We start from the raw sequence: 57,671 nt of genomic DNA, 5'->3' as shown, positions 1-57,671 counted from the left end.
CTTGTATTATTTATCGGTCGTTCTTCTTAAAATAATAGTTATTTTTTAAAAATAATGATGATGATGAAAGTTATTTCTCATATGTACGAGTAAAAAGAAGGATATTCCCTATTTATATTCAACAAAACGTAAATTTGCTATAATTTAAGTATCAACATATGATGAAATGGTCATGTAATCATTTTATATATATTCATTGGAGGCGCATGTTGTGAGACAACCTATGACATATGAGCGGGCGATCGTCATTGGCAGTGGTATGACGGGAATACTCGCTGCAAAAGTTTTATCAACGTTTTATCATCAAGTTTTCATGATCGAAAAGGACGAAATGCCAGACTCTCCTAAGAATCGTCTCGGCACTCCTCAAGCTTTTCATCCACATAGAATGCTGCCACTAGGCAAGCAAATAGTGGAACGTCTATTTCCTGGTTATACAAAAGAGTTACTGACAATGGGCGGATTTAATACGTGGCATCAACCCTCTCGATTTATCACAAAAGATGGTGAATTAACGCTTACTGATACCGAAGAAACAGCTGTCACAAGACGTGCCATGCTAGAGTGGGTGCTGATGCAAAGAATGTTAAGTGAAAGACGGGTGCAATGTTTAGAAAAACATGAAGCCCTCTCACTTCAGTTGAAAGAGGGAACAAACCAAGTCATCGGACTGATCGTGAAAGATCGGCATGAAAAACCAGGACGCATTTTTGAAATGAAAGCAAACTTAGTGATCGATACATCTGGAAGAATGTCTAAATTGCCAAAATGGCTGAAGGATGCTGGACTGACCTTACCGCGGGCAGATGAATTAACTGTGTCACTCGGTTACAGCACAAGATACTACAAGATACCACCAGAAGCGCCATACCAGCAATCAATGGTCGTCGTGGGTCAGCCGGAGAGGCAAATCCCAACAGGACTGTTTGAACGGGTAGATCATGATTTAGTAGCTGTTCTTCTCTCTGCAGCTGGCGGATCACATTATCCAACAACGATGCTGATCAATTTGATTCCGAAACGGCTGCACTGACCCATCCCGCAATAGCAGATGCCATTACTCATTTAACGCCCTATACAAAACCAAAAGGATTTAGAGTCCCTTCTTGCGTGAGATATCACTATGAACAAATGCACGATTGGCCGAGTGGATTATTGGTGATGGGCGATGCCTTGTGTACGTTAGATCCTATTCATGGGCAAGGAATGACAAAGGCCGCACTCGAAGCACAAACTCTTGAGCGTATGCTCAAACAAGCACAAAAAAAGGAGCAGCTATCTTTTGAAAAGGACACATTACAACAAATGCAGCATGCCAATGAACTCGGCTGGTGGCTTTGTGCGATTGCTGATATGGCGTGGGAAGGCGTCAAATTAAAAGGAGAAACAACCATTCCCCATTTGACGTTCATACAAGGATTTTTAAATCGCTACGTACAATACACCATAGTAACAAAACAGCCTGAACGTCTTGAAGCGTATCACCAAATGCATTCTTTCTTATTAGAACCGAGAGAAATCATCAACTTAGAACAGTTGCATAACATGATTCAAGCCGACACCTCTGGAGAAACGGCCGAATGGTGGAGTCAGTGGGATCAAGAGGACGATGAACGCAATCGAGCTTTTTTCCATGAAGCGGTTCCTGACTTTCGTTTACAGCACTTGCTTTCATTAGATTGAAACAAAAAAAGCCCCTTAGTGGGGCTTCAGGCTGTCGAGAAAATCTCGACAGCTTTATATTTTTTCTTAAAGTTTCCATTCCCCCGTTTTATAATAGAGAAAAGCATACTAAAGGAAGGTGTTTTTCTCATGTTCCACACTAGAAATTCTTCTCAGCACGAAGCCGAATTTGTATTGCTAGATCAACTGGTCGAAGAGGATCACCTGCTTCGTAAAATTGATCAGTACATTGACTTTTCATTTATCGTAGATAAAGTAAAACCGTATTATAGTGAGAATAAAGGTCGCCCTTCTCTTGATCCACTTATTTTATTCAAAATGATGTTTATCGGATACCTGTACGGTATCCGTTCTGAAAGACAACTTGAAAAAGAAATTTACTATAACATGGCGTATAGATGGTTTTTAGGTTTGAACATCAATGACCCCGTTCCTCATCACTCGACCATTAGCTGGAATCGTCGTACTCGATTCAAAGATACAACGATTTTTCAAGACATTTTCGACGAGATTGTGCTTCAAGCCATCAATCACGATATGGTTGGAGGGCGCGTCCTTTTTACTGATTCAACCCATCTTAAAGCGAATGCAAATAAACATAAATATACAAGAAAAACGATCGAACAAGATACTCAGAACTATATGAAAGAATTAGATGTAGCCGTCCAAGAAGATCGAGAGGTACACGGAAAAAAGCCCTTAAAGAAAAAAGAGGAGGTGAAAACAAAAAAAGACATTCGTCAAAGTAAAACTGATCCTGAAAGTGGCTATCTTTATCGCGAAAACAAGCCAGAAGGCTTTTTCTACCTAGACCACCGTACAACGGATATGAAGCACAACATCATCACAGATGCCCATGTCACACCCGGCAATGTCCATGATTCCGTTCCATATCTTGATCGATTGGATCACCAAATCGCCCGATTTGGTTTTCAAGTAGAAGCTGTTGCCCTTGATTCTGGTTATTTGACAACCCCAATCTGTAAAGGTTTATCCGATCGCCGTATTTTTGGTGTCATCGCACATAGACGCTTTCATCCAACAAGAGGATTATTTGAGAAGTGGAAATTTCAGTATGACTCTGAACATGATCACTACATATGCCCAAATGGTGAGAAGCTATTATATACAACAACTGATCGAAAAGGTTATCGGTTCTACAAATCAGACCCTAAAAAATGCGTATCGTGTCCTTTCCTAGAGAGCTGTACAAGGTCGAAAAATCATCAAAAAGTGATCTCAAGACATGTATGGGAAGAACATAAAGAAAAGATCAGGCAAAATCGTCTGTCTGCTTCTGGAAAAGAGCTATATAAAAAAAGAAAAGAAAAAATAGAGCGAAGCTTTGCAGATTCAAAACAACTGCATGGGCTTCGCTACTGCCGGTTGAGGGGAAAACAAAATGTGAGTGAGCAAGTGCTTCTCACAGCTGCCTGTCAGAACATGAAGAAGATTGCCACACACCTAGCGAAGCTAGGCTAGGTGTGTGGGAGGCCTTTTTCTTTAAATCTCATCCATCATCATTACGATGAAAATAAAAAAGATTGTAGAAAAACATGAGTTTCTCTACAATCTGAAGCCCCTTAGTGGGGCTTTTTCATTAACGTAATAATTGAAGTACGTTTTGCGGCTGTTGGTTTGCTTGAGCTAACATTGCTTGAGATGCTTGAGAAAGAATGTTGTTCTTTGTGAACTCACTCATTTCTTTCGCCATGTCAACGTCACGAATACGAGACTCAGCAGCCGTTAAGTTTTCAGCAGAAGCACCAAGGTTGTTGATTGTGTGCTCTAGGCGGTTTTGGACTGCTCCAAGTTTAGAACGCTGGTCTGAAACTTGTTTGATCGCTCCATCAATGATTGCTAATTGATCGTTAAATCCACCTTCTTCATCTGCTGCAATTTCGGCGAAATCAGTTACTTTAATCGTAGAAACGGTTTTATCCTCAACTCCAAGTTTATCAGCAGACATTGCTTCAATATGAACTGACAATTGCTGCGCACCGTTAGCTCCAATTTGGAAAGTAAGTTTCTTCGGTTCTCCACCTTCTGGGTCAGCAGCAAAAGTTCCATCAAGAAGTTTCTTTCCGTTGAATTCAGTACGGTCAGAAATACCGTTCTTATCTGTACCGTTCCCAATTTCCTGAACTAGTGCATCAATTTCCTCTTGAATTGCACCAAGGTCTGTTTCATCTTGTGTACCAGTGTTTCCAGCTTGAACGACTAGTTCACGTACACGTTGAAGGATTGAGTGAGTTTCAGTCAATGCACCCTCAGCTGTTTGAATAAGAGAGATACCGTCTTGAGCATTTTTCGTCGCCATTTCTAATCCGCGGATCTGACCACGCATTTTTTCAGAGATTGCTAGACCTGCTGCATCATCTCCTGCACGGTTAATTTTAAGACCAGAAGAAAGCTTCTCCATGTTCTTTTGTCCTGCTCCATTGTTTGCAGACAAACGGTTCAGTGTGTTAAGTGCTGCGATATTGTGGTTAATTCTCATTTCCTATTACCTCCATGTGTTTGAACCAATTGAACATCCTTGTCCAAAAGTTCTAAATTAGAATTTTTTTGTAAGCCTTACAATCCCTTTATCGAACTTGAATGGAATTTGTTTAACAAAAAAGGATTAAATAAGGTAAAAGTCTCATTCATTATGATCATTTCGCTAGTGTATACCAAATTTAAAGGTCATTTTTCATGATTTACCAGAGGGATTTAAGAATCATAAGACTGGGGAAAAATCGAAGAAAAAAACACCATAAAAAAAAGCCCCATTAAGGGGCCTGTCATTAACGTAGTAATTGAAGTACGTTTTGTGGCTGTTGGTTCGCTTGTGCAAGCATTGCTTGAGACGCTTGAGAAAGAATGTTGTTCTTTGTGAACTCACTCATTTCTTTCGCCATGTCAACGTCACGGATACGAGACTCAGCTGCTGTTAAGTTTTCAGAAGAAGCACCAAGGTTGTTGATTGTGTGCTCTAGACGGTTTTGAACCGCACCTAGTTTAGAACGTTGATCTGACACTTGTTTGATTGCATTATCAACGATATCTAATTGATCATTGAAACCACCTGCAGCACCTGCAGCAATAGTTGCAAAATTAGTTACTTTAAGAGCTGAAACTGTTTTAGTTGCATCAGCTGGGTCTGTTCCAAGTTTATCAGCAGACATTGCTTTGATGTTTACATCTAATTTTTGTGCTTTGTTTGCACCAATTTGGAAAGTTAATGTAGCTGTTTCAAAATCACCATTCAACAATTTTTTACCGTTGAACTCAGTACGATCAGAGATACCATTTTTATCAGTACCGTTACCAATTTCTTGAACTAGGTTATTGATTTCTTCTTGAATTGCACCAAGATCTGTATCGTCTTGTGTACCAGTGTTTCCAGCTTGTACAACTAGTTCACGAACACGTTGAAGGATTGAGTGAGTTTCAGTCAATGCACCTTCAGCTGTTTGGATAAGAGAGATACCGTCTTGTGCGTTTTTAGAAGCCATTTCTAGTCCGCGGATTTGTCCACGCATTTTTTCAGAGATTGCAAGACCTGCTGCATCGTCTCCTGCACGGTTGATTTTAAGACCAGAAGAAAGTTTCTCCATGTTCTTTTGGCTCGCACCGTTGTTTGCAGACAAACGGTTCAATGTGTTAAGTGCTGCGATATTGTGGTTAATTCTCATTTCCTATTACCTCCATGTATGTGGGACCTAACAGACGTCCTTGTCTGAAAAAAGTCCTTTATTCTAGGGCTTATCAACCCTACAATTCTTTTATCGGAATATTTCATAGGAAGTTTAACACTTTTTAATATTTATTTATTAATTTATCAGTCTTAATTCATGATTTAGTTATATGGAAAAGACGTATTGTGTGCTCCTTTTAAAATATTAGTTCTTCTTATCATATTTTTAATTTAAAATATAAGTACGCACCAAGTGGGTCTCAATTCAGGATCTGCTTTTTTCAAATATCAGTAGACATAAAAAAGCCCCATAAAGGGGCCCTTCATTAACGTAGTAATTGAAGTACGTTTTGTGGCTGTTGGTTCGCTTGTGCAAGCATTGCTTGAGACGCTTGAGAAAGAATGTTGTTCTTTGTGAACTCACTCATTTCTTTCGCCATATCAACGTCACGAATACGAGACTCAGCAGCCGTTAAGTTTTCACCAGAAGCACCAAGGTTGTTGATTGTGTGCTCTAGACGGTTTTGAACTGCACCAAGTTTAGAACGTTGGTTAGATACTTGTTTGATAGCTCCATCAACGATATCTAATTGATCATCGAAAGAAAGTGCGCCAGTAGCAGTCGGATCAGCAAATTGTGTTACATCGATGTCAGCTACTGCGTGGTCTGCTTTAAGAGTTCCGTCAGCTTCTAATGTACCAAGTGCTGTAGAAGACATTGCTTCGATGTTCACATCTAATTTTTGTGCTTTATTTGCACCGATTTGGAAAGTTAATGATTTTGCATTAGCACCAGCTGCGCTGAAAGAACCGTCAAGTAGTTTCTTTCCGTTAAATTCTGTACGGTCAGAGATACCGTTTTTGCCAGAACCGTCACCAATTTCTTGAACTAGGTTAGCGATTTCTTCTTGGATAGCACCAAGGTCTGTTTCATCTTGTGTACCAGTGTTTCCAGCTTGAACGACAAGCTCACGTACACGTTGAAGGATTGAGTGAGTTTCAGTCAATGCACCTTCAGCTGTTTGGATAAGAGAGATACCGTCTTGTGCGTTTTTCGTCGCCATTTCTAATCCGCGGATTTGTCCACGCATTTTTTCAGAAATTGCTAAACCTGCTGCATCGTCTCCTGCACGGTTGATTTTAAGACCAGAAGAAAGTTTCTCCATGTTCTTTTGGCTAGCACCGTTGTTTGCAGATAAACGGTTCAGTGTGTTAAGTGCTGCGATATTGTGATTAATTCTCATTTCCTATTACCTCCATGTATATGGGACCTGACAGACGTCCTTGTCTGAAAAAAGTCCTTAATTCTAGGGTTTTACAACCCTGACAATTCTTTTATCGGATTATTTCATAGGAAGTTTAACATTTTTTAATATTTATTGATCAATTTTACATATCTTTATTCACTATTTAGTTTCACAAAGATTTCTATTATGCTATTCGTTCAAGTGATGAGCACATCGCCTGTATTAAAATGAATAGAAACAAAATAAAAAAGCCCCATAAAGGGGCCTGTTATTAACGAAGTAATTGAAGTACGTTTTGTGGCTGTTGGTTCGCTTGTGCAAGCATTGCTTGAGACGCTTGAGAAAGAATGTTGTTCTTTGTGAACTCACTCATTTCTTTCGCCATATCAACGTCACGGATACGAGACTCAGCAGCTGTTAAGTTTTCAGAAGATGCACCAAGGTTGTTGATTGTGTGTTCTAGACGGTTTTGGACTGCACCTAGTTTAGAACGTTGGTCTGAAACTTGTTTGATCGCACCATCTACGATGTCTAGTTGTTGATCAAATGTAAGTGTTGGTGTAGCAGCAGCGAATTGTGTAACATCAATGTTAGAGACTGCTTGACCCGCTACAAGAGTTCCATTATTAAGAGCCCCTAGTTTATCAGAAGACATTGCTTCGATATTTACATCTAATTTTTGCGCTTTGTTTGCACCGATTTGGAATGTTAAAGTAGCTGTACCATTAGCAAAATCACCATTCAACAATTTTTTACCGTTGAACTCAGTACGATCAGAGATACCATTTTTATCAGTACCATTACCAATTTCTTGAACCAGATTGTTGATCTCTTCCTGGATAGCACCAAGATCTGTTCCGTCTTGTGTCCCAGTGTTCCCAGCTTGAACAACAAGCTCACGTACACGTTGAAGGATCGAGTGAGTTTCAGTCAATGCACCTTCAGCTGTTTGGATAAGAGAGATACCGTCTTGTGCGTTTTTTGAAGCCATTTCTAATCCGCGGATTTGTCCACGCATTTTTTCAGAGATTGCTAGACCTGCTGCGTCATCTCCTGCACGGTTGATTTTAAGACCAGAAGAAAGCTTCTCCATGTTCTTTTGGCTCGCACCGTTGTTTGCAGACAAACGGTTTAATGTGTTAAGTGCTGCGATATTGTGGTTAATTCTCATTTCCTATTACCTCCATGTATGTGGGACCTGACAGACGTCCTTGTCTGAAAAAAGTCCTTCGTTCTAGGGCTTATCAACCCTGACAATTTTATTATCGGACGTGGTAATAGGATGTTTAGCATATTTTTTTTAATATCGCATTTTTCCATGACGTTGATCCTAATTTTAACAATTTCACAAACACAAAAACTGCTGATCTATCATCAGCAGTTTTGCCATTATATGAATATCATATCAGTATTGCTTGATATCAAACATTAAGATATTTTGGTACACCACATAATCCTTCTTACTTGTAAAAGGCCCTTTATTATGCTCATCATTGATTTCATAGAAGTTCATCCCAATTCCAAAACTTCTCTCTTTATACCAGTTTAGAAAATCGTTAATTTCTTTCATTGAAAGCAAATAATCCTTTTGCAACCCGTTTATCATAGTAATTGAAAGTATACCTTTTGTTACTTCTTCACCTGGCTTTGTTCCATCTTGATCCTTTGGTTCTTCGGCTGTGCCATCACCTGGCTTTGTTCCATCCTGATCTTTCGGTTCTTCGGTTGTGCCATCACCTGGCTTTGTTCCGTCCTGATCCTTTGGTTCTTCCGTTGACCCATCACCAGGCTTTGTTCCATCCTGATCTTTCGGTTCTTCTGCTGATCCATCATCTGGTTTTGTTTCATCCTGATCCTTAGTGACTTTTTGCAGATCTTTTAATGGAATTGAGATAACAGATTTAAAAGTGTTTTTGACAGAATGACTACCAATTGGCTCAGCATAATCTCTTCCACCAATGACATATAATTGATCATCAGCAATAACTGCTACAGATCCAACTCTACCTTCAGGAATTTCATATAAAGAATCTTGGACTTGTCTAGTTTGTGGATCAAATATCTGAACTTGTTTTAATAACTTACTTGATCTATCTCCAATTTGCTGACCGCCAATCATAAATAATTTATGATTGTATGTCGCATAAGCAGCTTCATATGCAAAAGAATTTAACTGAACATCCTTTAAGCGTTGCCACTTCCCTAGCTTCATATCATATTCTAATATATCTTTATCATTCGCTCGGCTAACGTTAGCCTCACCACCAGCAATATATAACTTTCCATTTATCTCCGAAATACTTCTACCCTGACGAGAAGCTAATTGAGAATTATCTAAACTTTCCCACTCTCCACTTACCGTATCATAGGAATAAAAATTTACTTGAGAGCTTGATAAAGATGCTACTATATAAATTTTTTCTCCAACTGTAGCTGCTCTTAAGGAACCAGTTATATATGATGTATATATAAATTTCTCAGGCATCTTAATTGGTTCTTCTGTCCATTGATCTAGTTCTGTATCATAAACATCGATGGTTTTGTGAACTGTTTTAGTTGTATCAGTAAGGCCGCCAATGACATAGATTTTTTTACCTACTGTTGCGTAGGTAGCTCCTGTTCTTAATCTAGGCATACTTGTTTTTTCTGACCACAAATCAATTTTAGGATCATACATATATGTTGAATTGTTGAATTTAGACTGTTGACTTGCTCCACCGAATACATATATTTTCCCATCAACCACTCCTACACTTGCTCCGATTCGCTCTTCCGGTAAATCCGCTCGCTTCGTCCATCCATTTGTCTCGGCTGCATGAGCTTTTAACGGATGAATTGTGACCATCATAAAAATGGTCAAAAGCACTAGAAATAATCTTTTTTTCATCATTTTTTTCCTCCATATCTTAAATATCCCTCCTTTTATCGACATATTTGTAATAAAATTTAATTTTTATCATTGTACACCAGTAGGAATATCCCTCATACATACATCACCGGCGTTGATATTTTAATAATCTTCCCGCCTCGACGATAAAATCTTGGGACGCGGCGGCTTAAAGTGGCGATGACTTCGTAGTTGATTGTATTGAGCATTTCAGCGATTTCATCGACAGAAATTTCTCCGCCTTTTTGACGACCGTATATGACGACTTCCTCGCCTTGCTTTGCTTTCATTTCTCCTAAACTGATCATCGTCATATCCATTGTGACTCGGCCAGCAATCGGCATTCGTTCTCCGCGGAAAAGCATAAATCCCCGATTTGATAAAGCACGTGAGTACCCATCTGCGTAACCGATTGGTATGGTGGCAATGACTTCATCCGGTTTTGCTACATATGTTGCGCCATAACTGACGGTCCTTGGCTCTGTCACCATTTCCTTTACGAACGCAATCCTTGCTTTTAAACTGAGAGCGGGCTCTAGCTGAACAGCGTCTAAGCTTTCAATGTATTGCGAGGGATACAGACCATATAGCCCGATGCCCAGCCGAATCATATCGGCGCTAAATTCAGGAAACGCGATGGCAGCCGCTGTATTGTTCATATGTACGGTCGGCAGCTTAATTCCTTGTTTTTTCAAAAATCGAAGAAAATCAATAAAAATACTGTGCTGCAGCAGCGTAAAATCAGAATCAGGCTCATCCGCAGTAGAGAAATGCGTAAAAATCCCGTCCCATCTAAGGTTTTCACTCTTTTCAAGTGCCTCCACTACGCCTAAAAGCTCTTCCTTCGTCCGTACACCTAATCGCCCCATCCCTGTGTCGACATTGACATGTATCCCAAGCCGGCGCTGACTTTCTTCTTCCGCTAAGATCTCATTTGCTTCAACAATCCAGTCTTCACGAAGGCCAGATAGATCAATTCTCCAGGCCGCAGCCCTTTTCACACAGTCGAGCGGGGTAAATCCAAGAACCAAAATCGGTGCTTCAATTTTTGCTCTTCGCAGCACAATGCCTTCCTCCAAGCTAGCTACTGCGAGCTCCGTCGCACCGCTTTCCAGTGCCTGCCGGGCTACCTCCACTGAACCGTGACCATAAGCATTCGCCTTCACGACAGCCATGATCTTACTTTTCCTTGGAATATGCGCTTGAATGGCTTCGATATTTCTTTTAATCGCATCGAGATTGACTTCGATCCAGACTTCCCTGCATAGCTTTTTCATTTATTTTTCCTCCTCATCACATGAGAGTTCTTTCTATCTCCATGTTCGCTTTTGCGTCTAGTCTATCTTTATTCATTTTTGAGAAAAACATTCAACTACAATGACTGGACCTGCTTTGTCTTGTTGCACATAAAAAAAGAAACCACATCAACTGTGATTTCTTCTCTATGAAAGATGATATTCAATTTTATCCGCAGATTTCATCATTGCATCAATATCATGATAAATCTCCTGCAAATTTTCTCGTTCAGCTAAATAATGAGCATTGCTCTTACGAACAGGCACATCAAATTGCAGGAAGTTGATTGTCATCGCGTGTAATTCTTGGTCATTCGTTGTTAACCTTAATTCAAGCGTCGAGACCTCTTCTTTATCATTACTCTCCGCTAAATCAATCGGCACACCATCTTCTAACATCTCAACTTGTTTCAAATCTTTCATGGATAGCTCAGTGACTGCAAATCTATTTTTTCTAGTTGACCCGCCAGGCTGATGTTCAATAAAGCGCAATTTCTTTAACTCATCATCAATCGCAAAGCCCTTATCAACCTGCTCCGAAAAGATATAGGTAGATGCCTGAAACCCATCTTCGTGAAAAAGCATCATTATTTTGTCCAATAATATGTTGGGATCATTCTGTTCTTTTCGTCTTTGACATCTACCGGCTATGATTAAAATGACCAGTCCTCCGATGATGCTGAGAGCCGTTCCCCATCCATTCCCTACATCTACGAAAACAGTAAAACCTAAAATAGCAATCATAAGAGCAATGATAATGCCTATGATGAATATCACTCAATGCTCCTCCTATCATGACCCTTCATGAATGGTTTAGCCATAGTATAGCATTTGAAGCAAGATGATTTAAGAATATAAATCTGATAGGAAGAAAAACAGACCATAAAGGTCTGCTTTTCTTATTGAATTTCGTTCAAGTGTTTAAAAGATAGGTAGTAAGAACTCACACACGCCTTCTTCTTCTCTATATCTCTCCATAATAGATGCCTGACGCATGTTCAATTGATTGTTTTGGATCATTTGAGGCAATTGGCTCCAAAACAAATTCACTTTTTCGATTGTATGTGTCACTGTAAACACAGCATACTTTCCCCCTTCAAAATGTCCAGTCTGAACCATTTGATCTTTTGAGAAATCTCTATTTGTCATCAACATGAGGTCGTATCTGCATTTTTCTGGTGGAATTTTTCCAGGATCATCTTGAGGAACACCATATATACCAAATTCCTTTAATTCATCATTTAATTGATGTTGATTGATCCATTTTTTAAATCTCTTCATCATCTCTACATTTTCTTTGTTGCCATATGGTCCTATATTCCTCATATACACCATCTTCATATTGCTTACTATTTCAATTTTGTCATTCATGATTTCCCTCCAACTCTTATTGGAAGATTGGCCAATCATTCCTTACATCCAACGGTAACATCCTTTAAAATATAATACAGCAGGATATTAAAAATAATTGAATTATGTTGGAAAAACATTCACAGGAATTGCGATTTAGATCATAAATTAAGTCATCTCATTTTCTCTTTAAATAAGCATATCCAATTTTTTGAAATAAAAAAGAACGGTCTTTAGCCGCTCACTTGTTTATTGATTTTCCTTTGAAGATTTAGCAAAGAGAAGGGTGACAATCAAATAGATAATTGTTCCGAAAAATAGACCATTTAACAAGCTGATAAACAACATCTTACAAACCAGGCCAACATAATAAGACACTGGCGTCCCCGGAAACATCGCCATATTGAACAGACTAATCATAAAGGTTAAAGCAAAAAATATAATGAAAATCTTTCGAAATACTGTTGATTTTAACATTGTCATTTCACTTCCTCCTCTGTATGTTTTCTATGGGAAAAATACTCTTTATACATAGCGTATATTCCGTTTTATAGTAAAAAGCCCTTTAAGGGCTTTTTACTTAAGCAGTATAACCAATACTTGCAGTATGACCTCTCCTAGCTTCATCATGACTTGCTGTCACTTCAGACGTAAAATAACCAACAACACTTATGACACTAATCATCACGAATACTACTGATAACGTTTTAAATTTCATACTGACAGTCCCCCCGCTTTACTTGAGTTTGGAAATAAAGAATCTTTTCATAGAAATGTATCGCGTTGTCTTTAACTCCCATTTCATTATAATATTTTGCAGCATCTTTTGCTAAATCTTCAAGGTCAGGATACATTGACTTTACTTCTAACAATTCCATTATTTTTTCCAACTGCTCAAAATTATTGTCAATGTATAGGGATCTTAAAAACTTGAATATCAATAATAAAATATGGTCTTTCAGCTTTTCAGATAGTTCTATGCCGTTATTTAAAGCGTATGTACCTAAATCCTGTTCTTTCTTTTTGAAGTAGGCTTTTGACAACATAATGAGCGGATCTAAGATTCTATTTAAATGCTCGTATCCCTGCTCTTTAAATGCTCGAATTGAATCATTAAAGTGAGTAATCGCTTGTGCTAATTCTTTGTTATGAAAATAACTCAACCCTAAATTATAAAGTGCTGATCCTTTTAATCGTTTGGTTGAGTTTTCGGCGGCTTTTTCTAGTGCGTGTTGAAAATGGGGTATCGCTTTTTCGGGGCAACCCATATCGATATAGTTTAATCCAATGACAAAAGAACATTGAATTTCTCTGACGGTGTATGTATCTTTTTCTCGGTAACATTCTATCGCCTGTGCGATATGGTGCATCGACATGTGGGTTTGTTTCATGTGGTAATAGATTTCTGCATCTTGTAATTGAACTCGGCACGTTCAATATCGTCGCTGACAAGAGACAGCTTTTTTTCTGCCCGCTTATAGAAGGTAATCGCATTTAGATATTCATAGTTTTCAAATTCGTACATGCCGTAGAAAAAATTGAAATAATACTCGAGCAATCCTGTTAATTTCTCTTGATCTCTTTTGATTTTCAGTGCGAGTTCCCTAAAGTTCGCCCGCTCTTTCCCATTTTCTAAAGGATTCAAGTAATCAAGCATTAATTTATGTCTGAACTCCATAAGTGAGAAATACAATAATAAATCTTGATCCTCTTCCATAAGATCAAGCATTGATTTGATTTCTTCTTTATATGCCTCGGCGTCCGGTACGTTAAATCGTTGAATATGATAATACCATTCATTGATTTTCAAGCCGACGTGAGAAGAAAGCACTTTCTCCATCAGACCTTACCCTTTCCTCTATTTCCCCTTTAATGACATATATTATCATTTTATGATTCTTCCAGCACCGAAAAGAAACCGCAAAAGAACAAAAAAAGCTTCTTGAAAGAAGCCATGTGAGTGATCATAATTTTGAGAAGGAGGAATAACTGAGCTCAAATCAGTGCCCTCTGTACTCTCTAAAATTCGATGATAACATCAGGTCTAACGAAATATATGTATCTAGTCTATCCTTCACGTCATACTTGTTTTAATCGTTTCCATTTACGAATTTGAGTACGGAAATTTTTAAAAGGGGCGACGGTATTCACATGAATAAATTTATAAACTGGCCAAACAGCCTTTGCTGTAGCTTCATCCGCCCATTTTCGTTGATGAGGTTCAAACAATTCTTCTTCACTCATACGATCCAACATATCACAAATAGTTAAAACATTCTGTTTGAGCTGTGCTCTTAATGCGACTAGTGATTGACAAGCATACTTCTCATTAAAAAGAGAATATAATGCGCCAAGCTGATTCCATTTATATCCTTCTGCTGGCGTATGGACAACCTTTCCTTCAGTTTCGTCTTGCTCCCATTGAAGCAGTAGGGTTGTCCAACCAACTTGATAAGCCAAATTTTCTGCAGGAGTTCGGCTCACATCCTCTATTCGATCATCTTTCATTTCTTCTGAAATCATATCAAATTCTTCATCGTATTGATTGTACGTCTTCATGATTGCTTGCTTTAAAACATCTTTTGACTCATAGCTTGTCATATGATTCACCTCTAGTTCTTTTTGTGCAAATTTTTCTCGGAACATATCTTGCAAAAGTACAAAAAAGTAACTGTAGCTCATGCCTTCTGTTTTACAGTCTCTATGATAATCAAACTCTTAATCGAGCGAAAAAGCAATAGCTCAATAAAGAAAAGCTATAAAAGCGGCTGCGAAAAAAGAAGACACTCTTTACGTTCCATCATAAACAAACACCCAGTATCTCTCCCCAGGCCCCCCTTCTTCTACAACAGCCTTCCAGCCTCTTTTTTGATAAAAAGTCAAAGCGTTGTGATTGTCAGAGACACATATAAGGGTGACTGGAGTTCCCAACACTTTGATAGCATGTTTGAGCAGCAGATCGCCAGCTCCTTGACCAGTCGCTTCTGGATGTACAAACAAGAGGTGAATAAAACGATCTGGTACATAGAGCAAGATGAATCCGAGGATTTTATTGTTTTCCTCAGCTAAGAAAATTTTTTCCTCCCATGTATTCTCATCAAAGTCATATAAATTCATGTCATCTGAGTTCAACCAATGAAAGCTTTGACGACGAGACGCTAAATAAACCTCTCTTAATTGTGGATAGTCTACCGTTTTTGCTCCTCGAATGAGCAATAGAATCCCCTCGTTTTGATTGAAATGTGAAGCTCTGATTTAACTCGACACTTCTTCCTCTTTTCTACCTAGTTTCATTGATAACTGAACACCAATCATTAACGAGACAATGACAAGCATAGCAACAATGGAAGCTTGAAAGTGTCCGCTTAGATCGAAAACTAGGCCAATAAAAAATGGACCAAACCCGCCCATGATATACCCGCCCATCTGCGACATGGCGGACCATGTACCAGCTTCCTCCGGTGTACGCGTCTCAATAATGGGCAGCATAAGTGCTAAAGGAAATAATCCACCTGCCCCAATACCTAGAAAAATGACGGCTGGCAAAATAGGCATTGGAAGTAGAAGGAAAATAAGACCGATCAACTCTGACACACTGCATAAGATCAGAAATAATTTCGGTTTTCCTAAGCGAGTGACAACCCCTGGAACAAGTAATGCCACTGGAATCTGAATCAGTGTAAATATCGTTAGCAGCATAGCGGCATACTGTGGACTATTGCCAAAACTAAGGGCGATGGGTGAAATCCATGCTGTTAACGAGTAAAACATACTGGACATAAAGCCAAAGAACAAGGTGAATTGAATGGCTTTTTTGTTTCGCAGTGGCAGCCTTAGCGGTAAAACTGTATGATCAGCTTGTTGTTTTTTCCGAGCCAGCCCTAGCCATAAGATCAATGCGATGATCCCTAAAACCGCCCAGCAAGACAAGGCGAGCGGAAGATTATGCTCATTGCGAAGATAAATCGGAATGGTGAAGCCGGAAGCAAGTGCTGCCCCAATCGTCATCGAAATAGAATAAACACTCACAATCCCCGGATTTTTCGGGAAATACTTTTTGATAAAACTAGACAACAAAGGACCTGCAAAGCTAATCCCAACTCCTCCTGCAAATGCAGTGATAAGAAGGACGGCAACCGTTTGACTCGTCCCACGTAGTCCAGTAGCGATCGTGATGAGAAGAATCGAGAAAAAAAGCGTTCTCTCTAAACCAAAACGGCGGCTTAGTTTAGTTGCTACAGGTGCAAACACCCCCATGCACAAGAGCGGTAAAGTGGTTAGAAGACTTGCTGTCAGCGCACTAACACCAAGCTCTGATTGGATCATACTCATCATAGAAGCCACGGACGTAATGATTGGTCGCAAGTTTAATGCAGCTAAAAATAAAGCGGCTAAATAAAATATTTTTTTCATCAATGCACTTCTTCCTCTCTCAACTTGTTGAAGTTACTTTGAGTATAAATCTGCCGCGTTCATTGATCAATACAATAATTCGTATTATAATGATAGTAAAAAACTATCATCAATGAGAGGATGACAAATGGATACTCGGCATATTACATATTTCATGGCTGTATTCGATCATTTACATTTCACAAAAGCTGCTGAGCAATTAGGGATATCACAGCCTACATTAAGCCAGCAAATTCGGCTGCTTGAAGCAGAAGTTGGGATGCCGCTCTTTGATCGAATCGGCAAAAAAGTCGTCGCAACCGAAGCGGGTACTCTGCTTTATCAATATGGGATGAAAATGCTTCAAGCTGAAAGAGATGCAAAAAATGCGATGAAAGAACTATTATCTGAAAAACGGGGAAACGTTCGACTTGCAGTTCTCCCTTCCGATCTTGACTTTCAGCTTGTTCCGCTATTTGTAGAATTTAAAACACTTTATCCTGAAACCAATTTGAAAGCATATTCAACGATCTTCGTTCGTGAAGAAGTTCTGTCGCATAAAGTGGATCTCGGCATCGGACTGAGAGGGCCTGCGGATAAGCGTCTCATTCAAATTCCACTTGGAAGTGAGCCCTACGAATTATTTGTTCATTCAGAAAGTGAACTAGCCCAAAAGAATGAAGTGACATTGGAAGAGCTAACGCAGCATGCTTTGGTCATGTATCCGAAGGGGTATCTAGGAAGGGATTTAGTAGATGACGTATATAAAGAACAGGGTGTTGAACTAGACACTGTCATGGACGTTGGGTCCGCAGCTTCATTATTGCAGCTGGTTGAAGCTGGCATCGGTGCAACCATTCAGCCGCGAGGATTGCTACAACAACATTCGACGTGGCCAAATATTGTTTCGATTCCTATTGCTGATCCGGCACCTGTTCGTCACTTGGAATTAACTTATTATGCAGATCGATTTGTCAGCAAAGCGCAGCAGCAGCTATCTGAATGGCTGATAGACTTTTTCAAATCGAAAACAAACTAAAAAGTGAGGTTAAAACATGAGTGCAAACAGCATATTTACAAGGACACACCGGGTTGTTATTCGCCAATTTGATCTGCAAGATATTGAAGCATTTTATCAGTATCGAGCAGATCCCTCTATTGCAACATTTCAATCCTAGGAAAACTATACGTACGAAGAAGCTGAATCATTTGTTCAACATCTAATGACACAAAAACCTAATCAACCAAGGACATGGTTTCAATACGCCATTGCCTTACCTGAATCCAATCAACTGATAGGAGATTGCGCCATTCATACACTTGACAGCGAGCTTAGAATCGTTGAAATCGGATTTACACTCGCACCTGAATTTCAAGGAAAGGGCTATATTCACGAAGCATTGAGTTCAAGGCTCGAATATATTTTCACTACACTGAACAAGCATAAAATCATTGCCTTTACTGATGTGCGCAATGAAAAATCTATTCGAGTGCTGGAACGTTTAGAAATGAGTCGCGAAGGACATTTGCTTCAAAATGATATGTCAAAAGGACATTGGGTTGATGAATATCAATATGCGATTCTTCAATCGGAGTGGGTCCGTACCTCATTAAAAGACGCTTTTGATAAACCTTCTATATACATATAGAACTTTTCTATAACGCTCACCATGCTTTCTTTTTTTATAATAGAAAAAAAAGAAATGTGGTGGCTTATATGTCTACAACGATCGGAATTATGGGCGGGATGGGTCCTTTAGCAACGATTGATCTGATGAAAAAAATCATTTCTCATACTCCAGCGATAAAAGATCAGGATCATATCCATGTGATTGCTGATAATTATCCGCAAATCCCTGATAGAACCAATGCCATATTTGGGAAAGGCGAAGATCCTACAGATGATATGATTGCATCAGCTAAGAGATTAGAACGTGCAGGAGCGGACTTTATTCTCATTGCATGCAATACCGCTCACTTCTTTTTAGAAAACGTACGACATTCCACTCATATCCCTATCATGAATATGCCATTAGAAACCGCAAATTATCTAAGCAAACATCACTATACATCTGTGGGCTTACTATGTACTGATGGAACATTAAAAACTAAGCTCTATCAAAAGGCTTGTGCTCATCACAATATTGACATCATCACTCCTAGTGAAGAGCTTCAGAAAAACGTGATGAATGGGATATATGCGGTGAAAGCAGGAAAATTAAGTGAAGGCGAAAGTGAATTGGCGTTAGCTGCAGAAATATTAATCAATCAAGGGGCAGAAGCCATCATTGCCGGCTGTACAGAAATCCCCTTAGTCCTAAGGTCAACTAAAGATGTGAAAGTGATTGACCCTACTGTCATTTTGGCGAAAGAAGCTGTAAAATTAGTGTATGAGCTTGAAAAGCTAAACATTTAAAGAACGTAACATAAGGGGATAAAATGAATATTGAGAATATAGAAGCGTTTATTTATGTATGCCAGCTAGGCAGTATCAATAAAGCTGCGGAAGCACTGTATTTAACCCAGCCTTCTGTTTCGGCACGTATTCAATCGTTAGAAAAAGAATTAGACCTGAAATTATTTGATAGACAGAGAAATAAACTATCTCTGACGGAAAAAGGTGAACAGTTTTACCCGCATGCCAAAAAGATCCTCCATTCTTATCAAGAAGCAAAGCATAGTCTCAAACAAACGATGATTCCTTATGAATTGACGATTGGATGCGCATCCTCTATTTCCAATAATCTATTGCCTAACATATTACCCGCACTAAAAGAAAAATACGAAAACCTGAAAGTGAAAATTGTAACAGGACATTCAAAGGATGTTGTCAAAAAAGTGATTAACAACCAAGTAGACTTTGGGATTGTCAGGACTGAAACACATCCTCAAATTGAATCGATTCCTATTTTCAGCGATCCAATTGGGCTGTTCGTCCCAACTCATCACCCGCTCGCCAGCCATGACAACATCAATATGAAAGAACTAGAAGAACAGCCTTTTATTTTCTTTGACTATGGGTCATTTGATTGGTTGATGCTCCACCGATTATTTCAAAAGAACAACATCACACCGAACATTTCCATTGAGGTTGATCATATGGAAACCGCAAAAAATTTAGTGCTTCAAGGAATGGGACTATCGTTTCTACCTCATCATTGCGTTAGAAATGAGGTAGAACAAGGAACATTAAAACAAATTTCAATCGATCCATCCATCAATTTCAATATCAATATCGAGTTCATTTATAAAAAAGGAAAATCAAAATCCGTTTTCATTGATCAACTCAAACAGTTTTTTCATGAATTAGATTAAAAAAAGCCCTTTTTAGGGGCTTTTTCAGATTGTTGACAAAGGGCTAAAATGTTCTTTATTTTAGCCCTTTTTAGGGGCTTTTTTTTGGATTCGTTCTGATTGATTAGCTTTCGTTTGCCAACATGTATGCTGCAGTTTCATGCATATCTTTTAATCCTGATCTCTGTGCGTACTCGGCCACAGTGATCGCACTTGTCGTCAGAAGTTCTATTATATGTTCATCCATTCCTGGCCAAGTTCTCCCGCCTGCTTTTTCATACGCATGGATAAGTTTTGTTAATCCTTCTTTCCCAAAGAGAAGTTGATGCGACAAAAAGTCTGCAGATACATCACCAACCCCCACTTCAGACCAATCAATCACACCCGTAACACATTGATTTTCATCAATCAGAATGTGGCCAGGATGTAAATCTCCATGCTTCACCCCCACGAAAGGCGGCCATAAAGAATCTTTTGCTAGCCATGTTTGCCAGCGCTCCCATAAACCGCTGTTAATGGTGTATTGCGATTTGACACGTTCCATTCGCTGTTTCATTGATTCTCTTAATTCATGAGCACTGAGCATCTCCACACCGAGTGTTTTAAAAGGCTGTTGATCTAAGGAATGTACATTCGCTAAAACGCTTCCTAATGATTCATAATAAGCTTGCGGTACATTCGTTTGATCAAAACTCCACACATAAGATTGCTGTTCCACATCAATACTAGCCGCCGGTACACCCTCTAATTGTTTATAAGCAATCAGACTTTCTGTAAAGATAGACCACTTAGGAACCTGAAAGTGAACCTGCCTACTAATGTGATCTAATGTCTTTTTTTCTTGTAAGGTATGTTTCATTGATTCAGGTCTGCGAGGCATTCTTAATATCCATTGATCACCATGTAAACCTTCGACATGTGCAACACGGAAATCAACACCTGATTCATTTATTTTGATGGTATTCTCTAAAATCTCTAACCCGTGATGATTGGCTAACTGCTTTAATTCTAGTCTATTCATATCCATTCCTCCAATTGCTCATTTAGTCATGATCAATAGGCATCAAGAATATCATCACAAAAAACCACAAACAGGCTATTTTATGTGGTCAGAGTAAACAAAGCTAGACTTATGCCTTTCTTTGTATGATAAAAACATACAAAAAAGACAGATCTGCCTGTCTTCTAGTGAAATTGCATACTTTCCCGCTGAAGATCATTAAAAATGTGCAGATTCCCCCGTTTACTCCGTTTGATGAAAACAGAGCCTTTGAACATATGAAATTACTGATTGTTCAAAGTTTGCTGGCGTAATCTTCCTGCATGCATCATCTTTAACCATCCTCCTCTTTGTAATATAAAGTTACTATACTTTATTTAAATATGACTTTCAATAAGGTCACAAAAAGAGGGATTTAAAATCATCAAATACCCCACCCAATTACATAAAATGAAATAATTGTATTTATTCATGTTATGATATGGTTATTGATTCTTTTGTCTAATAATTTATTAAACTCAAATGTAGCTAAGTCATTTAAAGGGAGAATTGGTATGACTCATTTAGAATTCGCATTCGGCTTGCTTCCAGTCAGTATGATTATCGCCTCTTTTATCGTCACATTGTTTGTACAAAAGGTTTATTTCATGCCAGTTGTGAGCTTTATCATTTTACTCATCCTGACATTTACACTTTTTAATGTCTCCTTCTTAGGCTGGGCAGTTGTTTACACTTTTGGCTCATTCATTGCTTCATATATAGCATTATTCATCATGAAAATTTTAAATAAAAAGAGGTCATAAACTACATTTTAAAAGCCCTTTTTTGGGGCTTTTCTTCTTTCACTATCGTTTTTTCACTGGATGAATGTCTTCTCCCAAAAAGGCGGTATTAGGCTCTCCACTCTTTTCTAGAAATTCAGCCATTTCTTGCAGCTCTTGATTGATACGGTCATTTCTTGGCATATCTGGGTTTAACAGAAGGATGGAGTGAATCGTTGTCGCTGCTTCATACAAAACATGTTGATCGTTTATCTGTTAGATGCATTGTTTCATACGATTGAAAAACCATTCGACCTCTTCTGTTTCTTCCATCGGATAATGTGCCATTTTGAAAAGATTGTGCTGACGAAGGCCTTGCCTCTCAAATATGTGTTCAAGCTCTTCTTTACTGACATATAAATCCGAAGCTTCCTCCTCAATCTCTACTACTTCGACCATCGCATCTTCAGCTGTATATAACTGCCCAATAAAATCATCGAAAGTATCTGCCAGCTTAAAATCTACTTCCAGCTCTAAATCGAAATAGTGAATAGGAGGATGTTCCTTCGTTTCTCGATAATCCATTGCGATCCATGTATCTTCTTCTCCGCTGATGATCACAAGTCCCTCAGGCAGATCCAATTCATCACTTAACTGAAGACTATTCATGATGCCATCATCTTTGGCGATTCCTCTTAAATGGTCAAATTGAACATGATCCTTAGCCCATGAATTCGGCTGTTCGGTTGGAAAAGCATTACGAACTGTAAACCCGCCATTCCATTCTAAGATGAGCTTTTTGTATGTATCAGGTAAAGTGACTCCAAGTGTTCCCTCTGCTTCACGAATTTGTTCCTCATTTATCTTTTTTAATGTGAAAGGGCTCTCTTCTTCTTTTTCCCAGAATGATATCAAGTTGGGTGCCTCCCAATCTGTATTAAGGTCAGTATAACATTGGTTCATTATGAATTCTCTACTCAAACTTATCTATTAATAAACTGGTGAGGAGGAGAAGATCATAAACCTTTCATCCTCTCTGATACCTTAAAGGCTGTAAGCTTTACGACAAAATAAAAAAGCCCCTTGGAGGAGGCTTTTTTACGTTTGTTTTCTTGAAGCAACCTCGATGTTGCTGTTATCACTTTTAGAAAGTGATGGAATACCAGCAGTAGATGCCAGTACAATGACTGCCAATGCACAAAAAACAACTTTTTTAATATTCATAAAGACAGTCCCCTTTCAAAATTTTTGTTTGTGCGTCCAACATTTTCATTAAAAATTCATTTGCTGTTTCGTGATCATTTTTAGATTTGAACACACCTGCCACATCATAAGACAGCTCTTCTAAATAAGCATAAATTTTGTTCTCATCTAAAAAATGAAAGACCTGTTTAATTTGGTCAATATTTACTTTATCAACATATAGGGCTTCGATAAAGTGGAACAGTCGTTTGTATAAATTTTCATCATATTGAACAGAGATTGAAAAGCCATAATCAAGGACATCTTTTCCCTTTTTATAATCGCCTTTTTTCATCAATAACGATGACAGAAAATAAAGCGAATGTGGTAAGTTGTCATATCGTTCATTTTCGTTGATACGAACAGCCTTTTCACAATAAGCAATAGCTTGATCTGTATCACCTAAACATTCATAGCAATCAGCCAGATTATAATATGCTGATGAGATCAATCTATTGTTTTGAATTTCTTCAGCCATCCTTAAAGATTTTTCTAAATGAGGAAAAGCTTTATCACTGCGTTTCATATCATCATAGTTTCCAATGAGCATTGAATCTTTCTTACTTTATACAGGTCATATTGATCGTAAATCTCCATTGCTTTCAGAATATGGTGCATAGATACATGTGTCTGTTTCATAATGTAATAAGCTTCTGCAACTTTAAAATGGAATTCAGCTCTTTCAATTTCGTCAGAAACAATCTCCAGCTTTATTTCTGCTTTTCTATAATATTTTATCGCTTCTACATATTCTTTATTACTAAATTCATACATGCCTCTGAAAAACAAATTGTAATACTCTAACATGCCGGTGAGCGTTTCTTGAGATGTTTCTATCTGATCTAAGAGGGATGAAATGGTTGGTCTGTTTTTATTAAAGTCTACAGGTTTAATGTAATCTAACATGATTTGATGGCGAAAGCACATCAATTGATAATAAATGAGTAAATCCTGATCTTCTTCCATCCGTTCAATTTCTTGTTCGACCTCAGCTTTCAAAATCTCTGCATCAGGTACACTGAATTGCCGAATCATTTTATACCATTCATTTATTTTCACACCTACATGTGAAGAAAGAACTTTCTCCATCCCTTATTCCCCTTCCACTGAACTCCCTTATATTACATTTATTATCACATACAAAAATTTACAAAGCATCGAAAAGAAACCGCAAAAAGAACAAATCTAGCACCGTAAACCTTTGGCACATTTCATGATCATCACAAAACAAAAAGGCAGACTCATTTCAGTCTGCCTTCATCTTCTAGATTTCCATAGGAGCACCTTTTGTCTTCAGGTAATTTGCATTGAATCATTTAACCACTCTTCACAATGTTCAATAAGCCACCTCAAATATTCTACATATTGACCGACGTGATAGCCATCACAAACAGCATGATGTACTTGTAAGGCAACGGGCAAAATGACTTTTCCTTCTTCCATCTTAAATTTGCCTATCGTAAATATTGGCAGTAAATAAGCTTCATCTGTAGATACATTAAGGTTAAAAGAAGTAAAATCAATCCACGGTAGACTTGAAATATTGAACATGTTTTCTGGCATATGAGGTTTCGGAAATAGGTTGCTGCTTTTGCTATATGTTTCAATGTCGGCTACACAGCTTTTATAAAACTGAGCAAAGTTTTCGTCATAAGGCGTCCAAATACTTGAAAATGTCTTTGTTTCTTTATTTAGAATCGTATAACTAGGATGGAGAATCTCCCAGTAACCCAGTTCATCGTTCACTTGATCCATCCGAAACTCAGGAATTTTTTGCACAGCTCTTGCTAACAAATAAATTTGCACAGGATATACTTTTAGCCTTTTTTCTTTTAATATTGCATGCAATGTCGTGATGTCTAGATTGATCACCAAGCTATATGAGCATCGGGTTAACGTCATATAATGGTGAAAGTGCTCTTTTCTTGGATAATTTTCGTCTATTTGTTTAAACATTTTTTATCTCCTCCTGAATGTGATTTACTGTATTCAGGAGGAGACTTTATCTGTTTTCACCACCACAATCATCCTTTCAAGAGACTTGTCATGTTTCTGTCTATCACTAATGTAAGTTATAACGTTTTCATTCAAAGGCTACCATAAGCTTAGCCTATGTTAAAGCCTGCAGCAACTCTTCGTAAGTTATCTTGCCCAACGTGAATTTTTCTAGTGCTATATATGTATTCTCCGCTGAGGTATTCATTCTATTATGACATTCATTCACTAACTCATGTTCATTTGGCAATGGTTCATGTATATGTTCTTTTTTTCGAAATGCTTCATAATATCTTATACCAAATATTCTCTGAGACATCGCATTGATGTGAATTCCGTCTGGGTTAGATGCAAGGCCTTTCGCAGTAACATAATAACAATTTTCATTATGATATGCATATTTTTGTAGTTCCTCATTCATCAGTTGATATTCCACACACCCTGCGCCAAATGCTCTCTTTCCCAAGAAATCGCCCAAACCTCCTATCACAAGCGGAATGTTAGGTACAGATAATTCAGTTCTTAGTTCATGAAATAATCTTCGTATTTTTTCATAGTATTCTTTGTATTTCCCATCTTGGCTGTCACTTTCTCCTTGATGCCATAATATCCCGACCAATTCGCTATCTTCCTTTGCAAATTTAGCTTCATTTATTGCATGACGAAATAATGCCCCATCTCGTGACCACTCATCAATGGAACTGCCACCCTCGGCACATGGAATAAGACCAATCTTCTCTCCCTCTTGATCCTTGCACCAAGCCTCCGCGAAGGAAGCCGCTAGTCCTACACCAGCTACCGGCCTATCAAAATGAATAGGTTCAGTCATCATTTGCCATCTACCATTTCGCAGCATCATGATTCTTTCATTATAAATCGGAGGCACTTCATGCTTGAAGCCTCGACCCGCCATATTTGATTGTCCAATTAGTAAAAATGACTTCATATCATTTTCCCCTCCACTAAATATTTTATCAAATGTGTATTCGCTTGAACGTTATCATTTTCTTTTTTTATAAATTTCAACAATCTCAAGCCCTATTAGCGCTTACTTTAATTAATTCAAAAAGTGCATTCAGCTATTCACACAATGAAAACACAACAATCCTATAAAATGGTATTTTAGTCTCTTTTATATTTGTTGAAGAAGATAAGATGGTGTCGCAAGACTATATTTTCCATAGTAGGAATTACATGAAAAAACGGGCATTGTTTATTATTTTGTTGTCCTTGTCCCTGATTTTGACCTCTGTTCCCCCAAGTTTTGCAACCGAGAAAAACACTTCAAAAGAAAACGACTCTTTTAAAAATCACGAAGAATTCACCGAAGAAATAGACGGATTGAAAACAAATATATAAACCATGGAAAACGATTCACAACATGTTACCACTTTTAAAACTGAACTTGGCACAATCACCTATACATCTAACAAAGAGACAGGTAATATTTCTGTTTCTAGTAACTATCTAAAATCTGACGAAATAGCTGCAATTGAAGAACAGGTAAATAAGATTGCAAACAGCATTGTACTAGAAAATCAAATGAATCCAATGGTCACTAATTCCCTTGAACAATTAGCAAATGTTGATTTTACAACACTGAAACAAAAGGTAAAATGAGTGTGGTCCAAATATGATCATTACCGTATTACAGTAGAAGGAAAGGCAGTTTTAGGAGTAATTGTAGCAGCCATTTTAAACCGTATTCCTTATGTTGGTTGGATTGCTACTGCGGCTGCTCAAATAATGATTCAATTGAAAATGAAAACAGGTTACTTCTCCGCACGTTGGGGAACACGAGCCGACACTGATATTTGTTATTTGTGGAGAAAGAGACACTTGAAAATGTTCTCGGTCAGTAAACGTAAAAATAAAAAACTGGACGAAGTAGGATCGGCAGGAAAGCATTACATGTGCGGAACATAATTAAAACAGCCCCAGTCTAATGCAGACTAGGGCTGTTTTTATTGCTGTTTTTGCTCTTTTAGCTTTTTGAAAATCACAAATTGGTATACTCCAAATAGTACGGTTAGAATCATAATTGCGGTAAATATTTGATCGACTGGAAGCAAGAAATATACGACAATAAAAGATAAAAGCAATACAAAATAACCTATATTGAACGCTTTTTTAAATGTCATCACATTACCTCCTTTTTACAATCATATCACGTTTCACCTAACCTTATAACCAAATTTTTCCCAATTAAAACAAAAAAAATTCCCCATCCAACAAAAATGAGCTGGAATCGTTTAACCACATTTTCTGTTTTTGCTCCAAGTAGCCGTCTATTCCATTGTTTATGGCATCCTTTTCAAAGGCTCGGTCACTTTAACGATGCCAGATGATAAGTCGAATACCTTAATCGTTTTGATCCTAAAAATGCTGAGAAACAATCTGGTGGATAAAGTTCGGCCCCCATCAAAAGAAACTGAACAAATATTCGTTACTGAAAAAACAAAAAACCCTTGCTAGGCAAGGGTTTAAACGATGATTCCGACTGGGCTCGAACCAGCGACCTCTATCCTGTCAAGGACGAGACACGTTTTCTAACTAATTCTATAAAATTCTGAATAGTTGTCCAAATCATTGATGCATAAGGATTCATTCGATTTAGTTTACTAACTTATACTAAGTGATTCTTAATAGTAAAAACATTTCTTGTGACACCTCTGTGACTAAAATCTTCACCAATCCATGAGGTAACATCTCCTCTAAAAAAATAGACAAGGTTGCATCTCCCTGTCTACAAATTTAAGCTTTATCACCATTAATATATTTTACTAATATAGCTGCTGCGTACATAAAGAAAGCAGCGATTAATCCATTCACCATACTTCCAAAAACGACAATCAAAATCTGTCCTGCGTAATCTGTCCATGTCTTATCTGGAAATACAGCAATGTTCCATATACTCACCAGCATATAGAATCCAGTCACAACGATAAACGTCCAAACAACTAACTTTGATTTGTGCATTTACTGACAATCCCCCAATATCCATTTTCTTCTATGATAACCTGGGTTCTTTTCAAATCCTCGATTAATTCATCATGATCCATATTCCTCGCTTCATCTATCTCACGTTTTAATCGCTTCTTATCTTGTTCCGCTTCCTTTAATGCTTTCTTCACTTCACGCAACTCACGCACAGTCATTTCGTCTACAGTTTTTGTTTCACCTGTTGATGGGATTTGGTGAGAAATGGTTCGAGCATCTTCGGGTATCGTCGCAATTTCGTACAAAGTTTTCAGACCTAAATGTGCGCCCAGGCGCACATTTGATTCGCTTAGATTATCGAATACTTTGATGAAACGTGCTGCCTGATATCTATCCATGTCTATATTCTCTAACCACTTAATCCACTCACCATGCACCAAATCATTCTCTTTAACATGTTTTAGTCGTCTGCCAATCTCAAATATGGCTTGACCAGCTACTTGTTTATATGAGTTGATTTCTATTAAAAAGGCCAAAGAGACTACTACACTCTTTGACCTTTTTATTATTCTATTGGTAGAGTAAATTTATCCACTAAAATTCGTTGATTCTTTTCATTTTTTTCATAAGTTTTAATAGTGTATGTACTGCCATAAACGGCTTTAGTATAAACTTTACCATCAAATGAAAAACTATTATTTACATTGTTTATTTTTAAGTTTTTAATTCCAGACTTTCCATTGTTTGATAATGCATTCCAATAATTAATTGTGTCATCGGAAATACTACCTTTTTTGAGATGTGGTGTTCCATCGTACGCTATCCACATTGCAGTAGTTTTAATATTTGTTCTACCTAAATTACCTTTGGCTGTATAGGTAGTTGTGAAATCATATTGATCTCTAGTTAAATATGTTTCTACAACATAAGTTTTATGAGCAGGAACCTTAATTGTTTGAGGAGAAGCTGTAAGTCTTTGATTCTTTGTTTCGCTTGATACTGTTTTTGATGCTGTATTTTGAATAATATCAAACTTTTTTCCATCAATCATCTGTAACAAAATAGAAATAAATCTATTGCCGCCTAAATTGAAACCAGAAACATTTGAAGTGTCAAATGTTTGAGAAATCTCTTCTGAATAAGTTTGGGTCGTAAATCTCTGGGATTTATCTGTTCCATTAGCAAATTCACTTTGACCTATAAATACAGGTGATATAGAAGTTCTATTGCTTGTTGTCTTTACGCTAGACCTATCAATATCAAAATTGTAATAACTTGTATCTACTGATTTGGGTTCACTAGAATATTTGTATAAACCAGTCATAGTAGTACCAGCTAATCGTTCGTGATAATAACTTATTCCAATTTGATCTAAATCGGATTGGAGATTGTGAATCTGAATATCTTGTGCTTTTGTAACTAATGGGAATGAACTTAAAATAAAACTAAAGATAATCGTACTAAACAAAAAGACTTTTTTCATGTAATCTCATCCTTACCGTTTGTATTTTATATTGAACATAATTATCATAACACAAATATACATAAATACAATTTATTGTAAATTTAATTCACCCCTAATAGAATACCTTAGTTTTAAACGACTCAATTGTTCGTTAGATTATATCTCCACTCCTACAGTGGGCTACTTCACTTCCTTAAGTTCAACTTATCAGCTTAATACTCTCATTTAAAATGATAGTGGTGACCGTCATAGTGTTCCTATCATATAGGGTGTCGGTTAAAACTACTCCCTTTAATACCTGTCAAATGGACAGACATGAAGCTAACCCTTTGACATAAGTTTGAGGAGTCCCCATGTTTTCTTACAACTCCTCAATTTATTTTCACTATTAGTCTTGACTTGTCGTTTGCTTTTTGGCTTGATAGGTTGAAAGCAATGGACAACGGCTGGACAAGTTGTCTGCCTGAATTTGCTTATAAAAAAAGAAACAAACTCAGACAGGCAACTGATCATCTTGATAGTGTCAAACAAGCCTACTGTGTCAAGTGTCCCTAACAGTTTCAGAGCCCCAAAAAATGGATTCTCCTACTTGTGGCTTGTCCTGCATCGTCAGAAACGATACACCCATCCTTCGTACAGCACTTAATGGCAGCTTTCGCCTTTCAGATACATGTGCAAATAGGGAAGCAGGGTATGCTATTCTCATTAATTGCATTGATTTTTAGAACTTTTTCATTTTAAATAGACAAAAGCCATCCTTGAATAACTCAAGAATGGCTTTATATCAACGTCTTTTTATATGATTCCGACTGGGCTCGAACCAGCGACCTCTCCCCTGTCAAGGTTAATGACCTTATCCACAGCAAACAAACGTTCTCTGAAAAAGACTGATTTAATAAGGTTTTATGATGAGCCTTTCTGATAAAAAATGTGCATTTCTGAACAAAACTGAAAGGGTTGGTCCCCAATCCGTCCCCATAAAAAACAGACCTTAAAGGATCTGTTTTATTTTTGCCTATAGATTTTAAGTTGATATGTCTTTTGGGGATCATTGTCAGGTTTTGATCATTTTTTACTTACCCTGGCCGCCCTTGAATATCGTACTTACAAGGATCGATTTCGCAGCATGAATTTTTTATGGTTTTCCGAACTTTACCTCTTACAACTATCACACGCCTATCCATCATCCTAATGGCATCTTACCAGCTTTTTTAGTATTGCTTTTTCGAATTAATTAGAACGGGATGACTCTGTTAAAGTCACCCCTGAGTTTCAATTACGTGATTAATATATCAACACTCTTAACCCACTGCGGAATCACCAAAACTATCATATGATGCTTGCAAAGATTACAACGACCTAGTTTCCTGTTTAATTAATATATTTAATTTGTGCGGCTAGAGTTAAGACTTTCTCAATATTGGAGCCAAATTACCTACGACTATAATACTCGTTCCAACCAATACAGTGCTACGCAACTATCTTACTAATATATACAGCAAACGAAGCTGGTGTTCTATTTATTACAATCCAGAGCTATCATGATTAAAAACACTAACTCCTCCTGTTAATAGAACACCATAATACCAACACACATTACTAAGTTATCCAACTAACTATCGTTGCTAAGTCAATATATAAACCTAATATAAACGGATTAATATCAACCAATCCTGTTATTACTGTGATCAACTGATTCTGACAAGCGTAAGTCTTACATAATCTGTTGAAATAGCCTGCCCGCTAACATTCCTTAATTGAAATGTCGTTCCTGCAGCAATTTGACCTGAAAAACCGATAGCTGTTACTTCTTGACCAGCTGTGGTTCCCCTAACTCTACCACCACCGGTACCAATAGCTGATCCATTGGCTATTATATCAATGCCAAGCGGACCAGCTTGCCCTGCAACAGCGGAAACAAGAGCTTTTAAATCATAATTACCACTTTGTTGTACAACAAAAGTATCTGGAGCAGTAAAAGTTACATTATTTAAGAACTGAGTCCCAGCTAATGAAAAAAGACTATTATCAGCAACAGTTTGAGCAGTAGTATTAATAGTAGAAGCAGAGGCTGTTGCAAGCGTTCCGGTTGCGCCTGTTGCTCCGGTAGGGCCGGTGGCTCCGGTGGCTCCGGTTGCTCCGGTAGGGCCGGTGGCTCCGGTTGCTCCTGTAGGGCCGGTTGCTCCGGTGGCTCCGGTAGGGCCGGTGGCTCCGGTGGCTCCGGTGGCTCCCGTTGGACCTGTGGCTCCTGTGGCTCCTGTGGCTCCGGTGGCTCCGGTGGCTCCGGTGGCTCCGGTGGCTCCGGTGGCTCCTGTTGCTCCGGTGGCTCCTGTTGCTCCTGTAGGGCCGGTGGCTCCGGTTGCTCCTGTCGCTCCTGTAGGGCCTGTGGCTCCTGTGGCTCCTGTTGCTCCGGTGGCTCCGGTGGCTCCTGTAGGGCCGGTGGCTCCGGTTGCTCCTGTCGCTCCTGTAGGGCCTGTGGCTCCTGTGGCTCCTGTTGCTCCTGTAGGGCCTGTGGTTCCGGTTGCTCCTGTGGCTCCCGTTGGACCTGTGGCTCCGGTGGCTCCGGTTGCGCCAGTATCTCCGGTCGCTCCCGTGGCTCCGGTTGCTCCTGTAGCTCCGGTTGCGCCAGTATCTCCGGTCGCTCCCGTGGCTCCGGTTGCTCCTGTGGCTCCGGTTGCTCCTGTGGCGCCTGTGGCTCCTGTGGCTCCGGTAGGGCCTGTGGCTCCTGTGGCGCCGGTGGCTCCTGTATCTCCGGTTGCTCCTGTGGCTCCCGTTGGACCTGTGGCTCCGGTGGCTCCGGTGGCTCCGGTTGCGCCAGTATCTCCGGTCGCTCCCGTGGCTCCGGTTGCTCCTGTAGCTCCGGTTGCGCCAGTATCTCCGGTCGCTCCCGTGGCTCCGGTTGCTCCTGTGGCTCCGGTTGCTCCTGTAGGGCCTGTGGTTCCGGTTGCTCCTGTGGCTCCCGTTGGACCTGTGGCTCCGGTGGCTCCGGTTGCGCCAGTATCTCCGGTCGCTCCCGTGGCTCCGGTTGCTCCTGTAGCTCCGGTTGCGCCAGTATCTCCGGTCGCTCCCGTGGCTCCGGTTGCTCCTGTGGCTCCGGTTGCTCCTGTGGCTCCTGTGGCTCCTGTAGGGCCTGTGGCTCCTGTGGCGCCGGTGGCTCCTGTATCTCCGGTTGCTCCTGTGGCTCCCGTTGGACCTGTGGCTCCGGTGGCTCCGGTTGCGCCAGTATCTCCGGTTGCGCCAGTATCTCCGGTCGCTCCCGTGGCTCCGGTTGCTCCTGTGGCTCCGGTTGCGCCAGTATCTCCGGTCGCTCCCGTGGCTCCGGTTGCTCCTGTGGCTCCAGTATCTCCGGTCGCTCCCGTTGGACCTGTGGCTCCAGTATCTCCGGTCGCTCCCGTTGGACCTGTGGCTCCGGTTGCTCCTGTGGCTCCGGTGGCTCCAGTATCTCCGGTTGCTCCAGTATCTCCGGTCGCTCCCGTTGGACCTGTGGCTCCGGTGGCTCCCGTTGCGCCAGTATCTCCGGTTGCTCCTGTGGCTCCGGTGGCTCCAGTATCTCCGGTTGCTCCTGTGGCTCCGGTGGCTCCAGTATCTCCGGTCGCTCCCGTTGGACCTGTGGCTCCAGTATCTCCGGTCGCTCCCGTTGGACCTGTGGCTCCAGTATCTCCGGTCGCTCCCGTTGGACCTGTGGCTCCGGTGGCTCCAGTATCTCCGGTTGCTCCTGTTGCTCCGGTGGCTCCCGTATCTCCGGTCGCTCCCGTTGGACCTGTTGCGCCGGTCGCTCCGGTGGCTCCTGTGGCTCCAGTATCTCCGGTTGCTCCCGTGGCTCCTGTTGCACCAGTATCTCCTGTGGCTCCCGTGGCTCCTGTGGCTCCAGTATCTCCGGTTGCTCCTGTCGCTCCCGTATCTCCGGTTGCTCCTGTTGCTCCGGTGGCTCCCGTATCTCCGGTCGCTCCCGTTGGACCTGTTGCGCCGGTCGCTCCGGTGGCTCCTGTGGCTCCAGTATCTCCGGTTGCTCCCGTGGCTCCTGTTGCACCAGTATCTCCTGTGGCTCCCGTGGCTCCTGTGGCTCCAGTATCTCCGGTTGCTCCCGTGGCTCCTGTTGCACCAGTATCTCCTGTGGCTCCCGTGGCTCCTGTGGCTCCAGTATCTCCGGTTGCTCCTGTCGCTCCCGTATCTCCGGTTGCTCCTGTTGCTCCGGTGGCTCCCGTATCTCCGGTCGCTCCCGTTGGACCTGTTGCGCCGGTCGCTCCGGTGGCTCCTGTGGCTCCAGTATCTCCGGTTGCTCCCGTGGCTCCTGTTGCACCAGTATCTCCTGTGGCTCCCGTGGCTCCTGTGGCTCCAGTATCTCCGGTTGCTCCCGTGACACCCGTTGCACCTGTATCTCCGGTTGCTCCGGTTGCACCCGCACCCGCTATCAACGTGTAATCTGGTGATGTTCCTGGCGTGCCAGTTGGAGATGGCGTATTTACAATATACGTACTACCATTATTCGTCACAACTTGACCTACTGGATAACCTGGTGCTGCTCCTGGGTCGAATGGCACAATACCTGTTAGTCCTACTCCCGTGGCTCCTGTTGCGCCGGTTGCTCCCGTGGCTCCTGTTGCTCCTGCTGCTCCTGTTGCGCCAATATCTCCGGTCGCTCCTGCTGCTCCGGTGGCTCCTGTATCTCCGGTAGGACCGGTGGCTCCCGTTGGACCTGTTGCTCCTGTGGCTCCCGTATCTCCGGTAGGACCGGTGGCTCCCGTATCTCCCGTATCTCCCGTTGGACCTGTTGCACCGGTCGCTCCGGTCGCTCCGGTGGCTCCAGTATCTCCGGTTGCTCCCGTGGCTCCTGTTGCTCCTGCTGCTCCTGTTGCGCCAATATCTCCGGTCGCTCCCGTTGGACCTGTTGCTCCTGTGGCTCCCGTATCTCCGGTCGCTCCTGCTGCTCCTGTGGCTCCCGTATCTCCGGTCGCTCCTGCTGCTCCGGTGGCTCCTGCTGCTCCTGTTGCTCCTGTTGCGCCGGTCGCTCCCGTTGCTCCTACTCCTGGTCCAGTTGGACCTGTTGGACCTGCTGGGCCTCTTCTACCTCTACCCCCTGGACGACCTTGGATGACACACACACAAGGATCCTTTCCACAGCAAGGATTTTTCACTGGTTTTCTTGTTTTTCCTTTCTTACAGCTATCACACTCCCAGTCATAATCTTCATACGAACCATACCAACTTCCTCGTTTATTATTATTTCCCAAATGAGATGTACATAATTTCCCACAATGCCTACACCTTTTCATAAAATCACCTCTTTGACATCTTATGCACCTTATCTACATTAGTGAGATTGTTTAGCAAAAATGTATAAACAGTCTAAATTAACAGATGATTTATAACAACATTTTTATTATTGATAAATATGTATAATGTTCTTTTTCTTATATAGTTTTCAAAAAAGCATTAGTAAAGCAATTACAATAAATTATTCCCCTCCACAAGAAAAAAAATAAGATAAAGACACAAAAAGAAAAGACCTCCCCATAGGGGGAGATTTTTTCTAGATGGGGTAAAACCATGAGAGATTAAAGACATGCGGCCTGTATACTATATGTAAGTGGAATTGGAAAAGTGATTTTTTATAAATTTGGAGTTATAACCACTAGAAAATTTAGGTAAAATATGTAAGAGGAACCTCCTCTAACGCTTGCGGATAGAAAAGGACCTCATTTGATGGTGAGGTCTTTTTTTTAATCGTTCAATTTCAAAGACAGTTGATGGCAAACCCTATGTTAAAGAACCTAAATCAAGAAGTTCTAAACGTTTTGTAAAGATGCCTAACTAGTATGGGAAGGAGATGATCACCAATATTTATTTCATAATGGCTTAATGGTCTAAGATCAAAAATAAACACAAATTAAAAAACATTCGATTACATGATTTAAGACATACAATGGTCGCACTCCTTATTGAGGCTGGTGAGAGCATTAATGCTATTCAAAAAAGAGCCGGGCATGCTAGTGCTAAAACTACCTCAGATATTTATGGTCATGTCACAAACAAATTAGAATTTAACACTGCAGAACACCTTAATCGTTCTGATCCTAAAAATACTCAGAAACAATCTGGTGGATAAAGTACGTCCCCAATCAAAAGAAACAGAACAAATATTCGCTGTCAAAAAAAACAAAAAAACCCTTGCTAGGCAAGGGTTTCAACGATGATTCCGACTGGGCTCGAACCAGCGACCTCTACCCTGTCAAGGTATCCGAGAAGTCTCCGGTAAGTCAGACGGTAAGTCAAACGTTGGTATATAGACGTTAAGTCAGTCGGTAAGTCAAACGGTTTCACTTCGATACTTCGTATTATAGACGATAGGAGCGCTATTCTGCAAGTATTTCATGCGATACCCATCCGCATTACTCCGCTTCAAGAAACGCTTCGAACGCCTCTAATTTAGCACGCATTTTCCTGCGTTTTGCCTCGCTTGCCGCACGTTGGAACGCAATATATACGTAGTCATCAAAACGGCTAATTTCGTTCAATTTCGCTTTGAGCATTGTCTTGTGCCACGCATCTACGAATGGCTCCGGATCATGCTCGATCATTAGCGCAGGATCTACGGAGGCTTTAGCACGCAATAACAAGCCGTAGTATTTATAGATTTCTGCTGCGTCAAAATAGCGACTCATAGCGTTATAGATTTCTGTTGGCAACGAGTTTTTCAACGCTTCAGCCGGAACCGTAGCCGTATCTTTAACGTGCTTTTGATTTTTAAGATTAATAGAATCCGATGGTTCATTTTCGATTTTCGGCGTCTCAACCGTTGGTACGTCGGCGTTTTCCGGCGCTTGGCGAGTGGTCACTGTCGACTGGTCATTCGCAGTTAACGGTAAGATGACGATTATGTTTGCGCCCTTGCCTCCGTTGATTTTACGGGTCGTTGCGACCTTCTTGACGATGTTCAGCGCGGCTAGGTGATTAAGAACGCGGCGTGCCGTCTTGACGGATTTACCGATCAGGTCGGCCAAGGTTTCCGCTTTGAGATGCGCTGCGCCTGCGAACTTTACCGCATAACGTGCGATCTGCTTAAGTGCGGTCCGCGCTGTGTCGGATAGGTCGTATGAGTTTCGTTTGATATGTTCGTAGACGGCCGTGTTTAGGGCCTGCGTCGAGGAGAACGTTTGGTGTTCCGCTAAGTAATGCATATCAATTCCGCCTTTCGTAATTTACTGTTAACGTAATTATAATTACGGAAAACAGAATTGTCAATTACGTATTGCGTAATAAGTTAAAAAAGATTATACTTAGCGTAATGAATATCGGAGGTGGCTTACGTTGAGGCTTCGTATTAACGAGTTGCTACAAAAGCACGGATACACCCAGCAAAAGGATTTCGCTGCAAAAACCGGCCTATCAACACGTACTGTAAGCGAAATGTGTTCCGGCAAGATGAAGAGATACCCGAAGGATGTTCTCGAAAAGGTAATAAAAGAGTTCGGCCTAACTGACGCGAATGAATTGTTTGATATTTCCGATTGATGAACGAACGCACATTCGGCTATAATTTAATCGGAGGTGTCGCCGATGTGGGACGAACGGAAGGATCAGAATAGATGGCAGATGAAGTTTATTCTGCCTGAACACAACGAAGCTTTGCGCCAATTACATCTCGCGAAGCAGAAAATAGATCGACCGGTATTAAGCGAAGAACAAGTCGCCGAATTTGAGTTCGTTATTTCCTCGGCATTGAGCGAAGACCTGCCGCTAGATTTCGAGTTATATGATGACGGATTTGTTCGCGAAGTAAGTGGTCGCGTTGTATACGTGGACCATCTACGGAAGGAATTTCGTGTGAAGGATAATCGCGGTGATACTAATTTCGTTAAGTTTGCGGACATATTAAACGTAAAAAACGCCCCATCCGGTTAGGGACGGGGCTTTTCGTTATTGGTTAAACGTATATTCGCGCGCAAATGAAGTCGAGTCAGAAACGTCCTTACCGGACATTTCGTAAATTTTCCACGATAAATTAACGCTAGTAACTTCGTTTGGTGACGTATTCGACATAGGCCATGCGTAAAAGAAGTCGAGCCTATCGCCTTTGTTCTTCAGCTTAGGCGTACCTTCTTCCGATACTTTGATTAATTCTTCCGGACCGAGTTCTTCACCTGTGTTTAACTTAATCGTTTCGGATGCCGGAAAGGCTTCGAAGGAAGAATGGCCGATATTTTCGATCGAACCTTTTATTGCGATATGGGCGCTTGACGGCGAAATAAGAATTCGATCAACTTTTATATTCAGCCCGTCGATATTATCCTCGTCATTAATTTCCGAACTATAGGCCCACAGATCGCTGTCCTCACGTAAGTTTTCATTTGCGTTGGTTTCTTCCGCTTGGACCTCTTCGTCTTTACTACTCGGCTGAGTATTCGACGAACACCCCGCAACTATCAGCAAGGCTATTACTATAGAAAAAAGTAGTCTAACACGCTTCATTTAACCACGACCTTTTTCTTTTAATTATACGTTATTGTTATGTAGGACGGCTACCTACGTTTTTATACGTAAGCAACCGCCGAAAGTTCCGTCTACTTCTTGCCGACCTCATCTAACGCTTTTCTTTCGCGCGCCTTCTTGGATACATCGTTATCTTTCCAGTACGCTAATAGCGCCGTAGAGCCGAGGAAAAGAAGCGCAATAAAATCGGACACCGCCGCCTCGTCTACCGGAATCGTCTGCACGCCAAACATCGTCAGTCCGCTATTTACGAGAGCCAACGCAAGTAAAATAAATCGAGTCACCGTTCCTGCGCTAATATTCTTCTTCATACGCTATACCCCGCTTTCTTTAATGCCGCCACCAGTTTGGCGCGTGTTGCAGGTCCGTAAATGCCGTCGTTTGCAATGCCGGCTTGCGTCGACTGGAATCGCTTGACTGCGTTAGCCGTTTTCGGACCGTAAATGCCGTCGATTCCGTTATTCTTCGCCCCTTTGTCCGGGTAGAAATATACGGCAGCCAATGCGTTTTGAAGTTGCGTAACTGCCGTACCGCGAGCACCTTGACGGATCACGCCGGTAGGTACCGCTAGTTTTTTGGACGGCGCTATTGGTTTAGTCGCTTTCACCGGCTTAGTCGCTGTGCCCGTTTTTGCAGGCGCTTTGGTTCCGTTTAGTGCTGCGAGCTCTTTCGCAATAGCCGATTTAACTGCGCCCCAACGACCTTCATCGAGCACACGATGCGGACAGTGTTTTCCGCTCCAATCTTCATGCTTCTTAACGCGATCGACGCCCCATCCGCGTTCTTTTAGAAGCTGCGCAATGAATTTAATCGCTAATGCTTCCGCCTTTTTATAGCGCTCGCCCCCGGATTTTGAATAACACACCTCAACGCCGATTGACGTTCTGTTTCCGCTATTCGGTCCGGAACCGTCTCCGCAATGCCAAGCGTTTCTATTTACTGGAATCCCCTGACGAACCTCTACGTCATCTACTGCGAAGTGGTAAGATACTTGATTCGTATTTCCTTTCATATACGAGATTTCATTTTTAGCTGGCGCATCGTTAGCTGTGTTATGGAACGTGATGTATTTCGCGTCCATCGCATTCGGACATTTAATTCCGTACTTACTCGGAGATACAAGATCCTTCGTCACTTTAATCGTCATATAATCGTCTCCCTTTTCGTTTTATTTAAAAAGCGCGAGACCTAGCGATAGCAACAAACCCACTACCGTAAGCATCACGCCCCAAACCCACTTCGTATTTGCGCGCATGTCTAAAATGTCTGCGCGGTTTTCTTTTGCGAGTGCCAACGCTTCATCCGCTTTCTCGTCCGCTTGGTCTGCTTTTGTTTTAACATCGTTGAAAAAGTCGACCTTAGTATCGATACGAACGAGCCACTCGCGAATGTCCGAAATCTTTTCGTTTAATTCGGTATTGCTCGGCTCCGCCATACATACGTCTCTCCTTCCAAAATAAAAAGCCTACGACTCTTCGGCCGGCGGCTTATCAGCTTCGTATTTATCTCCCGTAATTTCTTTGTATTGTTCCGGTGTGATTCTGCCGGCTGCCACTACGTCATGGACGCGTTTCTTCGACCAAAGTCCGTCATCGTAAAAGCCTTTGATTACCGAAAACCAATCGATCGACATTCTACATACCTCCTAACGCGATAAGATAGTAAAGGTCAGCGATCTGTTGCTCCATGATCTCCGTTTTTGACGGTTGAGGCTTCGGTTGAAGGCTGTCGATATATTCCTGTGTCGCAGCTTCAAACCACTCTTCTTTTTCCGGATCAAACGTTGCAATATACAGACCATCTCTAGGCCGTACATCCGTAGCGTTTTCCGGGATCTCGTCGTACTCGCTGATAATATCTTCACACAGGTATATAAAATTTTCGTCATAGTAGAAAATTTGCATACATATTCACTCCTTTACCACAACGGAATCGATTCGTTAATTTCAATCCTCGTGACTTTGGTGTTGTCATTCGCGTTTAGCCCGTCAAATTTCAACGATCCGTCTTCCGCAAATGACAGCCGTGCTGCTCCGTATGAGCCAACTGTGGTGCCTCCAAAAACGGTTATCCCCGACGGTTTTTGAGCGAACCGTGCAATTACAGCATCGTTTGCCGGTATTCCCTCGAAAGACCCTCGTAAGTGAAGCGTATTTTGACGAATTGAGAATAGAAGAGGATTTCCCGCAAAGTGCTTTGTTACTCCCGTGACTAATGTAACTTGGTTCCACGTACTACTTAGTTCATCATCCGTCATCATCCGTTTCCACCCTCTGAATGATCCGTCAGTATGAACCGTTCCCCACCAATGAAGGTTATCAGCACTACGTATAACGTGAAAAGTTTTACGGTTGTTGCTATTGTCAATAACGTAAATATTGAACCACGATGAATCGTTTTTACTCGGCATGTTGAGTACGTTCGTTCCGACGGCGTAGTAATAACCGGATGGTAACGTTAAAATATCCGTACCATTCGGCAGCAGTTGACTTTGTCCAGTTTCAGACAACATAGTCGGATTAGACAACCTTGCCCAACCACTCCATACGTTATTATTAAGATAATTCGTATAAATGTTGTTTGCGAAATCAGTCGCATAAATCCACCCGAAAATTGCTTTGCCATTCGTAGTATCCGTCATGTGATAGAAACCTCGGCAAGAACGATGATTCGGCATATCCCGAGATCCTGCGATTGCGTAGAAAGTTCCCTGACCCAAGCCGCCGTCGATGACGGATTCTAAAATACTTATTGACGTATCTCTAATCGAAATTAGGGGCATTCCCGTATCAGCCGTGATTTTTTTCTGCTGGAAGCCGGCGACATAATCTTTCGCTTTCTGTAGCGCGGCGTCCGCTTTTTGCTGCGCCCCCGCTGTCGTCTCTTTGGCGTCCCATTCCGCTTTCTTCTTCGCAGTGACATGGACATCCGAATTATTTGCGTGAGCATCTACTTTTTCTTGCGCTCCAACCTTCGTTTCAACGTTGTCCAAGTCTTCGAATTTTGCTTCAATTTCCGCAACGGTTGCTACTACGTCGTCATAAAGATCGTTAATTTGACCCCGCAGCGTTTCAAAGTCATCGATGTAATATTCCGCAACGGGTACGATATTTTGATCGATAAGTGACTGCTCGATGCTGAAGCCGAATTTATGAATGGATAGCGCTTGGCCGTTCGTGTAATAAAGGATCAATTCGGCTTTTACGTTTCCATAATGACGGATCTCGTCCGCAGACAAAACATATTCGGCAAGTCCTTCGGGCTTATTTACTAGTGTAATTGCTCGTATAAAACGGCTTCCATCCGCCATCGAAAGGACTAATTTACCTACGACCGCCGATAACGGTAAAGGAACGCCATCTTTCGTGAGCTTAAAGGATAGACGCGCCGTTTTTATATCTTGCGTGCTGAATTGTATGGCGGCATTGATAGGCCGCTTTGTTTGCGCATTGACGTCGAAAGACAAAGCGCCATCTTTTGCTAACATACACATCTCCCCTTTATCGAATAAATATTTTCGCGACGCCGTAGCCCTCTGCTTCGTCATACGGCGTTTCGATTTCCATTACACGCCAATTAGACGCGCCTTTTGTTGCTACGCCGTTGACAGCCGTTACAAAATCACCGACGCGGACAGTCTCGTCAATCCTGACGCTAACTTGGCCGACTAAACCAACGACATGCCACTCCGGTCTAATTGACCGCGGCAAATACCCAACGTCTTCTCGGTAGTCCGGATTTTCAACCGGAAGATCAATAATTTCAACGCTCTCTTTTCCGTCAGATTCAACGTGAATAACGTTTGTTTTTTGCGTAATGACTCCACCAAATCGATCACGCAAATAACGTCCTTGCCAATCGAATGATGACTCGCCAAGAACAATGCCCGCCGTAGATGATACGACACCTAATAAGTAATCGTCCTGTTGCGCCGGCACTATCTTAGAACCATCGAGAGTCACGACCGTTCCTACGGGTATGGATTCGCCCGTGGCGCTCTCAAAATACTCCGCATAGTCGGATAATGACGAGCCTCCTCGGACTTGGCCGGCGCTAGTGATATCACCTGACATCGATGAGATTTGCCATTTAGTATCGTGGTATCCGCCCGAAACAGAATAGTTTTGAACCGACGTTACTCCCTGCGATGCTAGAACAACACGAGAAAATCCGTCGCCTTTTGTGTGACTGTTATTAGAAGCAATTACGGCTTGGCGTGATCCGTCTGTACTCGATCCTTCTCGCGAACCCAATATAACGTTTGCCGGCCCGCGAGCTTCACAAGAACCCGTTGTACCTAATACAGCACTTGACGTGCTCCTAGCCGCCCCCGACGTTGAACCGGCCACCAAACCACCCTTTAGTCTTGTTGGTACTTGAGAAAATGTCCTCTTTGCGAGATCGGCTGCGTTTTGATATCCAGTCGCAGAAACACCGACAATGACCGTCTGTGTGTTAGGTGAATACACGCCAATACTTCCGCTATTTCCGTTCAAGGTGCCGTTAGAAATCTTTACCCCGTAAACCTTCCCACCGACTCCGATTCCAATGTCTGCGGAATTTTCGATAACAAAGTTAGAAATGGATACATCATCCGATCTTTGGGCACCCCCGAACACCCGAACATCGTGCGAGGCTGTCTTAAAACCTGTCATCGTTAATCCATTGATGATGATGTTACGAGACTTAAACTGGGTCGCGACTATAGGTGTTTTCTTATAATCATAGGAAGGATCGCCAATTGCGGTAAAATTCGTCACTTTAACCCGATGATACGCAGAAATAAGTAACGCTCTAGGCGCAAGCCCTTTATACATATCGCTGTATATCGGCTCAATTGACGTACAGTCAGTAAATGACACGTCGCGCGCTGTTGTACTTTGCGGATCGGTTGCTCTGTGATGGCCGATATGTCTCGCATCATAACTCCTAACATCTCGATACGATACGTGCTTAGAAATATGGACGTTTTGAGCCGCCGGCCAACTTGCGTGCGCTTTTACTTCTACTCCTCGAACATTCCCCGAAGTATAGCATCCGGTTACCCAAACGTTACGGGAGCCGTCATCGATCTCAATTCCATTAGAGTTAGACGCTCCTTGGGCGTGCGCTTCTCCACTTGGATTCGTACAATGACAACGATCGATGAAAACATATTCGCTGTAATGCGTAGTTACTCCGTCATCCCCATAGCCGGATGCCTCGCAGTTATCAATCCATACGAAACGACTACCGTTTTGGGTATAGTTCGATCCAGTTATATTGTAAGTTGGTGCGGTAATGTCGAATCCATGTAGGCCGGGATTAATCGCTTTTACGTTCTGAACCCATCCAAGCGTGACTTTTGCGTATGTCAATGCGCTTGACGCAATTCCTCCCGTAGCCTTTAGACCGCCTTGACGACTGCGGTTCCAATCAAGCGTAAACCCCTCGACATATATATTTCGGTTACCTGCGCTGTGGTCCGCGTTAGTTAGCAAAATAGTACTTGCTGAAGCATCGTTGTGTAATTTAAAGATAGTGATATCCTTACCTTGACCGATAAGCGCCGTATTTGAAGGCAGCCTGATGCCTCGAACGACATAAGTACCCGCGGACGCCTTGACCATAACGTTTCCACTACCGATAGCCTTTTTAAAGGCCTCCGTTGAATCCGTTTTACCGTCCGCAACTGCCCCAAAATCGTCCACATGAACTTCGCGCTTGAAGCGTTTGTCAATAAGAGCAAACTCGTAATCTAGCCGATCTTTGGCCGTTTTATGGGTCGATGCATCCATCGCAACTCGAATATCTACAACCTCTTTTACATCCTCACCATCATGGTTGACAACAAGATTCGCAAAGCGTGCATGTAAGTTGTCTAGTCGGTTACTCACGTTGAATAATCCGTGTTTAATTTGTGCTGAGGTATGCGCAGTAGGTGCGCTCTTATGTGCATTCAACTCGGAAGTCGTTTGCGCAAATCCCTTCTCGATACTACCGAAGTTATCATTCATGTTGTTCCTAGCGTTTCGGTCGAATGCTGATGCAATCCGCTTTAAAAATACGTTAGCCATTTAGTGCCTCCTTTATTTAGATTCTAGCGCGGCTACTCTCGCAGTCAGCGCCGTCAGGTCCGATACAAGTTTATTAAGGTCCACGTTTGCTCCGGAAGAACTGACGTTTATTTTCGAAACTTTTATATAATCAGTCGACGACATTAATCCGGCCTTTGATGAACTAGCCATATCTACTTGTGGCTTCCCGTCCGGTCCTACTACGATGCTCTGTATCTTCTGATAATCGTTTGATGTCAGCAATCCATCGGAAACCGCCGTCGCTGGTCCATACTTCGGTATAGTTGTCGGGTCATATCCGTCGTCAAAGTCTGCGTCGCTTCCGATACGTATACCGGAACCTACCGATGGCCCTTTTACTTTTCCGGACGCATCGAACAACTTGGATACGCGCTTCTCAGTCTTCCGAAAGTTTTTCATGTCCGTCTTAATATCGCGTTTCAGCTTTCCGAATGTGTAAACTGGCGACTTATTCGGATCAGAATAACGCTCAACACCGACAACCTTAATTCGCTTATTGATTCCAAACGGATCGATCATGCACCAAACGTAGTCGCCTTTGCGGATGTCTTGGACGCCGAAATGTCGAAGCTCCGTATACGTCAGCGTCAAAGATAGCTCGATCGTATCCGTTAGTTCTTCTTGCAGTCGAAGCTCTAATTCGTCGGCATTCTTGTCGGTATATGCGTCATCGCGGATAGGTGCAGCGTGCTTGATTCCGTAGATTTCCGCTAACGGGCTCGTGTACTCAAGCTCGACCGCGTACGCCTTCGTCTTGTCGTTCTGTTTTCCATAGCCGCGGATGTACGTCTTTAACGAACTCGTATCGATCTCAACCGATTCATCGCGCGAATTGAATTTATATCGAATCTGATAGTCGGTGTCGCGAGCCAATTCCTTCGCAATGACTACCTTTTTCCCCTCGATGGTATATTCCGCTTTGTACTTATCGAGGATATCTCGCAATAAATCGTTAGAGAAACCATCGCCGAAATCTTCGAGCTCAAACGTAGCGTCAAGGCCTTCCGGTGAAATGTCGTATGAATAGCCGGACCCTTCGAGGGCGATCGCAACCATGTCGTCAATAGTCATCTTCTTTTTCTTGCTGGATTTGCTATAAACGTAATTGTCGGCTAGGTCGATTAACGGCTTATAGACGCCTGATGCTTCGATCTTTATCGTTTTATTTGCCGTGACTGGACGCGTCTTCTTGATGACGTATTCCTCTCCGTCGCAAACGAAGATGTTTTCGTTCTCGATCAACCCGAATGAGTGATCGTTGTTTCTCGTACTCAAAACCGACACATCAAGCGACTTTTCATTCTCGGCCGTCTCCCGTACCGTACAATCGTAGTCGGTAAGCGCCTCGACTTCGCCTCTTACCGTTTTTATAAGTAGCTCCATCGCGCCACCTCCTAGAAATAATAGAATCGGAAATCGAATTTGATTTCGAATGATCCGCTCGTTCCCGACAACACAAATTCGTTCCATCCCGGCTCTAGTCGGATTGTCTGCCGATTGGTATCTCCGAAAATACTTACGCCATCTTTACGCGCCTTGACCCCGTCCAAAATAACCGTCTCTTTCGACGTCGTATCGCCCGTATATTGCCAAGCATCGCCGGTCGTTTTGTTCGTGATCTTTAACTTAGATGAGGCGCCTTTATACGAAATGACGAAAGGCAATTCCAACGGATCAATACGAATAGCCCCCGCGTTGTAAATACGGAAGCTCTTTGTCTTATGTTTATAGACCGGTATAGTGTCCTCTAGGTTTTCGCCGAACTGCCAAAGACTCGCGTCAAAAGTAAACGGGTCCTGCGTCGTACCGACCGATTCGCAGTAAGGAGATGCGCTTTCGAACGTTAGTGTAAAATCGGCCACGCTTCCGCTTCTCTCCGGATCAAAAGAATCGCTCAATTCGACTCGCCAACGTTTCTTCGGATTGCCCTCCGCGACTAGATAAAACTCGGATTCCTGATAAAGAGCATTATATATTTCGTCGCGTAACAAGTAGAAGTCGGCGGCGTCTTCAGCATACATCGTGCACTCGGCCGTGATTCGGCGATTACCGAAATCTTTACCTGTGCGATAAGAACCGTTTTTCCCCGGTATGTTTTCGTAGGTGATATTCGGAGACGGCGCCGATACGACTAGACTACGTACTAAAACAGATAGGTCTCGTGCCATGTCGATAATAGTTCCATTGCGGTATTGAATACGGAAGTTTGCATCCGAGCGTGGAATCGCTGAAGATCGTCCGAAAACAATATCCGGCGAGAATACATCTTCATTAAAGTTTTCGTCTATATCAACAACGGATGGTTCCGGTTTTGGCTTCGCTGGCTTATCTACGTCGGTGCTTGTGTCTGTCGTCTTCTTCGTGTCGTACTTCGTTAGGTTATGCGTCGCGATAATGTTGTTCAATTTCGTCGCGTACGCTGGGTCCGTTGCATATCCGGCACTAACGAGAGCCTTCGTTGCTTTCCGGTAATTCGTTTGACCGACGACAGCTTTGTAGTGATTCGGGTTCCAGCTCGTTCCGTTGATATACAACTTCGCGAGGTCTTGCATCGACTCGTACCAAGACGGGTATTTACGGAAGTCGGCGTATACCTGGACGTTTCTTCCGTTGTACACTTCCCACGTCAACATACGAATAGAAGCGCCTTTGTACGAACCTTTTACGCCAAACAAGTTCTTACCTTTCGTGGCCAATCCCGAATTTCCGTAGCCGGATTCTAGGCAGCCCTGCGCAATGACAAGCGACGCGAGTATGTTGTAATTCCGGTATATTTTCTGCGCATCCGGCGCTATCGCTTTGATGAAACTAGCGTTGCTCAACCGCTCACCTCCTCCCTAATAACTGCTTCGATCTATTTCGTCCATCTGCCGTCTACTTACGTGCGGTTCGACAATACGCCCGACCACTTCGCCCTCCATAACCACCGAAAGCCCTTTAAGAGACTCGATAGCAGTTGCGAGGCTGGATAGGTGCGCCTGTATTTGCGGACTGTTGCCGCCTGCTGACGCAACCCGAGCCGTATGTCCAGCGTCTAGCATCCGGAATAAATTCGCCTGCTGCGCTTCCGTCAAGACCATTTCATTTCGTAGCGCGCGGATATCAACTTCGTGACTCATCGGACGATCAATAAACTTCGATGCCATGCCACCTGAATGTAGCTTGCCGGCCGGCTTACCGACGATGCCTCCGACGTGGTACGTTCCTTCGTTTCCTCGGCCACGGCTGACAGCTCGTTCTGTTTTACGTGTGACATCGTTAGTGATTATCGTAATACGCTTACTAAGATCCTTGCTTAGCTCCGCATTCATGTTCGAGGCTTGGCCGGTGATTTCGATAACCTTGTTCTTAGTCCGCTCTAACTGCGATAGCTCGCTTTCAATTGCGGCCAATGATTCTCGATACTCAGCCGTCTTCTTATCCGCTTCAGTCGTATTGTTGATTAGGTTTGCACGAGCATCTCGAAGTTTACTTATCTCTCTATCTATGACTGCGACGCCTTGCCCCTTTTTCGCAGTAAGCCCGACTTGTCGAAGCTCTAGTTGGATCATTTTTTGATTTACTTGATCGAGTTTCGAAAGTTCCTTTTGTGTCTCCGCTAGGCTGGCGCGTTTTTTCTGTAAAGACTCCGTACTCTTCACTAATTCGGTTTGCTTTGCTTCCAAAATGCGCTTCTCTTGCGCGAGATTTACTTCGAGCATATTTGCCGTTGCTTTATCGCCGTTCTGTTTTGCTTGCGCAATTTTCTGTTCGATACTTTCTACGACAGCTAGTTGATTTGCAACCGCCTGCTCTTTGTCTGCCCGCTGTTCCGTGATGCCGTTTATCTCTTGTTTAAGCTGCTTTTCTTTCTGTAGCTGACCGTCCATATTTCGTTCTGCGAGCGTCTTTTGCTTTTCGAGTTCCAAGCGCAATTCTTCCGCTTTCTCCGCACTCAATCGTTTCATCGCCTCGGTATTCTTAGCGATCGCATTACCTTGCGCCGAGAAAGCCGCCTCTGTTTCCGGAGACTTCTTGATGATCTGATCGTTCAGTTGTAAGAACCGGTCGAACTCCTCATTCGTAAGACCCGAGCTTTTACGTAAGCCGTCTTGCTCTGCGTTTAGCTTTTTAATCGCAGCCGAATCCTTCTCGTTAGCCAGCGCGTCCTTGTTGTCTAAGTAGCGTAGCAGCTCATCGTTCGTCAGCTTCATCTTCGACTGCAAGCCGTCGTACTCTTTGATCGTCTTATTGATCCCGTCGACTTCCTTTTGTTTCGCGTTTGCTGCTTCGAGACTGACGGTATTCATCGCTTTGTAGCCCGCAGAAACGCCGACCATTAAGCCACCAAGTACCGAAAGGCCCGTTATGATCCAGCCCGCAGGCCCCATCGCCGCGAATAATCCACGCAATGCGAAGCCGAGTTTGATCGCGGACGAAGCCGTAAGGGCGATCGCCGCCGACGTACCCGCCATTGCAAGACCGGTTGCTACTACGCTCGGATTTATCGAACTGAATGCCCGCACTAAATCGGCTCCAATATCGACTATTTTACGTAGGTGCGGTAAGAACTCGTTTCCGAGCTTAATGCCGAGCGTTTCGACTGCGCCACTAAGTTCTTCGACTGACCCGAGAAAGTTATCGAGCTTTACTTTCGATACTTCAGCCGCCGTTACTTTCGACATGGCCGCCGCCATATCCTCAACGCCTTTTGCGCCTTCTTTATAGAAGACGGTACCAGCTCGCACCGCATCCGAACCGAATAACGTCTGTAGCGAAGATTGCCGCTGCTGATCCGTTAGGCCTTTGAATGCGTTCTGAAGAATGCCGGAAATAGTCGCCAAGTCTTTTAAAGAGCCGGCCTGGTCGAAGAACTTATTCGTTCCGTCTGACGTTATAATCCCGAGTTCCATCATTTCTTCGCGTTGCTGCTTCGTCTGTGGTTCTAATCGCGATAGCATCGTTTTAAGCGACGTACCGGCGTCTGAGCCTTTGATTCCGTTCTGTGCAAATACCGCAAGCGCCGTCGCCGTGTCTTTAAACGACATTCCGATTCCGGACGCGACCGCAGATACCTGAGCCAAGCCGAATTTCATCTCGCCTACGTCCGTCGCCGATGCGTTTGCTGCGCCTGCGAGAATGTCGGCCGCTTTTGACACCGATAAGCTGTCGGCCTTGAACGCGTTAAGTGCCGTACTGGCAATCTCGGCCGCATCCGCAAGGTTTAAGTTGCCTGCCGCCGCTAAGTCGAGCGCGCCCGCTAAGCCTCCGTTTATGATGTCCTTCGTCGTTACGCCGGCCTTTACTAGTTCCTCGGTCGCCTGCGCCGTTTCGGTCGCACTAAATGACGTCGATTCGCCTAGCTTGATTGCGAGGTCAGTCAACGTCTTCATCTCGCCGGCTGTCGCACCCGATACCGCTTTGACAGCGCTCATTTGTTGTTCGAAGTTTGCCGCAGCTTTCGCAGATGCCCCGATGCCGACCACGACTGCGCCGCCGACCGCTAAGGCCGCTTTTTGTACGAGGCCCATTTGCGAGCTTAACGAATTAGCCGTATTGCCCATCTGCTGCATCTGCGCCTGGGCCTGCGCTACACCCGCCGTGAATTGGTTCGATTGTAGTGTCAGCGTCGCAGTAATTTCGCCTACTGATACACCTGCCATTTGTTTTCCTCCTTTCCTCCGTTATTTAAAGAAGTTCCGCAATTGCTCGAACTTTTCACGGTCAAATTCTTCGCGGTCAACATAGCCGGCTTGTTTACGTAAGTCTTTTACAAGACGTTGATACTCGCGGTCATCCATGGCACGCCCTTCAGACCCGACAAGTAGCGAAATCATCGAGAGACGATCGATCGCATTAGCCTTCGTTTTGGCGCGTAAGATTTTCGGAATGTCGACCATGTAGTAATCATCTTCGATTTGCCGTTGTGTGACGCCCAGCAAAACCGCCGCATCTATTAAGTAGTCATCGATTGTGTTCTCGCCTTCATCCGTTTGTTTTACTCCGCTACTTTCGGAAGAAGGCTTCGTAGGTTTTTTGCTACTGATTGTAGACGGTTCTTTTCAACGACCGCGATTAAAAACTCGACAATCTCGTCAGTGCCGACGTTTTCCTGCACATAGTCTTTGTCTAGTCCGGAAAGGACAGCGACAACCTTTACGACTTCATCCATCGCTAGATTAATAGCCGCAACTAAAGTCGCTGCAAAATCGTCTTGACCGTTTGTGCTTAGAACCGTAAAGAATAAATGCGGCAAACGATCGACCACCTCGAATAGTTCCTTCCATTTGACCGGCGTTAGCTTCGGTACTTGAACCGTTTTGTCGCCGAGTGTAAGTTCGCTTGATACCTTTTTCGTGCCTCCGATACCAAATAAGCTCATTGCGTAACCTCCTTTCTAAATTAAAAAGACACCGCCGCTAAGCGATGCCTTCCGTTGTTATTCCGCTGATTCGTCGCCCATGATGAATAGGTCGCCGTCGTTGTCCGTGTCCGGATACGCTTTGAACGTCAGATTTGCGATACGCTCATCGTCTGAATTGTACGTGTACTCCGGATCTGACATAGCTCCCGCAAGTGGAATTGTGATGTAGTCGTTAGGTGTCGTACCCGTAGCCGTCGGTTTGATAACGAGCTTTTTGGCCGCCGCTAACATATCGAAGCCTGCTTTACCGGAAACGACTAATTTCATCTTCGCCGGGTCCGTGCTATCCTTAACTAGTCGGCTATTCGGCATTGCTGCGGATAACCGTTCTAAGTCATGAAGCGCGAATGGGACCGTTACTTCCGCGTTACGGCCTTTCATCGTTGACTTGACTGGCGTGTCTCCGTATTGATCAACCGTCGTATCTTGAATCGACGTTTCCGCCTTAAAGACGATACCGCCTTTCGTGATATCAAACGTAACTAGTTCGGAACCTTCGCCAAACTCGACGATCGCCGGCCCGATAGGAACGTTAATTCCTCTAATGCCTGCTGCCATTCGTTTTCCTCCTTTTATATTTGCGCAAAATAAAAAGCGCCCCTAAGGACGCTCTACGCAATCGAAATTTAATGAATATATTGGACGATCGGATTCGTCGTCTCCTAAATACAATGGCGCCGAGTTATTACAGCGCATCTGTACGATCGAGCTTTCGCCGACCTGAACTTCGGACAAATTCGTAAGCGCATCGTATAGTTCGAACGCTTTGTCTTCCGTCCCCTCGCCGTCCCTTGCTTCGCCTCGAACGAGTATCTGAAAAGACGGCCGCTTTAGTCCGGTGTACTTAGACGTCGGGAAGCCTCCCGTTAACTTGACCGATATTTCCGCTCCCTCACCGTCTATTGAAAATTTATTTGCGTAGTAATCACCGTCGACTCGTGCTTTGATGAAGTTAATTAATTCGACTATACGCATTATGTCAGCCCTCCGCGTGCGCCATCCGCAATCCATCGAACGTACTTATCCGCGTTTCCACGTAATGGTCTTTCGAGGTACTTGTTGCCGACCTCGTAGCCATCAATTCCGCCAGCGCCTGCCGACGTAGGTCCGAGTTTGTAATCCATTTCGTGCGTCCAAATTGCGTAGTTAAAGCCGTCCTCGACCGCTCTGAATGAGACGTCCACCGACGCTTTTCCCGCCGTCAATTTAAACTTCTTCTTAACGCTGCTTCGAAGCATCCCTTTGTCAATCGGCGCGATATTCTGCGCAACTCTTGCGAGGTCTTCACCTGAATCACCAAGCGCATGTGCTGCGCCTTCGAGGGCGCCTCGACTGGCGGCGCTGATTCCGCTAATAAAGTTACTTGCATCGAACGTAAAACTCATAGAAGCACCTCCGTGAGAATCGCTTTACCACCGATATGTCTCTTAACGTTGATTTCCTTCGGTCTCTTTTCCATCGTTTCTCCGAGCTCATTCGTGTAAGAAATAATATCGGTATAGCGAATGTCCGCCAGGCGTTCTAGTAGAATACGAGCCGATGCGACTGTTTCTTCGGACTTAGTGACGCCGTTGTTGCGTGACTTAACCGCGGTAGAACCTTCATCGATACGGCACTTTAGTGTAAACTCTTCGGCTTCGTTTATCGGGTTTCCCCAAACGTCTCGCTCAGCAGATAGTCGCTTCACCGTAATAGTTTGGCGCATTGGAAAAATCGCCATTTACAGCACCGTCCTTCTGATGCGTTTGCCTCCGATTTGAACGCCGTTTGCGTCTTTGATAGCGCTGATTGATTCGCGTGGAATAAGGTCCTCGTCTTCGCTACGAAGTGTGTCTTTGTAGTTAAACGCAGCGACGCCCGTGATTGAGTACGAAGAAATACCGTGCTTGTTCAGTCGGTTCGTATCGTTGTACGCGATAGCTAGTACGTTAACAAACTCATAAACCGCTTTGTCGGGTATAACGTACGTAGGAAAGACCCTCGTCAAAGTCGAAGAAGCTCGGTTTATTAGCCGGTTCTTCTTCGCTTCATCTGCGTCGATCCAATCCTCGGTATCTACTAAAAACGTATTGATGTATTCGTTTGCACCTTCGACCGTAGCTGCCATTCGCCCCACCTCCTGTTATTTTGCGGAGGATTTCTTGGCGGGCTTTTTAGCTGGCGCCGGCTTCGGTTTATCCTCCGGTTTTATACAAGTAACCCACTTCGGACACAATCCATCTAACAACTTGATCTCGTCCGAGTCGTCCGTCTCATATGTCCCATTGTGATCAAAAACAATCTTTTGGGAACTTCCAATCATATAAAAAGGTGCCGCTTTATAAAGTGCCATTAGCTAGACCCCTTTCCCTCTAACGCCTCCAAACGACTTCGATAGTCATCTAAAATCGACTTGACTTCCGTATTAAGATTATCGAGAAAAACGCTGCCTTTTCCTATGGTTCGAGAGTTTACGGCCCCATCTCCAATATGCCTATTTTTAATTGCGCCATCCTCAATAACTAATGACCCGCCTTCAGAAGATTGAAGGTTTTGGATAATGTCACCCAGTTTCAATTCATTCGCAATAGGCATAGACTCGTTCAAACGTTGTTTTTGACTCTCCGTTATCGCCAAATGTATTTCCCCCTTTCAAAAATAAAAGACGGGCAATTAAGCCCGTCGATTAAGATACAGTCGTTGCGATGTTTTCGAGAATCGCAATTTTTTCGTTAGCGTTTTTAACTTTGATGCCGTATTCCCCGCGAATCTGTCTTGCGACAAAGTCTGCGCCTGGAACGCTCGCGTCCGTATCGTATACAGAACGCCCAGTCAAAGGATGTAGCGAAAGGATGCTTCGGTCGAACAAAGCGATCTTATCTTTCGGGAAGTTAGGATCAACAATGACCGTAGCGACTCCGCCGCCAACCATGTCTGAAACAAATGTGCTGATTCTGTGGCCTGTAGCTGCGTCTGTACGTTCAGTTCGGATAGTATCCGTCGCCATTTTTGAAATCTGACGAGCGCCTGCTGTATTCGTTAAAATCGTATTTACAGAGCCACCTCTGAGATATACCTGCTCCATCAGTGCGTTAATATCTTTAGCCTCTACTTCTTTTCCTTCTAAATTTGCTTTTGCTGATCCTTTAAGATTCGCAAAGTTTAAAAGACCGCCAGTCATACGTGGCTTACCGTCAATTCTACGTCCATAAATCAACCAGTCGTTGAACTCACGCGCCATTTCTTTCAGTCTTAATTGCACTTGGTAATTAAGTTCATCCGTTACATTGTGCGTTCTGACAGCTTGTTGGGTGTTGGAAACCGCTGCATATCTTTCGATGATTTGCGTAAAGTTGTAATCGACGTAGCGATCATGTCCTTCGTCCATACCTACGCCTGCCCCTTCATTTTGCGGGCGTGAAACAATTCGCAATTCAGCACCAGCTTTTAGCGTTTCCTGAGTAGTGCCGTCGAATCCTCGAATAACTGTCAGCACATCGCCCGAAACGTCGGTAACTTTAAGATATTCCTCCCCGACAACAACGATAGCGTCTTTACGGAACTTAGATCCGTCATCTTCTGCGACAGTAATCTTACCGTCTGACCCTACTTCTTTAATCGTTGCTAAGTTCGAGTTTAAACGATCTGACATCCACTCGTATTTAGTTTGGAAGAGTGCTTCACCATTTAGTCCCACAAGCCCTAAAAGAGTCGGCTCGTCTTGAAGAATTAGCTCGATTCCCGCGTCCAACTGACGTACTTGATCCTTAAAATCATAACTCTTTAACATTTAGTTTCCCCCTAGTTATTTAGTAGACTCTTTATTTTGTTAGAAATCTCAACAACCTTTGAAAAGTTTTTTTCCTTCTTCGCAGTAGTTAGTTGAGCTTCTAAAGTCTTGATTTCCCCGCCTGATTCTCCGCCTCCATTTGTAGGTTGACCTATTGGCTTACTATTTTGAGTGGATTTAATCAGGTATGGTTTATTGTCAACGATCTCCCTAACAACACCCTCGATTCCGAGCACTTTACCCTCATCGACCTTAACTTCCGATAAGTCTGCGAGACGTAATGCGTCGTCAACATAGGCGATGCCGTGAGCCGTAGCAATCTTAATAAACTCGTTCGTAATTTTGTTTTGTTCGTCCGCTTTTTTAAGATCCTCGATTTGCTTCGCAAGAGACATCTCAGTCTCCGATTTCGCTTCGAGTTCCTTTTTGATTCGCTCGAGTTCCGTCAATTCTGCGTCTGCCTTTTCTTGCTCCGCTTTTTCATACGCTGATACTTTCTCTTTTAGATCGCCATAATCTGCGTACTTAGATTCAACGCGGCTAATGCGTTTGGTAATCAATGCATCCAGTTCTTCCTGCGTGAGTTCGAGCTTCTTCGGCTGATCATCGTTAGGTTGCGTCGGCGTTTGTTCTTCCGCCTGACCCCCGCCTGCTTGATCATCTGCGTCAAATAACGGCATAAATCGTTTTACAAACATATCGTCCTCCAACCGTTTTAAGGCCGTCGCCTATTAGTTAAAACAACCGTTTAGTTTAACGTCTTAACGTTCGGACAATAAATCGACATCTCTAATCGGTGAATATACGTGCTTACAGCGCGGATGAAATATCTCACCCGTTGCTTGCAATTCCTCGTAAGTTTTAAAATCGCCAGGCGCTTCCGGCGTCAGCTTTATGATCTCGCCTTCGTGACCGCGGCAGGCGTCTTTAGCGCTATGTGCCGATATTTGCGCATACAAAACGCCGCGATCAACGGCTTCGTTAGTCGTTGCTTCACGGTATGTCTGCATCATTTTTGTCCGAGTCACCATATCGGCATATACTTCCGGCTTCCATCGCCGTCCTTTTGCGTCGACTATTCCGGTCATGACGGATTCTTTGAGACGCTTTTTGATATCGTCTCGAATCGTACGCATTCCATTTGTGCCCGACGCCATGTTGTACTTTATAGAATCGGAAACGGCGCGCCTGACTGCGGCTTTTGTTTTCCGGTCTACATTTTGCGTGACCGCTAGAAGGTCCGCTTGTGTGTCCGCAATAGCTGCCGCAACCATTGCTTCGTTTAACTCGTTGAACTTTACGATAAGAGCCGCTTGTTCAACTGATTCCGCAATCTTAAGTGAAACCAGCGTATTTATTACGCCTTCTCTCGCAGCAATAGGCACGTTCTCACTGACCCACCGTGCCGACTTTGTATCGAGGTCGGCTAAAATTCGGCTGATCGACTGAAGTGTAGCAAGCGCATTGGCTCGTCGGAAATCAGAAATATCGACGCGATCGAGTTCGGAGAGGATGTCTTTTATGGCGGTTCGATAATAGCCGGCAAGCTGCTTCGTTTGATAATCGTAGTTAGGTGCCGGTACTTTCGCCATTACTCATCGTCCTCGGGTTCCGGCGGCACTTCCGACTCATTAAAGATCGACGCATCCACGAAGCCATTTGCGGACTTTTCGTCTTCTTCAATACGTCTCATGGTTTCGTCGGCTTTTTCATCATCAACGTCGTCCATCGCCTTGATTGCGCCCCTCACGTCAATAGTCGGCTTGCCTGCTGTTCTGATCTGCATGATCTCCGCAAGTTCTTTTTCATTCTGCGGAATGCCGTCGTTCCAAATAGCTCGCGGGTAAACGGCCTCATCGATTTTGATTCGATTGACCGCCTTCTCTAATAACATGCACGTCCACAGTGCGTCTCGGATCGCTCTATCATAGTGTGCTCTGATTCGTTTTACTTTCGAAAGAATCGGCATAAAGCGTGCTTTGATTGCGGCTCCATCTGTATGAGAAGTTCCTGTTCCGCCTGAATTATCACCTGACATCGTGGTTCCGAAAAGCCACTGTGGCGTTTCCGACATCATGAATACGGTACTCAGAAGAACGTCTAATTCTTTAAAGGCGGCGTCTAGTTGCGCTTGCCATACCATGTACCCCGGCGTATGGTCTTCTTTTGTTACCGGAATATAAGCCCCGCCGAAGCGAACCGTGTTTCCTTCGTCTTGAATCTCCGGTCCATACGCCGTAGGATCGCTGTGCTTCCATAGAATATAGTCAATCTGAACTAGGCGGTCGTTAATCGCAGCAAATACCGTTTCTAACTTTTCTAAGCCGCCAATCCCGAAAAATTCATCGTCGATCGACTTGTATGGTACGTGAAAGACCGGAATGTGTGGCAGATGCGTTTCTTCGATATCTTCTTCGCGTCCTGTCGGCAATTGTTCACCAATCTTAAATACGGGTACCGGCGTGCCCGTTGAAGTATCAACGCCATTTTCGTTCAAACGATGCCGCGAGTACAGAATATAACCTGGTACGTGTCGTTCAACGTTTAAAAACGGAATCTCCGTCTTCTCCGTTTCGACCCATTCAATCTGCGCAATATTGACCGCCTTTAACTTCTTGACGTTGCCGGCGCTGAACTCCGGAAAGACTGCGCCAGCGCTTACGTGTTCGATGATCGCTTCCATCTCGACATCTGCTGGCACGGGTAAGCCGAGCTCCTCAACTTCCGTAAAGTCTTGACGGTAGCCATATCGAACCTTAAACCATGAATCGCCTCGAAATGCGTTAGCCGTTGCGCTTTCGTGAAGAAGTTGATTAATGTCGTTTTCCTCTACGTAGCGATTCAGCGCTTTTTGTTCCTCGCTGTCGTCGGGTAGTCCACTTTCGAATTGAACCGGTTCGCCTACGAGAAGGTCAGCCGGCTTAGTTACGAGAATGTCGGCAAGATTGACCGCGATATATAGCTTCTTTAATTGCTCGGCTTGTGGCGAGTCTTTGAGCACCTCGGTTGCACGCTCATAAACGTCTCGCTGTCGTCCCTCAAACAACTTTTTCATGCGCCGATATTTCGCTAGTCGCTCGATTGAATCAGCCGGAGGAAACTGCGCGCCGGGTCGGATGATACTGTATGTCTTAGTATGCGATCCGTCGTCGGGTTCGTGGTTGCGGTGCTTAAATAAGTCCGTAAAACCCATCGCTTATTCCTCCTTTAGAAGTGCGTCTAACTTATCCGCTTCATTTTGAATATCATCGACTGACTCGTCGGTTGTTGTGTTGTCGGTAATAATTTGCTTTTCGGTAAGCAGTCCGTATCGTTTCATGAATAAGTCAATCGCTTTAACGGACGGTTGCGGCCCCTTAATCAATTTCATTAATTGACCGTATACTTCCGATCTGTGACTCGAAAGCATATCGTCTGCTAACAAATTCATGTATTCAATGAACGTTGGATCTTGCGTTCGCCATCGATACAACCCCATTCGCGACATCCCTAGTTCTTCTGCGAGTTGCTCCTGCGTTTTCTTCTCGCCGCCTTCCGGCATAATTTCATTCAAAGCGCAGGCCTGGGCGGCTTTCCGCTTCTCAAACGACAGTTGCGCCTCTAGCTGCTTAATTCTCGACATTTAACGTCCTCCTTTCGTTACATATACTTCGGCTTCTCCTGAAGCATCGTTTTCGCTCGCTTGCTGACACTCACCGC

At 42.9% G+C, this 57,671-nt stretch carries 60 protein-coding genes and 5 pseudogenes (1 of these 65 only partly in view); 13 read left to right on the top strand and 52 right to left on the bottom strand.

The annotated features are described in order from the left end of the window. Positions 1-211: 211 nt before the first annotated feature. From MHI33_RS07440 to MHI33_RS07430, 3 genes are all read left to right on the top strand, one after another. Positions 212-1,033: an FAD-binding protein gene (locus tag MHI33_RS07440; RefSeq protein ID WP_278178711.1), complete on the top strand. Its 822-nt coding sequence runs from the start codon at positions 212-214 to the stop codon at positions 1,031-1,033. A gap of 77 nt (positions 1,034-1,110) precedes the next feature. Beyond that, entirely contained in the window at positions 1,111-1,683 is a 573-nt protein-coding gene (locus tag MHI33_RS07435; protein WP_340910404.1) for a hypothetical protein, read from the top strand. A 129-nt stretch (positions 1,684-1,812) separates the two neighbouring features. Further along, complete coding sequence (locus MHI33_RS07430) at positions 1,813-3,165, top strand: IS1182 family transposase (protein ID WP_340909443.1); 1,353 nt, start codon at positions 1,813-1,815, stop codon at positions 3,163-3,165. Between the two features lie 118 nt (positions 3,166-3,283). Here MHI33_RS07430 and hag (MHI33_RS07425) read toward each other — a convergent pair whose 3' ends face one another. The 14 genes and pseudogenes from hag (MHI33_RS07425) to MHI33_RS07360 form a co-directional block, all read right to left on the bottom strand. Next, positions 3,284-4,183, bottom strand: coding sequence for a flagellin Hag (hag, locus tag MHI33_RS07425; protein ID WP_065097688.1), 900 nt, complete (start codon positions 4,181-4,183; stop codon positions 3,284-3,286). A gap of 289 nt (positions 4,184-4,472) precedes the next feature. Beyond that, a complete protein-coding gene (gene hag / locus MHI33_RS07420) occupies positions 4,473-5,363 on the bottom strand; it encodes a flagellin Hag (protein ID WP_065097689.1) in 891 nt (296 codons plus the stop codon). Positions 5,364-5,691: 328 nt separating this feature from the next. After that, positions 5,692-6,609, bottom strand: a complete 918-nt coding sequence (gene hag / locus MHI33_RS07415) for a flagellin Hag (RefSeq protein WP_044141243.1) — start codon at positions 6,607-6,609, stop codon at positions 5,692-5,694. Positions 6,610-6,883: 274 nt separating this feature from the next. Beyond that, positions 6,884-7,783, bottom strand: coding sequence for a flagellin Hag (gene hag / locus MHI33_RS07410; RefSeq protein ID WP_064498329.1), 900 nt, complete (start codon positions 7,781-7,783; stop codon positions 6,884-6,886). 234 nt (positions 7,784-8,017) lie between these two features. After that, complete coding sequence (locus tag MHI33_RS07405) at positions 8,018-9,499, bottom strand: Kelch repeat-containing protein (RefSeq protein ID WP_268454703.1); 1,482 nt, start codon at positions 9,497-9,499, stop codon at positions 8,018-8,020. A gap of 95 nt (positions 9,500-9,594) precedes the next feature. Then, positions 9,595-10,776: an alanine racemase gene (alr, locus tag MHI33_RS07400; protein ID WP_106067256.1), complete on the bottom strand. Its 1,182-nt coding sequence runs from the start codon at positions 10,774-10,776 to the stop codon at positions 9,595-9,597. A gap of 165 nt (positions 10,777-10,941) precedes the next feature. Continuing rightward, positions 10,942-11,571 (bottom strand): hypothetical protein, encoded by a 630-nt coding sequence (locus tag MHI33_RS07395; protein WP_278178699.1) that lies wholly within the window; start codon positions 11,569-11,571, stop codon positions 10,942-10,944. Positions 11,572-11,715: 144 nt separating this feature from the next. Further along, entirely contained in the window at positions 11,716-12,165 is a 450-nt protein-coding gene (locus tag MHI33_RS07390; RefSeq protein WP_106065122.1) for an AraC family transcriptional regulator, read from the bottom strand. 228 nt (positions 12,166-12,393) lie between these two features. Further along, positions 12,394-12,627 (bottom strand): hypothetical protein, encoded by a 234-nt coding sequence (locus MHI33_RS07385; RefSeq protein WP_065097693.1) that lies wholly within the window; start codon positions 12,625-12,627, stop codon positions 12,394-12,396. A gap of 97 nt (positions 12,628-12,724) precedes the next feature. Then, positions 12,725-12,862: a hypothetical protein gene (locus MHI33_RS07380; RefSeq protein WP_012009633.1), complete on the bottom strand. Its 138-nt coding sequence runs from the start codon at positions 12,860-12,862 to the stop codon at positions 12,725-12,727. Continuing rightward, positions 12,852-13,984 (bottom strand): annotated as a pseudogene (locus MHI33_RS07375) (response regulator aspartate phosphatase). Before MHI33_RS07375 ends, MHI33_RS07380 begins: the two are co-directional and overlap by 11 nt. A 239-nt stretch (positions 13,985-14,223) precedes the next feature. Further along, positions 14,224-14,826: a ClbS/DfsB family four-helix bundle protein gene (locus MHI33_RS07370; RefSeq protein WP_430642662.1), complete on the bottom strand. Its 603-nt coding sequence runs from the start codon at positions 14,824-14,826 to the stop codon at positions 14,224-14,226. A gap of 108 nt (positions 14,827-14,934) precedes the next feature. Next, positions 14,935-15,360: a GNAT family N-acetyltransferase gene (locus MHI33_RS07365; protein ID WP_065097695.1), complete on the bottom strand. Its 426-nt coding sequence runs from the start codon at positions 15,358-15,360 to the stop codon at positions 14,935-14,937. A gap of 39 nt (positions 15,361-15,399) precedes the next feature. Beyond that, a complete protein-coding gene (locus MHI33_RS07360) occupies positions 15,400-16,557 on the bottom strand; it encodes an MFS transporter (protein ID WP_340910386.1) in 1,158 nt (385 codons plus the stop codon). 127 nt (positions 16,558-16,684) lie between these two features. Between MHI33_RS07360 and MHI33_RS07355 the strand changes: the two genes are divergently transcribed. The 4 genes and pseudogenes from MHI33_RS07355 (at position 16,685) to MHI33_RS07340 (ending at position 19,851) form a co-directional block, all read left to right on the top strand. Then, complete coding sequence (locus MHI33_RS07355; RefSeq protein WP_268508124.1) at positions 16,685-17,575, top strand: LysR family transcriptional regulator; 891 nt, start codon at positions 16,685-16,687, stop codon at positions 17,573-17,575. A 16-nt stretch (positions 17,576-17,591) separates the two neighbouring features. Beyond that, positions 17,592-18,185: pseudogene (locus MHI33_RS07350) on the top strand (GNAT family N-acetyltransferase). Between the two features lie 68 nt (positions 18,186-18,253). Next, a complete protein-coding gene (locus MHI33_RS07345) occupies positions 18,254-18,952 on the top strand; it encodes an aspartate/glutamate racemase family protein (protein WP_335351778.1) in 699 nt (232 codons plus the stop codon). A 23-nt stretch (positions 18,953-18,975) separates the two neighbouring features. Continuing rightward, positions 18,976-19,851, top strand: a complete 876-nt coding sequence (locus MHI33_RS07340) for a LysR family transcriptional regulator (RefSeq protein ID WP_065097699.1) — start codon at positions 18,976-18,978, stop codon at positions 19,849-19,851. 103 nt (positions 19,852-19,954) lie between these two features. On the opposite strand, the gene MHI33_RS07335 is transcribed toward MHI33_RS07340, so the two are convergent. Beyond that, positions 19,955-20,851, bottom strand: coding sequence for a macrolide 2'-phosphotransferase (locus tag MHI33_RS07335; protein WP_113768782.1), 897 nt, complete (start codon positions 20,849-20,851; stop codon positions 19,955-19,957). A 533-nt stretch (positions 20,852-21,384) separates the two neighbouring features. Between MHI33_RS07335 and MHI33_RS07330 the strand changes: the two genes are divergently transcribed. After that, complete coding sequence (locus MHI33_RS07330) at positions 21,385-21,633, top strand: DUF2651 family protein (RefSeq protein ID WP_283924391.1); 249 nt, start codon at positions 21,385-21,387, stop codon at positions 21,631-21,633. A 42-nt stretch (positions 21,634-21,675) separates the two neighbouring features. Here MHI33_RS07330 and MHI33_RS07325 read toward each other — a convergent pair. From MHI33_RS07325 to MHI33_RS07305, 5 genes and pseudogenes are all read right to left on the bottom strand, one after another. After that, positions 21,676-22,506: pseudogene (locus MHI33_RS07325) on the bottom strand (SMI1/KNR4 family protein). 183 nt (positions 22,507-22,689) lie between these two features. Next, positions 22,690-22,815 carry a hypothetical protein gene (locus tag MHI33_RS07320; RefSeq protein WP_340910376.1) on the bottom strand — a complete coding sequence of 42 codons (126 nt, stop codon included), beginning with the start codon at positions 22,813-22,815 and terminating at the stop codon, positions 22,690-22,692. Further along, positions 22,805-23,922: pseudogene (locus tag MHI33_RS07315) on the bottom strand (response regulator aspartate phosphatase). Before MHI33_RS07315 ends, MHI33_RS07320 begins: the two are co-directional and overlap by 11 nt. A 204-nt stretch (positions 23,923-24,126) precedes the next feature. After that, positions 24,127-24,789 carry a type A chloramphenicol O-acetyltransferase gene (catA, locus tag MHI33_RS07310; RefSeq protein ID WP_065097705.1) on the bottom strand — a complete coding sequence of 221 codons (663 nt, stop codon included), beginning with the start codon at positions 24,787-24,789 and terminating at the stop codon, positions 24,127-24,129. A 154-nt stretch (positions 24,790-24,943) separates the two neighbouring features. After that, a complete protein-coding gene (locus tag MHI33_RS07305) occupies positions 24,944-25,774 on the bottom strand; it encodes a sialate O-acetylesterase (protein ID WP_340910373.1) in 831 nt (276 codons plus the stop codon). Positions 25,775-26,190: 416 nt separating this feature from the next. On the opposite strand from MHI33_RS07305, the gene MHI33_RS07300 reads away from it, so the two are divergent. Then, on the top strand, positions 26,191-26,448 hold the full coding sequence (locus MHI33_RS07300) for a hypothetical protein (RefSeq protein ID WP_044142116.1): 258 nt from the start codon (positions 26,191-26,193) through the stop codon (positions 26,446-26,448). Next, positions 26,449-26,754 (top strand): hypothetical protein, encoded by a 306-nt coding sequence (locus MHI33_RS07295; protein WP_044142115.1) that lies wholly within the window; start codon positions 26,449-26,451, stop codon positions 26,752-26,754. It begins immediately after the preceding gene. A 38-nt stretch (positions 26,755-26,792) separates the two neighbouring features. Here MHI33_RS07295 and MHI33_RS07290 read toward each other — a convergent pair whose 3' ends face one another. The 5 genes from MHI33_RS07290 to MHI33_RS07270 form a co-directional block, all read right to left on the bottom strand. Next, positions 26,793-26,969 carry a hypothetical protein gene (locus tag MHI33_RS07290; RefSeq protein ID WP_181462043.1) on the bottom strand — a complete coding sequence of 59 codons (177 nt, stop codon included), beginning with the start codon at positions 26,967-26,969 and terminating at the stop codon, positions 26,793-26,795. A gap of 613 nt (positions 26,970-27,582) precedes the next feature. Then, complete coding sequence (locus MHI33_RS07285) at positions 27,583-27,807, bottom strand: hypothetical protein (protein WP_185108882.1); 225 nt, start codon at positions 27,805-27,807, stop codon at positions 27,583-27,585. Next, on the bottom strand, positions 27,789-28,304 hold the full coding sequence (locus tag MHI33_RS07280) for a DUF3102 domain-containing protein (protein WP_221450810.1): 516 nt from the start codon (positions 28,302-28,304) through the stop codon (positions 27,789-27,791). The genes MHI33_RS07285 and MHI33_RS07280 overlap by 19 nt, the downstream gene beginning before the upstream one ends. 29 nt (positions 28,305-28,333) lie before the next feature. After that, the gene (locus MHI33_RS07275) at positions 28,334-29,251 is read right to left on the bottom strand and encodes an ETX/MTX2 family pore-forming toxin (protein ID WP_065097708.1); all 918 of its coding nucleotides are present in this window, start codon (positions 29,249-29,251) and stop codon (positions 28,334-28,336) included. Positions 29,252-30,921: 1,670 nt separating this feature from the next. Next, on the bottom strand, positions 30,922-34,506 hold the full coding sequence (locus tag MHI33_RS07270; protein WP_340910359.1) for a collagen-like protein: 3,585 nt from the start codon (positions 34,504-34,506) through the stop codon (positions 30,922-30,924). A 437-nt stretch (positions 34,507-34,943) separates the two neighbouring features. On the opposite strand from MHI33_RS07270, the pseudogene MHI33_RS22025 reads away from it, so the two are divergent. Further along, a pseudogene (locus MHI33_RS22025) lies at positions 34,944-35,339 on the top strand (site-specific integrase); the annotation flags it as partial. A gap of 283 nt (positions 35,340-35,622) precedes the next feature. On the opposite strand, the gene MHI33_RS07260 reads toward MHI33_RS22025, so the two are convergent. Continuing rightward, positions 35,623-36,411 (bottom strand): helix-turn-helix domain-containing protein, encoded by a 789-nt coding sequence (locus tag MHI33_RS07260; RefSeq protein ID WP_340910357.1) that lies wholly within the window; start codon positions 36,409-36,411, stop codon positions 35,623-35,625. Between the two features lie 130 nt (positions 36,412-36,541). On the opposite strand from MHI33_RS07260, the gene MHI33_RS07255 reads away from it, so the two are divergent. Next, complete coding sequence (locus MHI33_RS07255; RefSeq protein WP_105926420.1) at positions 36,542-36,745, top strand: helix-turn-helix domain-containing protein; 204 nt, start codon at positions 36,542-36,544, stop codon at positions 36,743-36,745. A gap of 45 nt (positions 36,746-36,790) precedes the next feature. Then, positions 36,791-37,135: a YolD-like family protein gene (locus tag MHI33_RS07250; protein WP_340910352.1), complete on the top strand. Its 345-nt coding sequence runs from the start codon at positions 36,791-36,793 to the stop codon at positions 37,133-37,135. A 15-nt stretch (positions 37,136-37,150) separates the two neighbouring features. Here the strand turns inward: MHI33_RS07250 and MHI33_RS07245 are convergent, their stop codons facing one another. From MHI33_RS07245 to terL, 26 genes are all read right to left on the bottom strand, one after another. Further along, positions 37,151-37,702, bottom strand: coding sequence for a hypothetical protein (locus MHI33_RS07245; RefSeq protein WP_340910349.1), 552 nt, complete (start codon positions 37,700-37,702; stop codon positions 37,151-37,153). A gap of 92 nt (positions 37,703-37,794) precedes the next feature. Next, the gene (locus MHI33_RS07240) at positions 37,795-38,034 is read right to left on the bottom strand and encodes a phage holin (RefSeq protein ID WP_066030331.1); all 240 of its coding nucleotides are present in this window, start codon (positions 38,032-38,034) and stop codon (positions 37,795-37,797) included. After that, complete coding sequence (locus MHI33_RS07235; protein ID WP_340910344.1) at positions 38,031-38,870, bottom strand: peptidoglycan recognition protein family protein; 840 nt, start codon at positions 38,868-38,870, stop codon at positions 38,031-38,033. The genes MHI33_RS07240 and MHI33_RS07235 overlap by 4 nt, the downstream gene beginning before the upstream one ends. Positions 38,871-38,891: 21 nt before the next feature. Beyond that, complete coding sequence (locus MHI33_RS07230) at positions 38,892-39,158, bottom strand: hemolysin XhlA family protein (protein ID WP_003213691.1); 267 nt, start codon at positions 39,156-39,158, stop codon at positions 38,892-38,894. Between the two features lie 30 nt (positions 39,159-39,188). Continuing rightward, complete coding sequence (locus tag MHI33_RS07225; RefSeq protein ID WP_340910340.1) at positions 39,189-39,356, bottom strand: XkdX family protein; 168 nt, start codon at positions 39,354-39,356, stop codon at positions 39,189-39,191. Position 39,357: 1 nt separating this feature from the next. Further along, on the bottom strand, positions 39,358-39,627 hold the full coding sequence (locus tag MHI33_RS07220; RefSeq protein WP_340910338.1) for a hypothetical protein: 270 nt from the start codon (positions 39,625-39,627) through the stop codon (positions 39,358-39,360). A gap of 14 nt (positions 39,628-39,641) precedes the next feature. After that, positions 39,642-41,210 carry a BppU family phage baseplate upper protein gene (locus tag MHI33_RS07215; RefSeq protein WP_340910335.1) on the bottom strand — a complete coding sequence of 523 codons (1,569 nt, stop codon included), beginning with the start codon at positions 41,208-41,210 and terminating at the stop codon, positions 39,642-39,644. Between the two features lie 13 nt (positions 41,211-41,223). After that, positions 41,224-43,779, bottom strand: coding sequence for a peptidase G2 autoproteolytic cleavage domain-containing protein (locus MHI33_RS07210; protein WP_340910332.1), 2,556 nt, complete (start codon positions 43,777-43,779; stop codon positions 41,224-41,226). A gap of 12 nt (positions 43,780-43,791) precedes the next feature. Beyond that, on the bottom strand, positions 43,792-45,183 hold the full coding sequence (locus tag MHI33_RS07205) for a phage tail protein (protein ID WP_340910329.1): 1,392 nt from the start codon (positions 45,181-45,183) through the stop codon (positions 43,792-43,794). Positions 45,184-45,194: 11 nt separating this feature from the next. Then, positions 45,195-46,622, bottom strand: a complete 1,428-nt coding sequence (locus MHI33_RS07200) for a glucosaminidase domain-containing protein (protein WP_340910326.1) — start codon at positions 46,620-46,622, stop codon at positions 45,195-45,197. 15 nt (positions 46,623-46,637) lie between these two features. Then, a complete protein-coding gene (locus MHI33_RS07195; RefSeq protein ID WP_340910323.1) occupies positions 46,638-49,442 on the bottom strand; it encodes a phage tail tape measure protein in 2,805 nt (934 codons plus the stop codon). A gap of 21 nt (positions 49,443-49,463) precedes the next feature. Continuing rightward, positions 49,464-49,721 carry a hypothetical protein gene (locus tag MHI33_RS07190; protein ID WP_340910320.1) on the bottom strand — a complete coding sequence of 86 codons (258 nt, stop codon included), beginning with the start codon at positions 49,719-49,721 and terminating at the stop codon, positions 49,464-49,466. Between the two features lie 56 nt (positions 49,722-49,777). After that, positions 49,778-50,161, bottom strand: coding sequence for a hypothetical protein (locus tag MHI33_RS07185; protein WP_340910317.1), 384 nt, complete (start codon positions 50,159-50,161; stop codon positions 49,778-49,780). A gap of 57 nt (positions 50,162-50,218) precedes the next feature. After that, a complete protein-coding gene (locus tag MHI33_RS07180; protein WP_340910315.1) occupies positions 50,219-50,761 on the bottom strand; it encodes a hypothetical protein in 543 nt (180 codons plus the stop codon). Positions 50,762-50,803: 42 nt separating this feature from the next. Then, on the bottom strand, positions 50,804-51,178 hold the full coding sequence (locus MHI33_RS07175; protein ID WP_340910312.1) for a minor capsid protein: 375 nt from the start codon (positions 51,176-51,178) through the stop codon (positions 50,804-50,806). After that, positions 51,178-51,588 (bottom strand): hypothetical protein, encoded by a 411-nt coding sequence (locus tag MHI33_RS07170; RefSeq protein WP_340910309.1) that lies wholly within the window; start codon positions 51,586-51,588, stop codon positions 51,178-51,180. Before MHI33_RS07170 ends, MHI33_RS07175 begins: the two co-directional genes overlap by 1 nt. After that, positions 51,585-51,923, bottom strand: a complete 339-nt coding sequence (locus MHI33_RS07165; protein ID WP_340910306.1) for a hypothetical protein — start codon at positions 51,921-51,923, stop codon at positions 51,585-51,587. Before MHI33_RS07165 ends, MHI33_RS07170 begins: the two co-directional genes overlap by 4 nt. Beyond that, positions 51,924-52,310 carry a hypothetical protein gene (locus MHI33_RS07160; RefSeq protein WP_340910304.1) on the bottom strand — a complete coding sequence of 129 codons (387 nt, stop codon included), beginning with the start codon at positions 52,308-52,310 and terminating at the stop codon, positions 51,924-51,926. A gap of 15 nt (positions 52,311-52,325) precedes the next feature. Next, on the bottom strand, positions 52,326-52,535 hold the full coding sequence (locus MHI33_RS07155) for a hypothetical protein (protein ID WP_340910301.1): 210 nt from the start codon (positions 52,533-52,535) through the stop codon (positions 52,326-52,328). Continuing rightward, the gene (locus MHI33_RS07150; RefSeq protein ID WP_066030316.1) at positions 52,535-52,819 is read right to left on the bottom strand and encodes a hypothetical protein; all 285 of its coding nucleotides are present in this window, start codon (positions 52,817-52,819) and stop codon (positions 52,535-52,537) included. Before MHI33_RS07150 ends, MHI33_RS07155 begins: the two co-directional genes overlap by 1 nt. Before the next feature lie 49 nt (positions 52,820-52,868). Continuing rightward, positions 52,869-53,972 carry an SU10 major capsid protein gene (locus MHI33_RS07145; RefSeq protein WP_340910296.1) on the bottom strand — a complete coding sequence of 368 codons (1,104 nt, stop codon included), beginning with the start codon at positions 53,970-53,972 and terminating at the stop codon, positions 52,869-52,871. 11 nt (positions 53,973-53,983) lie between these two features. Continuing rightward, positions 53,984-54,670: a phage scaffolding protein gene (locus MHI33_RS07140; protein ID WP_340910294.1), complete on the bottom strand. Its 687-nt coding sequence runs from the start codon at positions 54,668-54,670 to the stop codon at positions 53,984-53,986. Positions 54,671-54,733: 63 nt separating this feature from the next. Next, positions 54,734-55,564: a phage minor capsid protein gene (locus MHI33_RS07135; RefSeq protein ID WP_340910292.1), complete on the bottom strand. Its 831-nt coding sequence runs from the start codon at positions 55,562-55,564 to the stop codon at positions 54,734-54,736. After that, on the bottom strand, positions 55,564-57,165 hold the full coding sequence (locus MHI33_RS07130; protein ID WP_340910290.1) for a phage portal protein: 1,602 nt from the start codon (positions 57,163-57,165) through the stop codon (positions 55,564-55,566). The genes MHI33_RS07135 and MHI33_RS07130 overlap by 1 nt, the downstream gene beginning before the upstream one ends. Before the next feature lie 3 nt (positions 57,166-57,168). Beyond that, positions 57,169-57,594 carry a phBC6A51 family helix-turn-helix protein gene (locus MHI33_RS07125; RefSeq protein ID WP_226014676.1) on the bottom strand — a complete coding sequence of 142 codons (426 nt, stop codon included), beginning with the start codon at positions 57,592-57,594 and terminating at the stop codon, positions 57,169-57,171. A 17-nt stretch (positions 57,595-57,611) separates the two neighbouring features. Further along, on the bottom strand, positions 57,612-57,671 hold the final stretch of the coding sequence (terL, locus tag MHI33_RS07120; protein ID WP_340910283.1) for a phage terminase large subunit. 1,707 nt of this gene lie beyond the right edge of the window; 60 of the gene's 1,767 nt are visible here — the last part of the coding sequence; the start codon falls outside the window, past its right edge; it ends in the stop codon at positions 57,612-57,614.

The sequence above is a fragment of the Bacillus sp. FSL K6-2971 genome, assembly GCF_038006405.1.
GTDB lineage: Bacteria > Bacillota > Bacilli > Bacillales > Bacillaceae > Bacillus > Bacillus pumilus.
Note: the sequence above shows the minus strand (reverse complement) of the source record. Positions and strands in the feature narration are given on the sequence as shown.

What these genes read in the sequence shown, in the direction of transcription:
- MHI33_RS07170 (WP_340910309.1), bottom strand. Translation starts at nt 51,588, where the DNA reads ATGAGTTTTACGTTCGATGCAAGTAACTTTATTAGCGGAATCAGCGCC.
- MHI33_RS07300 (WP_044142116.1), top strand. Translation starts at nt 26,191, where the DNA reads ATGGAAAACGATTCACAACATGTTACCACTTTTAAAACTGAACTTGGC.
- MHI33_RS07135 (WP_340910292.1), bottom strand. Translation starts at nt 55,564, where the DNA reads ATGGCGAAAGTACCGGCACCTAACTACGATTATCAAACGAAGCAGCTT.
- MHI33_RS07140 (WP_340910294.1), bottom strand. Translation starts at nt 54,670, where the DNA reads ATGTTTGTAAAACGATTTATGCCGTTATTTGACGCAGATGATCAAGCA.
- MHI33_RS07430 (WP_340909443.1), top strand. Translation starts at nt 1,813, where the DNA reads ATGTTCCACACTAGAAATTCTTCTCAGCACGAAGCCGAATTTGTATTG.
- MHI33_RS07345 (WP_335351778.1), top strand. Translation starts at nt 18,254, where the DNA reads ATGTCTACAACGATCGGAATTATGGGCGGGATGGGTCCTTTAGCAACG.
- MHI33_RS07250 (WP_340910352.1), top strand. Translation starts at nt 36,791, where the DNA reads ATGTGGGACGAACGGAAGGATCAGAATAGATGGCAGATGAAGTTTATT.
- MHI33_RS07240 (WP_066030331.1), bottom strand. Translation starts at nt 38,034, where the DNA reads ATGAAGAAGAATATTAGCGCAGGAACGGTGACTCGATTTATTTTACTT.
- MHI33_RS07245 (WP_340910349.1), bottom strand. Translation starts at nt 37,702, where the DNA reads ATGAAGCGTGTTAGACTACTTTTTTCTATAGTAATAGCCTTGCTGATA.
- MHI33_RS07195 (WP_340910323.1), bottom strand. Translation starts at nt 49,442, where the DNA reads ATGGCAGGTGTATCAGTAGGCGAAATTACTGCGACGCTGACACTACAA.
- MHI33_RS07160 (WP_340910304.1), bottom strand. Translation starts at nt 52,310, where the DNA reads ATGGCAGCTACGGTCGAAGGTGCAAACGAATACATCAATACGTTTTTA.
- MHI33_RS07220 (WP_340910338.1), bottom strand. Translation starts at nt 39,627, where the DNA reads ATGCAAATTTTCTACTATGACGAAAATTTTATATACCTGTGTGAAGAT.
- MHI33_RS07235 (WP_340910344.1), bottom strand. Translation starts at nt 38,870, where the DNA reads ATGACGATTAAAGTGACGAAGGATCTTGTATCTCCGAGTAAGTACGGA.
- MHI33_RS07385 (WP_065097693.1), bottom strand. Translation starts at nt 12,627, where the DNA reads ATGACAATGTTAAAATCAACAGTATTTCGAAAGATTTTCATTATATTT.
- MHI33_RS07290 (WP_181462043.1), bottom strand. Translation starts at nt 26,969, where the DNA reads ATGACATTTAAAAAAGCGTTCAATATAGGTTATTTTGTATTGCTTTTA.
- MHI33_RS07405 (WP_268454703.1), bottom strand. Translation starts at nt 9,499, where the DNA reads ATGAAAAAAAGATTATTTCTAGTGCTTTTGACCATTTTTATGATGGTC.
- MHI33_RS07270 (WP_340910359.1), bottom strand. Translation starts at nt 34,506, where the DNA reads ATGAAAAGGTGTAGGCATTGTGGGAAATTATGTACATCTCATTTGGGA.
- MHI33_RS07380 (WP_012009633.1), bottom strand. Translation starts at nt 12,862, where the DNA reads ATGAAATTTAAAACGTTATCAGTAGTATTCGTGATGATTAGTGTCATA.
- MHI33_RS07330 (WP_283924391.1), top strand. Translation starts at nt 21,385, where the DNA reads ATGACTCATTTAGAATTCGCATTCGGCTTGCTTCCAGTCAGTATGATT.
- catA (WP_065097705.1), bottom strand. Translation starts at nt 24,789, where the DNA reads ATGTTTAAACAAATAGACGAAAATTATCCAAGAAAAGAGCACTTTCAC.
- MHI33_RS07180 (WP_340910315.1), bottom strand. Translation starts at nt 50,761, where the DNA reads ATGGCAGCAGGCATTAGAGGAATTAACGTTCCTATCGGGCCGGCGATC.
- MHI33_RS07205 (WP_340910329.1), bottom strand. Translation starts at nt 45,183, where the DNA reads ATGGAGCTACTTATAAAAACGGTAAGAGGCGAAGTCGAGGCGCTTACC.
- MHI33_RS07210 (WP_340910332.1), bottom strand. Translation starts at nt 43,779, where the DNA reads ATGGCTAACGTATTTTTAAAGCGGATTGCATCAGCATTCGACCGAAAC.
- MHI33_RS07305 (WP_340910373.1), bottom strand. Translation starts at nt 25,774, where the DNA reads ATGAAGTCATTTTTACTAATTGGACAATCAAATATGGCGGGTCGAGGC.
- MHI33_RS07275 (WP_065097708.1), bottom strand. Translation starts at nt 29,251, where the DNA reads ATGAAAAAAGTCTTTTTGTTTAGTACGATTATCTTTAGTTTTATTTTA.
- hag (WP_044141243.1), bottom strand. Translation starts at nt 6,609, where the DNA reads ATGAGAATTAATCACAATATCGCAGCACTTAACACACTGAACCGTTTA.
- MHI33_RS07320 (WP_340910376.1), bottom strand. Translation starts at nt 22,815, where the DNA reads ATGAATATTAAAAAAGTTGTTTTTTGTGCATTGGCAGTCATTGTACTG.
- MHI33_RS07340 (WP_065097699.1), top strand. Translation starts at nt 18,976, where the DNA reads ATGAATATTGAGAATATAGAAGCGTTTATTTATGTATGCCAGCTAGGC.
- MHI33_RS07185 (WP_340910317.1), bottom strand. Translation starts at nt 50,161, where the DNA reads ATGAGCTTATTTGGTATCGGAGGCACGAAAAAGGTATCAAGCGAACTT.
- MHI33_RS07145 (WP_340910296.1), bottom strand. Translation starts at nt 53,972, where the DNA reads ATGTTAAAGAGTTATGATTTTAAGGATCAAGTACGTCAGTTGGACGCG.
- alr (WP_106067256.1), bottom strand. Translation starts at nt 10,776, where the DNA reads ATGAAAAAGCTATGCAGGGAAGTCTGGATCGAAGTCAATCTCGATGCG.
- MHI33_RS07155 (WP_340910301.1), bottom strand. Translation starts at nt 52,535, where the DNA reads ATGGCACTTTATAAAGCGGCACCTTTTTATATGATTGGAAGTTCCCAA.
- MHI33_RS07285 (WP_185108882.1), bottom strand. Translation starts at nt 27,807, where the DNA reads ATGCACAAATCAAAGTTAGTTGTTTGGACGTTTATCGTTGTGACTGGA.
- MHI33_RS07335 (WP_113768782.1), bottom strand. Translation starts at nt 20,851, where the DNA reads ATGAATAGACTAGAATTAAAGCAGTTAGCCAATCATCACGGGTTAGAG.
- MHI33_RS07230 (WP_003213691.1), bottom strand. Translation starts at nt 39,158, where the DNA reads ATGGCGGAGCCGAGCAATACCGAATTAAACGAAAAGATTTCGGACATT.
- MHI33_RS07215 (WP_340910335.1), bottom strand. Translation starts at nt 41,210, where the DNA reads ATGTTAGCAAAAGATGGCGCTTTGTCTTTCGACGTCAATGCGCAAACA.
- MHI33_RS07125 (WP_226014676.1), bottom strand. Translation starts at nt 57,594, where the DNA reads ATGTCGAGAATTAAGCAGCTAGAGGCGCAACTGTCGTTTGAGAAGCGG.
- MHI33_RS07390 (WP_106065122.1), bottom strand. Translation starts at nt 12,165, where the DNA reads ATGAATGACAAAATTGAAATAGTAAGCAATATGAAGATGGTGTATATG.
- hag (WP_064498329.1), bottom strand. Translation starts at nt 7,783, where the DNA reads ATGAGAATTAACCACAATATCGCAGCACTTAACACATTAAACCGTTTG.
- hag (WP_065097688.1), bottom strand. Translation starts at nt 4,183, where the DNA reads ATGAGAATTAACCACAATATCGCAGCACTTAACACACTGAACCGTTTG.
- MHI33_RS07130 (WP_340910290.1), bottom strand. Translation starts at nt 57,165, where the DNA reads ATGGGTTTTACGGACTTATTTAAGCACCGCAACCACGAACCCGACGAC.
- MHI33_RS07175 (WP_340910312.1), bottom strand. Translation starts at nt 51,178, where the DNA reads ATGCGTATAGTCGAATTAATTAACTTCATCAAAGCACGAGTCGACGGT.
- MHI33_RS07225 (WP_340910340.1), bottom strand. Translation starts at nt 39,356, where the DNA reads ATGTCGATCGATTGGTTTTCGGTAATCAAAGGCTTTTACGATGACGGA.
- MHI33_RS07370 (WP_430642662.1), bottom strand. Translation starts at nt 14,826, where the DNA reads ATGAGCTACAGTTACTTTTTTGTACTTTTGCAAGATATGTTCCGAGAA.
- MHI33_RS07165 (WP_340910306.1), bottom strand. Translation starts at nt 51,923, where the DNA reads ATGGCGATTTTTCCAATGCGCCAAACTATTACGGTGAAGCGACTATCT.
- MHI33_RS07360 (WP_340910386.1), bottom strand. Translation starts at nt 16,557, where the DNA reads ATGAAAAAAATATTTTATTTAGCCGCTTTATTTTTAGCTGCATTAAAC.
- MHI33_RS07260 (WP_340910357.1), bottom strand. Translation starts at nt 36,411, where the DNA reads ATGCATTACTTAGCGGAACACCAAACGTTCTCCTCGACGCAGGCCCTA.
- hag (WP_065097689.1), bottom strand. Translation starts at nt 5,363, where the DNA reads ATGAGAATTAACCACAATATCGCAGCACTTAACACATTGAACCGTTTG.
- MHI33_RS07355 (WP_268508124.1), top strand. Translation starts at nt 16,685, where the DNA reads ATGGATACTCGGCATATTACATATTTCATGGCTGTATTCGATCATTTA.